The sequence below is a fragment of the Pseudomonas sp. GM78 genome (assembly GCF_000282475.1).
GTDB lineage: Bacteria > Pseudomonadota > Gammaproteobacteria > Pseudomonadales > Pseudomonadaceae > Aquipseudomonas.
In genome coordinates this window covers 56876-100632 of sequence record NZ_AKJF01000075.1, presented here as the reverse complement: position 1 = coordinate 100632, position 43757 = coordinate 56876, and the positions used below count along the sequence as shown (strand labels likewise).

General features: G+C 59.6%; 41 protein-coding genes (1 of these 41 cut by a window edge). 27 read left to right on the top strand and 14 right to left on the bottom strand.

Annotated elements, in window-relative coordinates; all coding sequences use genetic code 11:
* The first annotated feature begins 612 nt into the window (after positions 1 to 612).
* Together PMI35_RS19335 and PMI35_RS19340 are read left to right on the top strand one after the other, a co-directional pair.
* Positions 613 to 1611 (top strand): NAD-dependent epimerase/dehydratase family protein, encoded by a 999-nt coding sequence (locus PMI35_RS19335; protein ID WP_008058391.1) that lies wholly within the window; start codon positions 613 to 615, stop codon positions 1609 to 1611.
* 28 nt (positions 1612 to 1639) lie between these two features.
* Positions 1640 to 1957, top strand: coding sequence for a Rieske (2Fe-2S) protein (locus PMI35_RS19340; protein ID WP_008058389.1), 318 nt, complete (start codon positions 1640 to 1642; stop codon positions 1955 to 1957).
* Here PMI35_RS19340 and sfsA read toward each other — a convergent pair.
* Both sfsA and PMI35_RS19350 read right to left on the bottom strand, forming a co-directional pair.
* Positions 1954 to 2667 (bottom strand): DNA/RNA nuclease SfsA, encoded by a 714-nt coding sequence (gene sfsA, locus PMI35_RS19345; RefSeq protein ID WP_008058388.1) that lies wholly within the window; start codon positions 2665 to 2667, stop codon positions 1954 to 1956. The two genes, PMI35_RS19340 and sfsA, sit on opposite strands and share 4 nt — an antisense overlap.
* Positions 2667 to 3839: a pyridoxal phosphate-dependent aminotransferase gene (locus PMI35_RS19350; RefSeq protein ID WP_008058387.1), complete on the bottom strand. Its 1173-nt coding sequence runs from the start codon at positions 3837 to 3839 to the stop codon at positions 2667 to 2669. The genes sfsA and PMI35_RS19350 overlap by 1 nt, the downstream gene beginning before the upstream one ends.
* A gap of 334 nt (positions 3840 to 4173) precedes the next feature.
* Here PMI35_RS19350 and dksA point away from each other — a divergent pair, with 334 nt between their 5' ends.
* From dksA to PMI35_RS19420, 14 genes are all read left to right on the top strand, one after another.
* A complete protein-coding gene (dksA, locus tag PMI35_RS19355; RefSeq protein ID WP_008058386.1) occupies positions 4174 to 4617 on the top strand; it encodes an RNA polymerase-binding protein DksA in 444 nt (147 codons plus the stop codon).
* A gap of 203 nt (positions 4618 to 4820) precedes the next feature.
* A complete protein-coding gene (gene gluQRS, locus PMI35_RS19360) occupies positions 4821 to 5717 on the top strand; it encodes a tRNA glutamyl-Q(34) synthetase GluQRS (RefSeq protein ID WP_008058385.1) in 897 nt (298 codons plus the stop codon).
* A gap of 77 nt (positions 5718 to 5794) precedes the next feature.
* Positions 5795 to 5971: a hypothetical protein gene (locus tag PMI35_RS34440; protein ID WP_003176118.1), complete on the top strand. Its 177-nt coding sequence runs from the start codon at positions 5795 to 5797 to the stop codon at positions 5969 to 5971.
* Positions 5955 to 8909: a sensor histidine kinase gene (locus PMI35_RS19370; RefSeq protein WP_008058384.1), complete on the top strand. Its 2955-nt coding sequence runs from the start codon at positions 5955 to 5957 to the stop codon at positions 8907 to 8909. Before PMI35_RS34440 ends, PMI35_RS19370 begins: the two co-directional genes overlap by 17 nt.
* Positions 8910 to 8931: 22 nt before the next feature.
* The gene (locus tag PMI35_RS19375) at positions 8932 to 10371 is read left to right on the top strand and encodes a sigma-54-dependent transcriptional regulator (protein WP_008058383.1); all 1440 of its coding nucleotides are present in this window, start codon (positions 8932 to 8934) and stop codon (positions 10369 to 10371) included.
* A 710-nt stretch (positions 10372 to 11081) separates the two neighbouring features.
* The gene (locus tag PMI35_RS19380; protein WP_032831535.1) at positions 11082 to 12482 is read left to right on the top strand and encodes a polynucleotide adenylyltransferase PcnB; all 1401 of its coding nucleotides are present in this window, start codon (positions 11082 to 11084) and stop codon (positions 12480 to 12482) included.
* A gap of 3 nt (positions 12483 to 12485) precedes the next feature.
* Positions 12486 to 12971: a 2-amino-4-hydroxy-6-hydroxymethyldihydropteridine diphosphokinase gene (folK, locus tag PMI35_RS19385; protein WP_008058381.1), complete on the top strand. Its 486-nt coding sequence runs from the start codon at positions 12486 to 12488 to the stop codon at positions 12969 to 12971.
* Between the two features lie 377 nt (positions 12972 to 13348).
* Positions 13349 to 14149, top strand: coding sequence for a 3-methyl-2-oxobutanoate hydroxymethyltransferase (panB, locus tag PMI35_RS19390; protein WP_008058380.1), 801 nt, complete (start codon positions 13349 to 13351; stop codon positions 14147 to 14149).
* Positions 14146 to 15006, top strand: coding sequence for a pantoate--beta-alanine ligase (panC, locus tag PMI35_RS19395; protein ID WP_008058379.1), 861 nt, complete (start codon positions 14146 to 14148; stop codon positions 15004 to 15006). Before panB ends, panC begins: the two co-directional genes overlap by 4 nt.
* Positions 15007 to 15227: 221 nt before the next feature.
* Positions 15228 to 16892 carry a glucose-6-phosphate isomerase gene (gene pgi / locus PMI35_RS19400; RefSeq protein ID WP_008058378.1) on the top strand — a complete coding sequence of 555 codons (1665 nt, stop codon included), beginning with the start codon at positions 15228 to 15230 and terminating at the stop codon, positions 16890 to 16892.
* A gap of 173 nt (positions 16893 to 17065) precedes the next feature.
* Positions 17066 to 19003: an acetate--CoA ligase gene (gene acs, locus PMI35_RS19405; RefSeq protein ID WP_008058377.1), complete on the top strand. Its 1938-nt coding sequence runs from the start codon at positions 17066 to 17068 to the stop codon at positions 19001 to 19003.
* A gap of 49 nt (positions 19004 to 19052) precedes the next feature.
* Positions 19053 to 19922, top strand: a complete 870-nt coding sequence (locus PMI35_RS19410) for an oxygenase MpaB family protein (protein ID WP_008058376.1) — start codon at positions 19053 to 19055, stop codon at positions 19920 to 19922.
* A gap of 63 nt (positions 19923 to 19985) precedes the next feature.
* Entirely contained in the window at positions 19986 to 21002 is a 1017-nt protein-coding gene (locus tag PMI35_RS19415) for a class I SAM-dependent rRNA methyltransferase (protein ID WP_008058374.1), read from the top strand.
* 93 nt (positions 21003 to 21095) lie between these two features.
* Positions 21096 to 24071: a DUF748 domain-containing protein gene (locus PMI35_RS19420; RefSeq protein WP_032831534.1), complete on the top strand. Its 2976-nt coding sequence runs from the start codon at positions 21096 to 21098 to the stop codon at positions 24069 to 24071.
* 216 nt (positions 24072 to 24287) lie between these two features.
* On the opposite strand, the gene PMI35_RS19425 is transcribed toward PMI35_RS19420, so the two are convergent.
* Both PMI35_RS19425 and PMI35_RS19430 read right to left on the bottom strand, forming a co-directional pair.
* On the bottom strand, positions 24288 to 24641 hold the full coding sequence (locus PMI35_RS19425) for a BON domain-containing protein (RefSeq protein WP_008058370.1): 354 nt from the start codon (positions 24639 to 24641) through the stop codon (positions 24288 to 24290).
* Positions 24642 to 24950: 309 nt separating this feature from the next.
* Positions 24951 to 25370, bottom strand: a complete 420-nt coding sequence (locus PMI35_RS19430) for a pilin (protein ID WP_008058367.1) — start codon at positions 25368 to 25370, stop codon at positions 24951 to 24953.
* A gap of 309 nt (positions 25371 to 25679) precedes the next feature.
* Here PMI35_RS19430 and PMI35_RS19435 point away from each other — a divergent pair, with 309 nt between their 5' ends.
* The 5 genes from PMI35_RS19435 (at position 25680) to PMI35_RS19455 (ending at position 29381) form a co-directional block, all read left to right on the top strand.
* Positions 25680 to 26897, top strand: a complete 1218-nt coding sequence (locus PMI35_RS19435) for a type II secretion system F family protein (RefSeq protein WP_008058366.1) — start codon at positions 25680 to 25682, stop codon at positions 26895 to 26897.
* A 1-nt stretch (position 26898) separates the two neighbouring features.
* The gene (locus tag PMI35_RS19440) at positions 26899 to 27771 is read left to right on the top strand and encodes a prepilin peptidase (protein ID WP_008058363.1); all 873 of its coding nucleotides are present in this window, start codon (positions 26899 to 26901) and stop codon (positions 27769 to 27771) included.
* Entirely contained in the window at positions 27768 to 28391 is a 624-nt protein-coding gene (gene coaE / locus PMI35_RS19445; RefSeq protein WP_008058362.1) for a dephospho-CoA kinase, read from the top strand. Before PMI35_RS19440 ends, coaE begins: the two co-directional genes overlap by 4 nt.
* Positions 28388 to 28588 (top strand): DNA gyrase inhibitor YacG, encoded by a 201-nt coding sequence (gene yacG, locus PMI35_RS19450; protein WP_008058361.1) that lies wholly within the window; start codon positions 28388 to 28390, stop codon positions 28586 to 28588. Before coaE ends, yacG begins: the two co-directional genes overlap by 4 nt.
* A gap of 232 nt (positions 28589 to 28820) precedes the next feature.
* A complete protein-coding gene (locus PMI35_RS19455) occupies positions 28821 to 29381 on the top strand; it encodes a hypothetical protein (RefSeq protein ID WP_008058360.1) in 561 nt (186 codons plus the stop codon).
* 32 nt (positions 29382 to 29413) lie between these two features.
* On the opposite strand, the gene PMI35_RS19460 is transcribed toward PMI35_RS19455, so the two are convergent.
* The 5 genes from PMI35_RS19460 to PMI35_RS19480 are packed head-to-tail and all read right to left on the bottom strand — an operon-like array spanning position 29414 to position 34411.
* Complete coding sequence (locus PMI35_RS19460; protein WP_032831537.1) at positions 29414 to 29731, bottom strand: cytochrome C oxidase subunit IV family protein; 318 nt, start codon at positions 29729 to 29731, stop codon at positions 29414 to 29416.
* 13 nt (positions 29732 to 29744) lie between these two features.
* Positions 29745 to 30449, bottom strand: coding sequence for a heme-copper oxidase subunit III family protein (locus PMI35_RS19465; RefSeq protein WP_008058351.1), 705 nt, complete (start codon positions 30447 to 30449; stop codon positions 29745 to 29747).
* Between the two features lie 6 nt (positions 30450 to 30455).
* Positions 30456 to 31148 (bottom strand): cytochrome c oxidase subunit 3, encoded by a 693-nt coding sequence (locus tag PMI35_RS19470; RefSeq protein WP_008058348.1) that lies wholly within the window; start codon positions 31146 to 31148, stop codon positions 30456 to 30458.
* Complete coding sequence (ctaD, locus tag PMI35_RS19475; protein ID WP_008058346.1) at positions 31145 to 32920, bottom strand: cytochrome c oxidase subunit I; 1776 nt, start codon at positions 32918 to 32920, stop codon at positions 31145 to 31147. The genes PMI35_RS19470 and ctaD overlap by 4 nt, the downstream gene beginning before the upstream one ends.
* Positions 32921 to 32962: 42 nt before the next feature.
* Positions 32963 to 34411, bottom strand: a complete 1449-nt coding sequence (locus PMI35_RS19480; protein ID WP_008058344.1) for a cytochrome c oxidase subunit II — start codon at positions 34409 to 34411, stop codon at positions 32963 to 32965.
* A gap of 181 nt (positions 34412 to 34592) precedes the next feature.
* On the opposite strand from PMI35_RS19480, the gene PMI35_RS19485 reads away from it, so the two are divergent.
* Positions 34593 to 34934, top strand: coding sequence for a hypothetical protein (locus tag PMI35_RS19485; RefSeq protein ID WP_008058342.1), 342 nt, complete (start codon positions 34593 to 34595; stop codon positions 34932 to 34934).
* A gap of 19 nt (positions 34935 to 34953) precedes the next feature.
* On the opposite strand, the gene PMI35_RS19490 is transcribed toward PMI35_RS19485, so the two are convergent.
* Both PMI35_RS19490 and PMI35_RS19495 read right to left on the bottom strand, forming a co-directional pair.
* Positions 34954 to 35643 (bottom strand): energy-coupling factor ABC transporter permease, encoded by a 690-nt coding sequence (locus PMI35_RS19490; RefSeq protein ID WP_008058340.1) that lies wholly within the window; start codon positions 35641 to 35643, stop codon positions 34954 to 34956.
* A gap of 76 nt (positions 35644 to 35719) precedes the next feature.
* Positions 35720 to 36652: a LysR family transcriptional regulator gene (locus tag PMI35_RS19495; protein WP_008058338.1), complete on the bottom strand. Its 933-nt coding sequence runs from the start codon at positions 36650 to 36652 to the stop codon at positions 35720 to 35722.
* Positions 36653 to 36772: 120 nt separating this feature from the next.
* Here PMI35_RS19495 and PMI35_RS19500 point away from each other — a divergent pair, with 120 nt between their 5' ends.
* A complete protein-coding gene (locus tag PMI35_RS19500) occupies positions 36773 to 37015 on the top strand; it encodes a DUF2790 domain-containing protein (RefSeq protein WP_008058336.1) in 243 nt (80 codons plus the stop codon).
* Positions 37016 to 37028: 13 nt separating this feature from the next.
* Here the strand turns inward: PMI35_RS19500 and PMI35_RS19505 are convergent, their stop codons facing one another.
* From PMI35_RS19505 to PMI35_RS19515, 3 genes are read right to left on the bottom strand one after another with little or no spacing between them, the layout of a single operon-like run.
* Positions 37029 to 38297, bottom strand: coding sequence for an OprD family porin (locus PMI35_RS19505; protein ID WP_008058335.1), 1269 nt, complete (start codon positions 38295 to 38297; stop codon positions 37029 to 37031).
* A gap of 17 nt (positions 38298 to 38314) precedes the next feature.
* Positions 38315 to 39532: a benzoate/H(+) symporter BenE family transporter gene (locus tag PMI35_RS19510; protein WP_008058333.1), complete on the bottom strand. Its 1218-nt coding sequence runs from the start codon at positions 39530 to 39532 to the stop codon at positions 38315 to 38317.
* Positions 39529 to 40896 (bottom strand): aromatic acid/H+ symport family MFS transporter, encoded by a 1368-nt coding sequence (locus tag PMI35_RS19515; protein WP_008058331.1) that lies wholly within the window; start codon positions 40894 to 40896, stop codon positions 39529 to 39531. Before PMI35_RS19515 ends, PMI35_RS19510 begins: the two co-directional genes overlap by 4 nt.
* Before the next feature lie 231 nt (positions 40897 to 41127).
* Here PMI35_RS19515 and PMI35_RS19520 point away from each other — a divergent pair, with 231 nt between their 5' ends.
* The 4 genes in view from PMI35_RS19520 to PMI35_RS19535 are tightly spaced (at most 60 nt apart) and all read left to right on the top strand, a layout consistent with a single transcriptional unit that may run on beyond the window.
* Positions 41128 to 41754: a DUF1780 domain-containing protein gene (locus tag PMI35_RS19520; RefSeq protein WP_007970534.1), complete on the top strand. Its 627-nt coding sequence runs from the start codon at positions 41128 to 41130 to the stop codon at positions 41752 to 41754.
* Positions 41751 to 42278, top strand: a complete 528-nt coding sequence (locus tag PMI35_RS19525; RefSeq protein ID WP_008058329.1) for an MOSC domain-containing protein — start codon at positions 41751 to 41753, stop codon at positions 42276 to 42278. The genes PMI35_RS19520 and PMI35_RS19525 overlap by 4 nt, the downstream gene beginning before the upstream one ends.
* A 51-nt stretch (positions 42279 to 42329) precedes the next feature.
* Entirely contained in the window at positions 42330 to 42503 is a 174-nt protein-coding gene (locus PMI35_RS19530; RefSeq protein WP_008058327.1) for a DUF3094 family protein, read from the top strand.
* A gap of 60 nt (positions 42504 to 42563) precedes the next feature.
* A protein-coding gene (locus PMI35_RS19535; RefSeq protein WP_008058325.1) for an NAD(P)/FAD-dependent oxidoreductase crosses the window boundary here: on the top strand, positions 42564 to 43757 show its 5' portion. The gene runs 105 nt beyond the window's last position; the window shows 1194 of its 1299 coding nt (coding positions 1-1194); the start codon lies at positions 42564 to 42566; the stop codon falls past the right edge of the window.

The window sequence follows — 43757 nt, the reverse complement described above, 5'->3', positions numbered from 1 at the left end:
ACCATGTGTCCGGTCCGTACAGCCTGTGGAAAAGTCGTGCAGCATCAGCCTGCCTCCTGAGCTGCAAAAACAGAAAAAACGGCGCACCAATGAACGCCGTGGCGAATCGATCAGCAACTCAGCTGGCGCCAGGGCCAGTCGAACCACCAGATCTGCGAACCATGACTAGTTCGCCCCGGCCAGCAGTCGCACCAGATGCTGCACCAGCCATGAGCGCTTCGACATTGATATCCAAATACCCGGCCTTGTAGGACGTTACTGCAGGCATCCCTAAGATCTTACGTAGGATATTTACTGCATGGGAACTTATTATGTAGGACTTATGCACAATCAAATAGAATCCGAAAAGCAAAAACACTTTTTCACATTTGGCCGCTTGTCGATAGAAAATACTAAAGCTATAACGGACAGCAAACTATCAGAGCCAACGCCTTTTGAGTCCGAGCGCATAAAATCGTGCCAGAATAAAAATTATTGCGCTGCCGCCGCGACCAGGGCACCCCTGTAAACAGTAACGGCGCGCAAGAAGATTTTAAACAAGGGCATCGCAATACCAGACGACCAAGAACTCGGCTGCCCGCACAGGATTAAATTCAACTTCTGGAATACTAAATGAAAATTCTTATTACTGGCGGTGCTGGATACATCGGAAATACAATTGCGTTTGCTCTGGCTGATGCTGGTTATCATCCGATTATTCTCGACGAGCAACCTATAGAAAGTTGCAAACCATACACCCCATTTGACTACTATCAAGGCGACATTGCAGACAAGGCACTGCTGACAGAGATTGCGAGCGCACACCCTAACATCGCATTGGTTATACACTGCTCCGCGAAGATTGATGTGGCGGAGTCGACGTTGAACCCAGATATTTACTACGACAATAATTTTTCAAAATCGATTGTAATGATCGATCACTTGATCGACTTGGGAATCAACAAGCTAATATTAAGCGGCACTGCTTCTCTATACAGTTCCGACGTTGCCTATAGCTTCGACGAAAACACCACTCCAAACCCGACCAGCCCCTATGCCCGATCAAAATACTTTCTCGAATATGCTTTAAGCGACATCTCTAAAGCTCGAGACTTTCACTTTGCCATATTTAGATACTTCAATCCAATCGGAAGCGACCACAAACTAAGAACTGGCTTTAGAGGGAGTAACAAGAGCAGCCTATTAAACTCATTGATCCAGTGTGCTACCGTCAATAAGCCTTTTCAAATAAATGGCGTCGACTGGGATACACGTGACGGGTCGACCGTGAGAGATTTCGTGGATGTCCGTGACCTTGCGGACGCCCATGTTCTCGCTGCAGAGATATTTAGTAAACACAACTCGCCAGCTCCACTTAACAGGTTTGGTCTTCCCATCATAAATCTGGGCTCTGAGCAAGGTGTTACGGTTAAAGAGTTTGTCTCTGCCTTCACAAAGGCAACAAGATCTGATTTGGTTGTGGAAGTGGTCGGCCGCCGGCCAGGGGACATCATTGGTGGTTATGCATCCAGCAGGATAGCGCGCGAGCTACTCGGGTGGACCCCATCTATTTCGCTCGAAACCTCTATTCTTAATTCCATTCGCTGGGCGTCAAAATTATCATCTACTTAGTGTCAGCCATCAGCACCTGAGGATAAACATGAAGTTTCTGTGTACAGGCCTGGAGCTGGCCGACGCCAGCAGCCGCGGTTTCGACATCGACGGCCAAAAACTGTTCGCTGTGCGCCGGGACGGCCAGGTCTACGTCTATATCAACCGCTGCCCGCACCGTGGCGTTGGATTGGAATGGACCCCAGACCAGTTCCTGGACCCCAGCAACAGCCTGATCCAGTGCGCCACCCATGGCGCCCTGTTCCTGATCGAGGACGGCGAATGTGTCGCCGGCCCCTGCGCAGGGCAATCGCTGACCCGGGTCGATTGCCGCGAAGATGAACAAGGCATCTGGGTCAGCCTCTAACCGCCGAGCAATACGTCCAGACGCCGGTCCACCACCATTTCCTCATGGGTCAGGCGTACACCGTAGGCCAGCACTTCAACCCCGCACGCCACAGCCTCACGCAAGGCCTGTGCGTAGGCCGAATCGATTTCTTCTGCCGGACGCACGGCTTCGATACCGCTGAGATTGACGCAATACAACTGCACCGCGCGAATCCCGTCCCGCGCCAGATGGGCCAGTTCGCGCAAATGCTTGGCCCCGCGCTGGGTCACCGCATCGGGGAACGCTGCCACGGGCGTGCCGTCGTAGCCCAGGGTGACGCTTTTGACTTCCACGTACGCCGGCCCGCTCGGGTACTCGAGGCGGAAATCGATGCGACTGCTTTCCTGTCCGTAAGCGACTTCGCGTTTCAGCTCGGTGAAGCCGTTCAACTCGGTGATCACCCCCGCCCGCAGCGCCTCTTCGATCAAGCCATTGGCCCGCCCGGTATTCACGCAGAACAGGCGCCCTTGCGGGGTTTCGCCGATTTCCCAAGTGCCGGGCAACTTGCGTTTGGGGTCATTGGAGCGACTGAACCAGACCTGCCCGCCTTCGACCTGGCAATTGAGCATCGAGCCCGTGTTCGGGCAGTGAATGGTCAGCAACTCGCCATCGACGGTTTCGATGTCTGCGAGAAAACGCTTGTAGCGGCGAATCAGCCGACCTTCTTCGAGGGGGGGATGAAAAAGCATCAGCCTTGCCAGCTCCGCAGACCACGACCGATACGCTCCACCGCTTCCTGCAAGCGCTCGATATTTTGGGTGTAGGCAAAGCGCACGTGGTGCCCGGCCTGATACCGGCCGAAATCCAGCCCCGGCGTGATCGCGACATGTTCGGTTTCGAGGAAATGACGGCAGAACGCGAAGGCATCGCCGCCGAACTTGCTGATATCGGCGTACAGGTAGAAGGCGCCTTCCGGCTCGACGGCGATCCCGAAACCGAGATCTCTCAAGGCAGGCAACAGATAGTCCCGACGACGACAGAATTCGGCGCGGCGCTCTTCCAGAATCGCAATGGTGGCCGGCTCGAAACAGGCCAACGCTGCGTGCTGGGCCATGCTTGGTGCGCTGATGTAGAGATTTTGCGCAAGTTTCTCCAGCTCACTCACCGCCGCGTCCGGCGCCACCAGCCAGCCAAGACGCCAGCCGGTCATGCCGAAATACTTGGAAAAACTATTTAGCACAAAGGCACTGTCGTCGACTTCAAGCACGCTGGCCGCATCGGTGCCGTAAGTCAGGCCATGGTAGATCTCGTCCACCACCAGGTGACCGTGGCGCTGCTTGATGGCCTGGGACAGCCCCGCCAGCTCGTCGCGGGTGAGGATCGTGCCGGTCGGGTTGGCCGGCGAGGCCACCAGTGCGCCCACGCTGTCGTGATCCCAATGCCGCTCAATCAGGTCCGGCGTCAGCTGATAACGCACCTCCGGCCCTACCGGGACCAACTGCGCGGCACCTTCCACCAGGCGCAGGAAGTGCCGGTTGCACGGGTAACCCGGGTCGGCCAGCAACCAGTGTTTGCCCGGATCGACCAGCAAGGCACTGGCCAACAGCAATGCACCGGAACCGCCGGGGGTGATGAGGATGCGTCGCGGGTCGATGTTCAAGCCATGGCGCTGCTGATAAAACCCCGCAATGGCCTCGCGCAGTTCGGGGATTCCGCGGGCGGCGGTATAACGCGTTTTGCCCCCTTCCAGCGCGGCCTGCCCGGCGCGGATGATCGGCTCGGCGGTGGTGAAGTCCGGTTCGCCGATTTCCAGGTGGATCACATCGTGACCGGCAGCCTGCAATTCATTGGCCCGCGCCAGCAGCGCCATCACATGGAAAGGTTCGATCGCGCGACTGCGGGCACTGTAGGACTGAGCCATTGGCCTTCCTTCAACAGGGAAAAAGAAACGATTCTACCCAAGCGCAGGAACGAGCGAGAACCTAAAGCGGTCAGAGGCCTTATGACCCAGGTACAAACGAGCTGAGCGAGTGCTCAGGGTTTGACTAAAATCATTAATTGAGCAGGGTTTCAGAGCCACCAGGCAACGCTTTGCCATCATTTGCAAGCACCGCAGGCCGCGGCCTCGACATCCGGGAGTAGCGCGGTCTGATTTGATCTGGTAAGTTCGCCCGCTTGCAGCCGCAGGGCCGGCAGGTGCCGGTGATGGAGCAATCCTGCGCAGATGGATTACAAGAGTAGAGGCGGTCTATTTCATGTCCACCCAAGCAAAGCAACAAGCGAATCAGGCGATCAGCGGCTTCGAGCCCTATGTTCAGAAAGCTGGCGAAGAGTACATGGGCGAGCCCATGCGCAAGCACTTCACCAAGGTTCTGAATCAGTGGAAAAAAGAGCTGATGGAAGGTGTCGACAAGACTGTGGACCACATGAAGGACGAAGCGGCCAACTTCCCTGACCCGGCAGACCGTGCCAGCCAGGAAGAAGAGTTCGCCCTCGAGCTTCGAGCCCGCGATCGTGAGCGCAAGTTGATCAAGAAGATCGACAAGACGCTTCAGTTGATCGAAGACGAAGAATACGGCTGGTGTGAATCCTGCGGCATCGAGATCGGCGTCAAGCGCCTTGAGGCACGCCCTACCGCTGACCTGTGCATCGACTGCAAGACGCTGGCGGAAATCAAGGAAAAGCAAGTCGGCAAGTAATATCGACTTGAGTAAAGAACGGAGCGTGCGAACGCTCCGTTTTTGTTTCTGATATTTGCCGAGATCCGTGGAGTCTTCGCAATTGCCATCGCGAGCAAGCTTTGCTCCTACAAGGACTGGCACAATCGACTGTAGGAGCAAAGCTTGCTCGCGATGGCGGCCTACTGCCGTACTCAAACGATCGGACAGCCTGATATCCCCTTATGACCGCGATCTCCACCCCCACCTACATCGGCCGCTTCGCCCCCACGCCCAGTGGTCACCTGCACTTCGGTTCGCTGGTCGCCGCATTGGCTTCGTACCTCGACGCCCGCTCGGTGGGTGGCCGCTGGCTGATGCGCATGGAAGATCTCGACCCGCCCCGGGAAGAACCCGGCGCCCAGGCCGCGATCCTCAAGGCACTGGAGAGCTACGGTTTCGAGTGGGATGGCCAGATGGTGCGCCAGAGCGACCGCCACGAAGCCTATGCCGAAGTGCTCAATCGCCTGTTCAGCCAAGGCCTGGCCTACGCCTGTACCTGCTCGCGCAAACAATTGGAGCCGTACCACGGCATCTATCCAGGGTTGTGCCGCAATGCCGGACACGGCACCGAAGACGCCGCGATTCGTGTTCGCGTCCCCGAACTGGACTACCACTTCATCGATCGGGTGCAGGGCGAGTTCCATCAGCATCTGGGCCGGGATGTCGGCGATTTCGTGATTCGCCGGCGCGACGGGCTCTATGCTTATCAATTGGCGGTGGTGCTGGACGATGCCTGGCAAGGCATCACCGACATCGTCCGCGGTGCCGACCTGCTCGATTCCACGCCGCGCCAGCTCTATTTGCAGGAGCTACTTGGCCTGCGCCAGCCGCGGTACCTGCACATTCCGTTGATTACCCAACCCGATGGCAACAAGCTCGGCAAATCCTACCGTTCACCGCCGTTGACCGAAGACCAGGCTACACCGTTGTTGTTGCGAGCCCTGCGCGCCTTGGGACAAAAGCCCGGCGCCGAACTGGCCTACGCCACGCCGCGGGAAGTGCTGGACTGGGGCATTGCCCACTGGGACGCCCTGTCGATCCCGCGCACACTGAACCTGCCCGAGGCGCAGCTACAGTGATCGTGCTTGCAGTGGCGCGCCCATCCGTTACCATCGCCGCACGTTTTCGGGCACGGGCATAAAAAAGAGAGGCCGGGATGTACATCTATCGCTTGGTCCTGCTCCTGGTAGTGGGGATTTATCTGTTTTCCCCAGCCATCATGGATTGGTGGATCGACGCCACTGGCGCCTGGTATCGCCCTTATCTGCTCTGGCTGATCCTGATCGTAGTGACCTTCATCCTGCAGAGCCAAAAAGATGCCGATGAGCTTTAGCCTGACCCAGATGATCCTGATCAGCGCCGCGTACCTGGCGGTGCTGTTCGGCGTGGCCTGGGTCAGCGAACGGGGCATGATCCCGCGGGCGATCATTCGCCACCCGCTGACGTACACCCTGTCGCTGGGGGTCTACGCCAGTGCCTGGGCATTTTATGGCACCGTGGGCCTGGCCTATCAGTATGGCTACGGCTTCCTGTCCAGCTACCTGGGGGTTTCCGGCGCGTTTCTGCTGGCGCCGGTGTTGCTGTATCCGATCCTGAAGATCACCCGCACCTATCAGCTGTCGTCCCTGGCCGATCTGTTCGCGTTCCGCTTCCGCAGTACGTGGGCTGGCGCGCTGACCACGATTTTCATGCTGGTCGGGGTCCTGCCCCTGCTGGCGCTGCAGATCCAGGCGGTCGCCGATTCCATCGGCATCCTCACCCGCGAGCCGGTACAGCATCGCGTGGCGTTGAGTTTCTGCGCGCTGATCACGCTGTTCACGATTTTCTTCGGCTCCCGGCATATCGCCACCCGGGAAAAACATGAAGGCCTGGTGTTCGCGATTGCCTTCGAGTCGGTGATCAAGCTGATCGCCCTCGGCGGCGTCGGTCTCTATGCGCTGTATGGCGTATTCGACGGCCCGCAACAGCTGGAATTGTGGCTGCTGCAAAACCAGACCGCCCTGGCCGCGCTGCACACGCCACTGCAGGAAGGCCCCTGGCGCACGCTGCTGCTGGTGTTCTTCGCCTCGGCGATCGTCATGCCGCACATGTACCACATGACCTTCACCGAAAACCTCAACCCGCGCTCGCTGGTCAGCGCGAGCTGGGGCTTGCCGCTGTTCCTGCTGCTGATGAGCCTGGCGGTGCCGCTGATTCTCTGGGCCGGCCTGAAGCTCGGCGCCACCACCAACCCGGAATATTTCACCCTGGGCATCGGCATCGCAGCCAACAGCAAGGCCCTGGCATTGCTGGCCTATGTCGGCGGCCTGTCCGCCGCCAGCGGCCTGATCATCGTCACCACCCTGGCCCTGTCCGGCATGGCCCTGAACCACTTGGTGCTGCCGTTGTACCAGCCGCCGGCCGAAGGCAACATCTACCGCTGGCTGAAGTGGACCCGTCGCGCCCTGATCGTCGCCATCATCATGGCCGGCTACGGTTTCTACCTGCTGCTGGGCGCCGAGCAAGACCTGGCCAACCTCGGCATCGTCGCCTTCGTGGCCACGCTGCAGTTCCTGCCGGGCGTGCTGTCGGTCCTGTATTGGCCGACCGCCAACCGTCGCGGTTTCATCGCCGGACTGCTGGCGGGGATCCTGGTGTGGCTGGTGACCATGCTGCTACCGCTGGTCGGCAACCTGCAGGGCTTCTACATACCGTTGTTGAACATGATCTACGTGCTCGACGACACCAGTTGGCACATGGCCGCGATCGCCTCCCTGGCCGCCAACGTATTGATGTTCACCCTGATCTCGCTGTTCACCAATGCCAGCACCGAAGAGGCCAGCGCCGCCGAAGCCTGCGCCGTGGACAACGTGCGCCGCCCGCAACGCCGGGAACTGCACGCCGCCTCGCCACAGGAATTCGCCACCCAGCTGGCCAAACCGCTGGGGGCCAAGGCGGCGCAGAAGGAAGTCGAGCAGGCCCTGCGCGATCTCTACCTGCCCTTCGACGAGCGTCGGCCGTATGCCTTGCGCCGCTTGCGCGACCGGATCGAAGCCAACCTGTCCGGCCTGATGGGGCCGAGCGTGGCCCAGGACATGGTCGAGACGTTCCTGCCCTACAAGGCCGGCGGCGAAAACTATGTCACCGAGGACATCCACTTCATCGAAAGTCGCCTCGAGGACTACCATTCGCGCCTGACCGGCCTGGCCGCCGAACTCGATGCCCTGCGTCGCTATCACCGCCAAACCCTGCAGGAGTTGCCGATGGGCGTCTGCTCGCTGGCCAAGGACCAGGAAATCCTCATGTGGAACAAAGCCATGGAGGAATTGACCGGGATCGCCGCGCAGCGTGTGGTCGGTTCGCGCCTGAGCACCATTGCCGATCCGTGGAAAGCGCTGCTGCAAGGCTTCATCAACGTTCCGGATGAGCACTTGCACAAGCAGCACCTGGCCCTCGACGGCCAGACCCGCTGGCTGAACCTGCACAAGGCGGCGATCGACGAACCGCTCGCACCGGGCAACAGTGGCCTGGTTCTACTGGTGGAGGACCTGACTGAAACCCAGATGCTCGAAGACAAACTGGTGCATTCCGAGCGTCTGGCCAGCATCGGTCGTCTGGCCGCGGGGGTGGCCCATGAAATCGGCAACCCGATCACCGGTATCGCCTGCCTGGCGCAGAACCTGCGCGAAGAGCGCGAGGAAGACGGCGAACTCAAGGAAATCAGCGGGCAGATCCTCGAACAGACCAAGCGCGTCTCGCGCATCGTGCAGTCGCTGATGAGCTTCGCCCATGCCGGCAGCCACCAGCACAGCGACGAGCCCGTCTGTCTGGCGGAAGTGGCCCAGGACGCCATCGGTCTGCTGGCCCTGAACCGGCGCAATTTCGAAGTGCAGTTCTACAACCTGTGCGACCCCGATCACTGGGTCGAAGGCGATCCGCAGCGACTCGCCCAGGTATTGATCAACCTGCTCTCAAACGCCCGCGACGCCTCGCCTCCCGGCAGCGCGGTGCGGGTCAAGAGCGAAGCCGGCGAACACACGGTCGACCTGATCGTGGAAGACGAAGGCAGCGGCATTCCATCGAGCATCATGGATCGATTGTTCGAACCCTTCTTCACCACCAAGGACCCGGGTGAAGGTACCGGTCTGGGCCTTGCACTGGTCTATTCCATCGTTGAAGAGCATTATGGACAAATCACCATCGACAGCCCGGCTGATGTTCAGAGCCAACGCGGTACCCGTATCCGGGTGACCTTACCGCGTCATGTCGAAGCGACGTCCGCTGTGAACTGAGACCGTCGAGAGTATCGAATCAATGCCGCACATTTTGATCGTCGAAGACGAAACCATTATCCGCTCCGCCTTGCGCCGACTGCTGGAACGCAACCAGTACCAGGTCAGCGAAGCCGGTTCAGTGCAGGAAGCACAAGAACGCTTCACCATTCCCACGTTCGACCTGATCGTCAGTGACCTGCGTCTGCCGGGCGCACCAGGTACCGAGTTGATCAAGCTTGGTCAGGGCACGCCGGTGCTGATCATGACCAGCTATGCCAGCCTGCGCTCGGCGGTGGACTCGATGAAGATGGGCGCGGTGGATTACATCGCCAAGCCTTTCGACCACGACGAAATGCTCCAGGCCGTCGCGCGCATCCTGCGTGACCGGCAATCGGTGCAAGCCAGCGGTGAACCGGTGGCCGGCAAGGTCGCCAATGGCGCGGCCAAAACCGGTAGCGACAACAGTAACGGTGAAATCGGCATCATCGGCTCGTGCCCACCGATGCAGGACCTGTATGGCAAGATCCGCAAGGTCGCGCCGACGGACTCCAATGTCCTGATCCAGGGCGAGTCCGGCACCGGTAAGGAACTGGTGGCGCGCGCCCTGCACAACCTCTCCAGGCGAGCCAAGGCGCCGATGATTTCGGTGAACTGCGCGGCCATTCCGGAAAGCCTGATCGAATCCGAACTGTTCGGCCACGAAAAAGGCGCATTCACCGGCGCCAGCGCCGGACGTGCCGGCCTTGTGGAAGCGGCGGATGGCGGCACTTTGTTCCTCGATGAAATCGGCGAGCTGCCACTGGAAGCCCAGGCGCGCCTGTTGCGCGTGCTGCAGGAAGGCGAAATTCGTCGAGTGGGTTCGGTCCAGTCGCAGAAAGTCGATGTGCGCCTGATCGCTGCGACCCACCGCGACCTCAAGAGCCTGGCGAAGATCGGCCAGTTCCGTGAAGACCTGTATTACCGTCTCCACGTGATTGCCCTGAAACTGCCAGCCCTGCGTGAGCGTGGTGCAGACGTCAATGAAATCGCCAATGCCTTCCTGGCGCGCCAGAGCGCACGAATCAACCGCACGGACCTGAAGTTCGCCCCGGACGCCGAGCAAGCCATTCGTCATTACTCGTGGCCAGGCAACGTTCGTGAGCTGGAAAACGCGGTCGAGCGCGCTGTCATCCTGTGCGAGAGCCCGGAAATTTCCGCCGAGCTGCTGGGCATCGACATCGAACTGGGCGACCTGGAAGACGACGAGTTCATCGGCCTGCCCCCACAACAGGGCAACGGTAACGCCAGCAACAACAATCACGAGCCGACCGAAGACCTGTCCCTGGAAGACTACTTCCAGCACTTCGTGCTCGAGCATCAGGATCACATGACCGAAACCGAGCTGGCGCGCAAACTCGGGGTCAGCCGCAAGTGCCTGTGGGAACGCCGTCAGCGCCTGGGCATTCCACGGCGCAAGACCGGGGTGCCGAGCGAGAGCTGAACCACACCTGTCTCATGTGCGGGTAACACATGATTTTGTGAAAAAACTGTTACCTCAGATTTTTCACGTAACAGAAGCCGGGGCTTACGGTAACGAAGCCCCGGTTTTTTTTGGCCCTCATTTACCCCGGCAACGTGCCTAACCCCTTGTTTTACTGGGGTTCGCAAAAGTTGGCACGCACCCTGCTATATGTTTGGTACAAGAACAATAACAAGCAACGTACAAGACAATAAAAATAAGACGAATCGACTCACGCACAATAAAAACAAGACGGCGAGAGGCGCAGCTAACTGATTCTTTTGGAGAGGCGTTGTATTTGGGGCTTGCCCCACGACCAGGCCGAGAACAACAAAAAACTGTCTTAAGACAGAGCCTGAACTGGTTGGATCGCAAGATCACTGCAGCACAGCGACCAAAGCAATCCGTTTGCTCTTGGCTCCCGATTGGGAGGGTCATGAAGGAAAAGCTTCATGGCAAGGGCACTCAACAAAAACAAGAAGCCCGAAACCAATAACAAAAATAGAGCATGCAACTACTTCTTGGGGAGCTTCGGCTCCCCTTGTAGTTTCTGCGATTTGCCCCGCCCCGCCTCGCTCCTACGCTTCATATCCGCTGTGTCCTACACCATCCCCCGACTAAATGCTAGAATCCCCGCCCATCATGCGGTCATTCTTCGTTTTGGCCGAACATTCCTTCAAACAGTGCATCCCATGCTGAAGAAGCTGTTCCAGTCATTCCGTACTCCCCTGCGTCGTACGCAACACATCCGCAGCACGCCTGAAGTGCTCAACAGCGGTCAACATTCGCTGCAAAAGGGCCAGTTCAGCCGTTACGCGGTGAACATCGTCGAACGCCTGCAGGGCGCCGGTTACCAGGCTTATCTGGTCGGCGGCTGCGTGCGCGACATGCTGCTCGGTATCACGCCGAAAGATTTTGACGTCGCCACCAGCGCCACGCCCGAACAGGTACGGGCCGAATTCCGTAATGCACGGATCATCGGCCGCCGGTTCAAGCTGGTGCACATCCACTTTGGCCGCGAAATCATCGAAGTCGCGACCTTCCGCGCCAATCACCCGCAAAGCGACGAAGAGGAAGATCACAATAAATCCTTGAGTAACGAAAGCGGGCGCATCCTGCGCGATAACGTCTACGGGACCCTGGAAGAAGACGCGCAACGCCGCGACTTCACCATCAACGCCCTGTATTACGACCCGGTCAGCGAACGCATTCTCGACTACGCCAACGGCGTACACGACATTCGCAACCAACTGATCCGCTTGATTGGCGACCCCAAGCAGCGCTACCAGGAAGATCCGGTGCGGATGCTGCGCGCCGTGCGTTTTGCCGCCAAGCTGAATTTCGGCATCGAAAAACACAGCGCCACGCCGATCCGCGAGCTGGCACCCATGCTGCGCGAGATCCCGTCGGCCCGCCTGTTTGAAGAAGTGCTCAAGCTGTTCCTGTCCGGCCACGCCGCAGACACCTTTGAAATGCTGGTCGACCTGCAATTGTTCGATCCACTGTTCCCGGCCAGCGCCGAGGCACTGGAATACAACCCGACCTACACCCATACCCTGATCAGCGAAGCCCTGATCAACACCGACCTGCGCATCAAGCAGAACAAACCGGTGACCCCGGCGTTCCTGTTTGCCGCCCTGCTCTGGCCAGCCCTGCCGGCGCGCGTATTGCGCCTGCAGGATCGTGGCATGCCACCGATTCCGGCGATGCAGGAAGCGGCTCACGAACTGATTGCCGAGCAGTGCCAGCGCATCGCGATCCCGAAACGCTTCACCATGCCGATCCGCGAGATCTGGGACATGCAGGAGCGCCTGCCACGGCGCAGCGGCAAACGTGCCGACCTGCTGCTGGACAATCCGCGCTTCCGCGCCGGTTACGACTTCCTGCTGCTACGCGAAAGCGCCGGCGAGCAGACCGATGGCCTGGGCGAATGGTGGACCGACTATCAGGATGCCAATGACAGCGAGCGTCGCGACATGATTCGCGACCTCAGTGGCAAGGACGACGGCACCGGCGCCCCACGCAAACGTCGCCGCAGCGGCGGCTCCAAGCGCAAGCGCTCAGCGGACGCTTCGAGCACCACGGGCGAATAAAGAATGGAACGCATCTACATCGGCATGGGCAGCAACCTCGCTGACCCCGCCGAACAGCTGCGCAGCGCCATCGAAGCGCTGGCACAGTTGCCGCAATCGGAACTGGTCGGGGTTTCGGCCTTCTATCAAAGCGACTCGTTGCTGCCCGGCCAACCGCGTTACACCAACGCGGTTGCCGCTCTCGACAGCACGCTGGCACCGCTTGAGCTGCTGGACGCCTTGCAGTCAATCGAAAACGGCCAGGGCCGCGAGCGCCTTGAGCGTTGGGGGCCACGCACGCTGGATCTCGACATCCTGCTGTTCGGTGACCGCCTGATCGATGAGCCTCGCCTTAAAGTCCCGCATTACCACATGCAAGAGCGGGCCTTTGTGCTGTATCCATTGGCGGAATTGGCACCCGCTGATCTGCGTCTGGCCGATGGCCGCAGCCTTGCAGAATTGCTCGCTGCCTGCCCGTTCGTCGGCCTGGAACGCCTGGCTACAAATTGACACAATCCCTATGGGAGCGAGCCTGCTCGCGATAGCGATCCAGCATTCATCCACAATGGTGACTGTCAATACGCCATCGCGAGCAGGCTCGCTCCCACAGGGGTTCGTGCAGGACAGAAACTGCGTGATAAGCCCACCCAGCCTGCTGAATCGCATCAGTACCCCCGGTAACACCGCTGACGTAACAATGCGGTAACACACGCAATTGACTTCCCACGTTCTCCTCACGACTATAGGCGTCCCGCTGCCGCCATCACGGCATCAAGGGCGCAATCCAGGCCTTAAAAGCACGACAAAAGACCGTGCGCCTGTATTTAACGAAGAATCACGCGCGTTACTCGCAGTAGTTTCCACAGCGCCTGAATGAGGAACTTTTCATGCCAGCCATCACCCTGACCACTCTGCAAGGTCTCAAGCACAAAGGTGAAAAAATCACCATGCTGACCTGCTATGACGCGACCTTCGCCCACGCCTGCAACCAGGCCGGTGTCGAAGTGCTGCTGGTGGGCGACTCCCTCGGCATGGTTCTGCAAGGTCATGACAGCACCCTGCCGGTGACCACCGCCGAAATGGCTTATCACGTGGCGGCCGTCAAGCGCGGTAACACCGACGCCTTGATCCTTGCCGACTTGCCCTTCATGGCTTACGCCACCACGGAACAGGCCATGACCAACAGCGCCCTGCTGATGCAGGCCGGCGCTCACATGATCAAGGTCGAAGGCGCGTTGTGGCTGGCGGACTCCATCCGCCTGCTGGCGGAACGAGGCATTCCGGTCTGTGCCCACATGGGCCTGACCCCGCAATCGGTGAACATCCTCGGCGGCTACAAGGTCCAGGGTCGCAACGAGAACCAGGCGCGGCAGATGCGTGCCGATGCCATTGCCCTGGAACAGGCAGGCGCGGCGATGCTGCTGCTCGAATGCGTGCCCAGCGAACTGGCCGAAGAAATCACCCAGGCCGTGAACATTCCGGTCATCGGGATTGGCGCCGGCTACCACACCGACGGCCAGGTACTGGTCCTGCATGACATGCTGGGCCTGTCCATCACCGGTCGCGTACCCAAATTCGTGAAAAACTTCATGACCGGCCAAACCAGCATTCACGCGGCCTTGAGCGCTTATGTCTCCGAAGTCAAAGCGGCGACTTTCCCAGGCATCGAACATGGATTCTCTGCATGAACACCGTCAAAACCGTCCGCGAACTGCGGGCCGCCGTGGCCCGTGCCCGCGGTGAAGGCAAGCGCATCGGCTTCGTGCCGACCATGGGCAACCTGCACAGCGGTCATGTCGCGCTGATCACCAAGGCCACCCAACGGGTGGATTTCGTGGTCGCGAGCATTTTCGTCAACCCGCTGCAGTTCGGTGCTGGCGAAGACCTCGACAAATACCCGCGCACCCTCGCCGCCGACCAGGAAAAACTCCTCGAAGCCGGCTGCGACCTGCTGTTCGCGCCAACTGTTGAAGAGATGTACCCCGACGGCATGGCCGGGCAGACCCGTGTCAGCGTCCCGCAACTGTCCGAAGGCCTGTGCGGCGCCAGCCGTCCGGGGCATTTCGAAGGTGTGGCAACGGTGGTCAGCAAGCTGTTCAACATGGTCCAGCCGGACCTCGCGATTTTCGGCCAGAAAGACTTCCAGCAACTGGCGGTCATTCGCGCGCTGGTGCATGACCTGAACATGCCGATCCAGATCATTGGCGAGCCGACAGTGAGGGCGGCCGATGGCCTGGCACTGTCGTCGCGCAATGGCTTCCTCACCGAAGACCAGCGCGCCGTGGCACCGATGGTGTATCGCACACTGAGCGAGATCGCCAAAGCGATCAGGCAAGGCGAGCGCGATTACCCGGCCCTGATCCGCACCAAGCTGCAACAGCTGGAAGCTGCGGGCCTGCGCCCCGACTACCTGGAAATTCGCCATGGCCTGAGCCTGCGCCCGGCAAACCCGGAAGATCGGGACCTGGTGATTCTGGTAGCGGCGTTCCTGGGGACGACGCGCCTGATCGACAACCTGCACCTGAACCTCGACACCCCCGCCTGAATTCCCCCCTACATATCCCCCGAGACCGCGCCGGTATAAAAAAGTACCGGTCGCAGGTCCGACAAAGCCAAGACAGATCGTCGCTCTGGGTTTACTGTTACCGGCCTGCGCTATTTAATCGTGTGCACGCAGGCTAACCGGGTACCACCCAGACAGTGGTCAGGACATTCCGGTATTTTCAGTGTCTTAAAGGCAGTTCAAGTAAAAGGAAACCCGCAGCGATGGCGTATTACCGCACCCCCCACGACGTGACCGCCCTGCCAGCCTGGCAAGCGTTGAAAGACCACCGCCAGGCCATGCAGGATTTCAACATGCGCGAGGCCTTCAATGCCGACCCGCAGCGTTTTAACCAATTCACCCTCAGCAGCTGCGGCCTGTTTCTCGACTATTCGAAAAACCTGATCAACGCCCAGACCCGCGACTTGCTGGTGTGCCTGGCCAACGAAGTCGACCTCAAGGGCGCGATCAAATCGCTGTTCGATGGCGAAATCGTCAACGCCTCCGAAGGCCGCCCCGCCCTGCACACCGCCCTGCGCCGTCCGGTCGGCGACAAGCTGTCGGTCAACGGCGTCAACGTGATGCCTGAAGTGCACAAGGTGCTGAACCAGATCACCGACCTGGTGGGCCGTATCCATGATGGCCTGTGGCGCGGCTACTCCGAGAAGCCGATCACTGATGTGGTCAACATCGGCATCGGCGGTTCTTTCCTCGGCCCGGAGCTGGTGTCCGAAGCCCTGCTGGCCTATGCCCAGAAGGGTGTGCGCTGCCACTACCTGGCGAACATCGATGGCAGCGAGTTCCATGAACTGGCGCTGAAACTGCGCGCCGAGACCACCCTGTTCATCGTCTCGTCGAAATCCTTCAACACCCTCGAAACCCTGAAAAACGCCCAGGCTGCACGTGCCTGGTACCTGGCACAGGGTGGTTCGGAAGCCGAGCTGCATCGCCACTTCATCGCGGTGTCGAGCAACAACGCTGCCGCCGTGGCGTTCGGCATCCGCGAAGAAAACATCTTCCCGATGTGGGACTGGGTGGGCGGGCGTTACTCGCTGTGGTCGGCCATCGGCCTGCCGATCGCCCTGGCCATCGGCATGTCGAACTTCAAGGAACTGCTGTCCGGTGCCTACACCATGGACCAGCACTTCCTCAACACCCCGTTCGAACAGAACATGCCGGTGCTGCTGGCCCTGCTCGGCGTCTGGTATGGCAACTTCTGGGGCGCGCAAAGCCACGCGATCCTGCCGTACGACCACTACCTGCGCAACATCACCAAGCACCTGCAACAGCTGGACATGGAATCCAATGGCAAGAGCGTGCGCCAGGACGGTACGCCCGTAAGTACCGATACCGGCCCGGTGATCTGGGGCGGCGTGGGCTGCAACGGCCAGCACGCTTACCACCAGTTGCTGCACCAGGGCACCCAGCTGATCCCGGCCGACTTCATCGTGCCGATCGTCAGCTTCAACCCGGTAGCCGACCACCACCAGTGGCTGTATGCCAACTGCCTGTCGCAAAGCCAGGCGTTGATGCTCGGCAAGACTTTGGCCGAAGCTGAAGCCGAACTGCGCGACAAGGGCATGAGCGAAGAAGAAGTGCATAAACTCGCACCGCACAAGGTGATCCCGGGCAACCGTCCGAGCAACACCCTGGTGGTCGAGCGCATCAGCCCGCGGCGCCTGGGTGCGCTGGTGGCGATGTACGAACACAAAGTGTTCGTGCAAAGCGTGGTCTGGGGCATCAACGCCTTCGACCAATGGGGTGTGGAGCTGGGCAAGGAGCTGGGCAAAGGCGTCTACAACCGCCTGGTCGGCAGCGAGGAAACCCCGGCTGACGACGCGTCCACCCAGGGCTTGATCAATTACTTCCGCGGGCGTCACCGCGGTTGATTTGACGCTTATCCTGCGGGTGGTACTAACCTTGTAGGAGCCCGGCTTGCCGGCGAAAGCGGTGTGTCAGTCGACATAAGTATTGACTGATACACCGTCTTCGCTGGCAAGCCAGCTCCTACGAGGGTCGCGCAGCTCCCCTCTTGTCCTCAAAACAAGAAGAAGGAACCGTCATGTTCGATATCAGCACGTTCCCCAAAGCCGATGCCGTGCGCCGGGCTGCACAACTGAGTCAAGACGACTATCACCGCCTCTACCGCGAATCCATCGAGCACCCCAGCACCTTCTGGGCCGAACAGGCCAACCGCTTCCTCGACTGGAGCACGCCCTGGCAGACCGTCCAGCGCTACGATCTGAAAACCGGTGAAGCCCACTGGTTTGCCGGCGCCAGGCTGAACGTCAGCTACAACTGCATCGACCGTCACCTGGCAACCCGCGGCGATCAGACCGCGATCATCTGGGAAGGCGACGATCCTGCCGAATCCACCCAGATCACCTACAAAAAACTGCACCATTACGTCTGCCGCCTGGCCAACGTGCTCAAAAGCCGTGGCGTGAAGAAAGGCGACCGGGTGTGCATCTACATGCCGATGATCCCTGAAGCGGCCTACGCCATGCTCGCCTGCACGCGCATCGGTGCAGTGCATTCGGTGGTGTTCGGTGGCTTCTCGCCGGATTCGCTTCGCGACCGGATCCTAGACGCCGACTGCCGCACAGTGATTACCGCCGATGAAGGCGTGCGCGGCGGCAAGTTCGTGCCGCTCAAGCACAATGTCGACAAGGCGCTGCAAAGCTGCCCGGATGTCAGCACCGTGGTCGTGGTCGAACGGACACAGAACCAGGTGGACTGGGTCGAGGGCCGCGACCTCTGGTACCACCAGGCGCTGCGCGATGTCGGCGACGACTGCCCGCCCGAGCCGATGGACGCCGAAGACCCGCTCTTCATCCTCTACACCTCCGGCAGTACCGGCAAACCCAAAGGCGTGCTGCACACCACGGGTGGCTACTTGCTGCAAGCGGCAATGACCTTCAAATATGTACTGGACTACCTCGATGGCGAAGTGTTCTGGTGCACCGCCGATGTCGGCTGGGTCACTGGTCACAGCTACATCGTCTACGGCCCGCTGGCCAATGGCGCCACCACCCTGATCTTCGAAGGCGTGCCGAGCTACCCGAGCACCTCGCGGTTCTGGCAGGTGATCGACAAGCACAAGGTGAACATTTTCTACACCGCCCCCACCGCGCTGCGCGCCCTGATGCGCGAAGGTGCAGAACCGTTGCAGGAAACGTCCCGCGCCAGCCTCAGATTGCTCGGCACCGTCGGTGAGCCGATCAATCCGGAAGCCTGGGAGTGGTACTTCAATGTCGTCGGCGAACAGCGTTGCCCGATCGTCGACACATGGTGGCAGACCGAAACCGGCGGCATCATGCTCAGCCCGCTGGTCAGTGCCCAACACATCAAACCCGGCTGCGCGACAAAACCGATGTTCGGCGTGCAACCGGTGCTGCTGGACGAGCATGGCAAGGAAATCAAAGGCGCCGGCAGCGGCGTGCTCGCCCTGAAATCAAGCTGGCCGGCGCAGATCCGCAGCGTCTACCGCGACCCGCAACGGATGGTCGACACCTACTTCAAGCCCTATCCCGGTTACTATTTCACCGGCGATGGCGCCCGCCGCGACGAAGATGGCGACTACTGGATCACCGGGCGTATCGACGATGTCATCAATGTCTCCGGGCACCGCATCGGCACCGCCGAAGTGGAAAGCGCCCTGGTTCTGCACGACAGCATCGCCGAAGCCGCCGTGGTCGGTTACCCCCATGACGTCAAGGGCCAGGGCATCTACGCCTTCGTCACCCCCATGAACGGCGTCGAGGCCAACGAAGAACTGAAAAAAACCTTGCTGGCCCACGTCAGCAAGGAGATCGGCAGTTTCGCCAAGCCCGACCTGATCCAGTGGGCGCCGGCCTTGCCGAAAACCCGTTCGGGCAAGATCATGCGGCGCATTCTGCGCAAGATCGCCTGCAACGAACTGGACAGCCTGGGCGATACCTCGACCTTGGCCGACCCCAGCGTGGTCCAGGGCTTGATCGACAAGCGCCTGAATCAATAACCCCCAGGGCGCGACCGTGGCCGCGCCCCTCCCTCTGCCACGAGCCTCCATGGAATTCATCCGTACCCGCATTGAAACCCAGATCATGAGCCTGACCGGTCTGTCCCTGGGCAAGCTCGATCTGGAAAATCCCAAGGGCGACCCCGGGTTGTTCGGACCGGATTCGGTGAGCTGGCAAGTCCACGGCGACTTCAGCAGCATGCTGATCGGCGGTATCAGCGCCCTGATGTTGCAAGCGCTGCACCCGCTGGCCCTGGCCGGTGTCTGGGACCATTCGAATTTTCGCGAGGACATGCTCGGTCGCCTGCGCCGCACCGGGCAATTCATTTCCGGCACCACCTTCGGCTCACAACAGGACGCCGACTGGCTGATCGAGAAAGTTCGCACCATCCACCTGCAAGTCACCGGCACCGCGCCCGATGGCCGGCCCTACGCCGCCAGCGATCCCGACCTGCTGACCTGGGTGCACGTGGCCGAGGTCAGCAACTTCCTCGCCGCGCATTTGCGCTATCGAAACCCGCAGCTGTCCCTGGCCGACCAGGATCGGTACTACGCCGAGATCGCCTTGGTGGCCGAACGCCTGGGCGCCCGTGACGTGCCGCGCTCCCGGCAGGAAATCACCGCTTATCTCGAGCGCGTGCGCCCGCAATTGTTGTGCGACGAGCGCAGTCGTGAAGTGCTGCGGCTGTTGTTGAACGCCCCCTCCCCCAGTCGTCTGGCCAGGCCTTTCGGCGGTTTGATGATGCAGGCCGGGATCGACCTGCTGCCGGACTGGGCTAGTGACATGCTTGGTGTGAGCCAAGGGCCGCTGCAACGCAAACTGATCCGCGCCAGCGTCAATCGCAGTGCGCCGATGCTGCGCTGGGCGGTGCGCAATGGTTCGGTGCATCGTGCGAAACGGCGAATGGGGCTGTTGTAGGAGCGAGCCTGCTCGCGAAGCTGGTAAACTCCCGCGCCCAATTCCTCCTGCAAGGCGCCCAGCATGTCATCCTTGAACCAGGCGCTGCGCGCCGCCCTTGAATATCGCCAAGGCCTGCTGGCCGAGCTGCACAGCCAGGGCACCGACTGCTATCGCCTGTTCCATGGCAGCCAGGAAGGCGCCGGGGGGCTGACGATCGACCGCTACGGCCCGCAACTGATGGTGCAAAGCTTCCACCAGTCGCTGGAGCGCGAGGCGTTGCTGCACTTGCACGAAATCGTCAATCAACACCTGGGGTTTGAAACCCTGCTGGTCTACAACGACCGCTCCCGTGGCAACTCGCGCATCGACCGTGAAGACACCGTCTACCGCGCTGACGAAGCCGCGCTGCAAGACCTGGTTGGCCACGAGTGGGGCCTCAATTACCGGGTACGCGGGCGTCACACCGGGCAAGATCCACTGCTGTTCCTCGACCTGCGCAACACCCGTGGCTGGGTCAAGGAGCACAGCAGGAAAAAGCGCGTGCTGAACCTGTTCGCCTACACCTGCGGGGTCGGCCTCAGCGCCGCAGCCGGTGGTGCCAGCGAGGTTTGCAACCTGGACTTTGCCGAAGGCAACCTGGCGGTCGGTCGCGAGAATGGCTTGCTCAACCCGCAGTTGCCGACCATGGAGTTCATCCAGTCCGACTACTTTCCGGCCATTCGCCAGATGGCCGGCCTGCCCATCAGCCAGCGTCGCGGGCAGAAACTGCCGAGCTATCAACGCCTGGAGCAGCGCCAGTACGACCTGGTGCTGCTCGATCCCCCTGCCTGGGCCAAGAGTGCTTTTGGCACCGTCGACCTGCTGCGCGACTACCAGAGCCTGCTCAAGCCGGCATTGCTGACCACCGCAGACAACGGCGTGCTGATCTGCTGCAACAACCTGGCAAAAGTCAGCATGGACGACTGGCGCGAGCAGGTCTTGCGTTGCGCCGAGAAGGCCGGCCGGCCGGTACGGGAGTGGACCGTCATGAAACCAGGCGGCGACTTCCCGTCGATGGACCAGCAGCCGCCCCTGAAAACCCTGATTCTGCAGTTCTGAAAGTCGCCGTTGTTTTCAGATAAATCCTGCTCGATGTGAGGACTTCGGAACCGAAATCGCGTGCCATACTCCAAGGCACTCCGATCCAGACAGATGAAGCCTCACATGTACAAAGGATTGATTCGCGCCATCGGCGCCTTGTTGACTGCTCTGGCCCTCTACAGCCTGCTGGGGTTTCTGATTTTGCCAGGCATTGCCTTGCGCCTGGTCAACCAGCAGTTGGCCAACTACGCGACAACGCCCGCCACACTCCAGCGCATCGAACTCAATCCCTTCAGCCTTGAAGTGACCCTTTGGGGCCTGAACATCGGCGAGCCCGGCAAGGAGCAGGTCGGCTTCGAACGCCTGTACGCCAACCTGCAATTGGATAGCCTCTGGACCAAGGCGCTGCATCTGTCGGATATCGAGCTGGAAAAATCCAAGACCGAGGTGCTCTTCGCAAAGGACGGGAAACTCAACCTGATCGGCTTGTTCAAATTACCGACCAGCGAACCGACGCCAGCCGATCCTGACGCCAAGCCTTTCCCGCTGCGCATCGACCGCATCAAGCTGGTGGATGGATCGCTGCACTTCCAGGATGCACGCCCCAGCGAACCCATCGAATTCCTCTACGACAAACTCGATTTCGAACTCAAGAACCTCAGCACCCTGCCCGAAGACAGTGCCGACATGACGCTGGTGGCGATCGGCCCCCACGGTGGCCAGATCGACTGGACCGGCAACTTCAGCCTGATTCCGCTTGCTTCCGAAGGTAAGCTGAAAATCACCGACGGCAAGATGAAGGCTTTTTGGCCCTATGTGCGCGACGCCGTGCCACTGGACCTCGAAAGCGGTGTGATCAGCCTCAGTACCGACTACAAGCTCAGCCTGGCCAAGCAAACCGAACTGCTGCTGAACAACGTCGCGGTCAGTATCGCCCCCTTCGCGATCAAGGCCCCGGACGGACGCTCGCTGGCGAAACTCGAGCGTCTGGACATCAGCGAAACCACGGTAGACCTGGCCAAGCAACAAGTGGTGGTCGGCAAGATCCGCAGCCACAAGCTGGAAACCTGGGCAGCCCTGGAAGCCGACGGGCAACTCGACTGGCAGAAACTGTTCGCCAGCCAACCGTCCAAACCGGCAGCCAAGGCCAACGCCGAACCGCCGAGCACCCCGGCGGCCGCCGATTCGCCGAAACCCGAACCGGCGGCGCCCGGTAAACCCTGGCAAGTGCTGCTTAACGATGTGCAATTGCGCGATTACAAAGTGCATCTGGTGGACCGCAAAGCGCAGCCTGCGGTGGAGCTGGAACTGAGCCCGCTAAATCTCGACTTGCAGAAGTTCGACAGCCTCAATGGCTCGCCCTTCGCTCTCAAGCTCGACACCGGCGTAGGTAAACAGGGCAGGCTCACGGCCGATGGCGAGGTCAACCTGGCGCCGGTCAGCGCCAGGCTCAACGTGCAGACCAAGGACATCGACCTGCGAGTCGCCCAGTCCTACATCAGCCCGTTCATTCGCCTGGAACTGCGTAGCGGTATGCTCGGCAGCGACCTGGCGGTCAACCTCAAAAGCACCGAACCGCTGGCGCTCAGCGTCACCGGCCGTGCCCAGGTCGATCAACTGCATACCCTCGACACCCTGAAAACCCGCGACTTTCTCAAGTGGCAAAGGTTGGTGGTCGAAGGCTTGAACTACCAACACGGCGACAGCGTTTCGATCGACAAGATCAACCTGCTGCAACCCTATGCGCGTTTGATGATCAACGATGACCGGACCACCAACATTGATGACCTGCTGATCCCGCAACCGGCCGACACTGGCGCTGGCGCCAAGCCTGTCGCCGCTAAGCCTGCCGCCGCCAAACCCGCCGCCAGCAAGGACAAGCCCCTGGGCATCCATATCGGTGGCATTGCCATCAACGACGGTTCCGCGAACTTCGCCGACTTCAGCCTGACCCCGAACTTCGCCACCGCCATCCAGCAGCTCAACGGTACGATCGGTACCATCGACAGCCGCCAGGCGAAACCAGCCAGTGTCGACATCAAAGGCAAGGTTGACCGCTATGCACCGGTGACCATCAAGGGCGCGGTCAACCCGTTCGACCCGATGGCCAGCCTCGACATCGCCACCAGCTTCAAACGTGTGGAACTGACCACATTGACCCCCTACTCCGGCAAATTCGCCGGTTATCGCATCCGCAAGGGCCGGCTCAACCTCGATCTGCATTACGTGATCGTCAAGGGCCAGCTCAAGGCTGAAAACAAAGTGGTGGTCGAGCAGTTGCAACTGGGCGAAAAAGTCGACAGCCCGGATGCCGTGAGCCTGCCGCTGAAACTGGCCATCGCCTTGCTCAAGGATGTCGACGGCAAGATTTCCATCGAACTGCCGGTGAGCGGCGACCTGAACAATCCGCAGTTCAGCGTGATGCCGATTGTCTGGCAGACCCTGCGCAACCTGATCGTCAAGGCCGCCGCCGCGCCGTTCAAGCTCATTGGCGGCCTGGTGGCCGGTGGCGGTTCGCAAGACCTGGGTACCGTGGCATTCGCCCCGGGCTCGAGCGAGTTGAACAAGGACGCCGAAGCGGCACTGGTCAAACTGTCCCAAGCCCTCAAGGAACGTCCGGCCCTGCGCCTGGAAATCGAAGGCACCGCCGCCAAGAGCAGTGACGGCCCGCTGATCGCCGAGCAACGCCTGGAACGGGAATATCAGTACAACTACTACAAAATGCTCCAGCGCCGTGGCGACAAGGTGCCGGCAAAGGCTGCGTTGCTGGAAGTGCCAGACAGCGAGAAAGGTCCGCTGCTGGAAGGGATCTACCGCACACGCCTGAAGGTCCAGCCACCTGCTGAATGGAAAGACCTGGGCAAGGAAGAACGCACCGCGAAAATGCGTGCGGACGTGATCCAGTACTGGAGCTCCAGCGAAGTGCTGTTGCGTGAGCTGGGGCAGGAACGCGCCAGCAGCATCAAGGATTATCTGGTCGACAAGGGTCAGCTTGCCGACGACCGTGTGTACTTCATCGATGCCCAGTTGGGCGAAGCGGAAAAAGACGGCAAGGTCGTTACGCCACTGCATCTGGACGCCGAGTGAACTAAAGGTCAAAAGATCGCAGCCTGCGGCAGCTCCGATGTAGGACCTGCCGCAGGCTGCGATCTTTTGCTTTGAATAGAACAGGCCCCGACACGAATGCCAGGGCCTGTAATGGCCACGTCCTTGTGGCCGGTCGCATGAACTTCTAAGTTGCGGCAGGCGTATGACTCAGCCCGCCTGCCGCGCCTTCTCCCAGTCCAGGCGAGAAGTCTTGCCTTACTCGGCTTTCAGGCCGTCAGCGGAGACCGCCTTGACGCCTTTGATTTTCTTGGTGATTGCCACGGCGGTGGATTTCTGGGCATCCGTTACCGCAACAGTGGACGACAGGGACACAACACCTTTGTTGGTTTCTACTTTGATATCGGTACCCGGAATGCCTTTCTCGGTGACCAGGTCTGATTTAACTTTGGTAGTGATCCAGGTATCGGAAACATCCTCTTTCGCTTCGGTCATTTCACCGGCGGCCAGCATCATCGGGCCTTGTGTGACCTGAGTCTGGGCAAATGCAGCGTTGGCCATGGTCAGGGTCAGCGCGGTAGCAGTAGCGGCAGCAATAGCGAACTTCTTCATACGAGTAACTCCTGTTTTTCTGGAAAGTCTGCTGGGTGATCTGTCAGCAGGGTTACCAGGGATATTGCGAACGCTGTGCCAACTTTGAAACAAACATTAACTTCTTATAAATCAATAAGTTATAAAAACAGTCATTTTTCACAATCATGCAAAATGCATGAGTTGGACATTATCGACATGCAAGTTGCGGGTTTTGAAGAAGGCCTAAGGCCATGAATTTTTGGAAGTTTTCTCAATTACTCGATGTTTCTGAACAGCGAGCAAAAAAATACCCCGCAGCGGCGGGGTATCAGGCAATAAACCAATGGATCAAGCTTGCGGCGCAACGCCCGTGCAGCCTTTCGGCGCGTATTGCTGGTCGACACCAGTGGTGCACGCCCAGCCAGTCAATGAGCGCGTCAGGGTAATGGTTTTATTCAGCACCTGCGCCGGAGCATTGAGGATGGTGCAACCAATCGTGCCCGTTCCCTCTGCGGCGTTGCCCGCTGCGGTCATGGTGCAGTTGGACGTGCTGGCGGAACCGCCCACCTGCGCCAGATCCGGGTCCGTCCCCTGGTTCATCAGGTCTTCAAACGGCACCTTCAACGCTGAAATCTCGGCCAGCCCGGCCGTAACCTTGGCCCGCGCCTGGTACTTGGAGTAAGCAGGGAGCGCAAACGTCGCCAGAATCCCGATGATCGCCACCACTATCAGTAACTCGATCAGGGTAAAACCTTTTTGATTGTTCAATGACAGCCTCCGTGCATGAGTCGAAATCTCATGATCTGCACCGTCTGCAGCACAGCCCATGCCAAGCCCGTGGCGCCCTGTTCGCGGGGTGCACGGTTGTCACCCCCCCCTTCTTACCCCCAGGAACCGCACTATCTGACACTTTTTGTCACCTCAAGAGCGCTGGTTTGGTTCCACCGATTGACTAGGCTATAAGTCTTGAATGCCTTGTACCCGGTATTCCGAGGAACGCATCGGCACATTCACGATCTATGAGGGTCGGTTGCGATCAATGCAACGGCGTTATTAACGGGTCAGCAAGGACTGAACATGGCAGTCAAGGCAGCAAGAACCGGCGTGTACACCTGGGAAGGTACAGACAGGAAAGGCACGAAGGTGACGGGCGAGTTGAGCGGTCAAAACCCGGCGCTGATCAAGGCGCAATTGCGCAAGCAAGGCATCAATCCCGGCAAGGTGCGCAGGAAAACCACGTCGATTTTCAATCTGGGCAAACGCATCAAGGCCCAGGACATTGCCCTCTTCACCCGGCAGATGGCAACCATGATGAAGGCCGGCGTGCCGTTGTTGCAGTCGTTCGACATCATCGGCGAAGGCTTCGACAACCCGGCCATGCGCAAGCTGGTCGAAGAGGTGAAACAGGAAGTGGCGGCGGGCAACAGCTTCGCCGCGGCTCTGCGCAAAAAACCGCAATACTTCGATGAGTTGTACTGCAACCTGGTGGACGCCGGGGAGCAGGCCGGCGCGCTGGACACCCTGCTGGAACGGGTGGCGACCTACAAGGAAAAAAGCGAAAGCCTCAAGGCGAAGATCAAGAAAGCCATGACCTACCCGCTGATCGTCGTGTGCGTCGCGATCATCGTGACCGGCATCCTGCTGATCAAGGTGGTGCCGCAATTCGAATCGGTGTTCAAGGGCTTTGGTGCTGAATTGCCGGGCTTCACCTTGATGGTCATCGACCTGTCGCAGTTCATGCAAGCGTGGTGGTGGATGTTGCTGGGCTCACTCATTGCGGCTGCTCTGGCTGTGCGCCACACCCAGAAAACCTCACAAGGTTTTCGCGACCGAATGGACACCTGGCTGCTGAAACTGCCTTTGACAGGTACCTTGATGTACAAGTCCGCGGTGGCCCGTTTCGCCCGCACGCTGTCGACGACCTTCGCCGCCGGCGTACCGCTGGTCGAAGCCCTGGAGTCGGTGGCCGGCGCCACCGGCAACATCGTGTTCAAACGCGCGGTGTTGCGCATCCGGCAGGACGTGGCGACGGGCATGCAGCTGAATTTTTCCATGCGCACGTCCGGTGTTTTCCCGAACATGGCCGTGCAGATGACCGCCATTGGCGAGGAGTCTGGCGCCCTCGACGACATGCTGGACAAGGTCGCCGGTTTCTACGAGGACGAGGTCGACAATATGGTCGACAACCTCACAAGCCTCATGGAACCGTTCATCATGGTGGTGCTGGGTGTTATTGTCGGCGGCCTGGTGGTCGCGATGTACCTGCCCATCTTCCAACTCGGCTCAGCGATCTGACATGCCCTTGAACGAAATTCTGACCCACTTCCCGCTGGCTTTCGTCGTCATCGCCGGGGTGGTCGGCCTGCTGGTTGGCAGCTTCCTCAATGTACTGGTGCGGCGCCTGCCGAAAATGCTCGAGCGCGACTGGCGCGTGCAGGCCCATGAGATCCTCGGGCTGCCCGGCGAAACGCCGCTGCCGACCTACAATCTGATGCTGCCGCACTCCCAGTGCCCACATTGCAGCCACCGGATTCGTGCCTGGGAAAACATTCCAGTGTTCAGCTTCCTGTTCCTGCGCGGGCGCTGTTCGGCCTGCGCGACGCCGATCAGCAAACGCTATCCATTGACCGAGCTGGCCTGCGCCCTCCTGTCGGCGTTCATTGCCTGGCACTTTGGTTTCGGCTGGCAAGCCGGCATGGCGATGCTCCTGACCTGGGGCTTGCTGGCCATGAGCCTGATCGACGCCGAGCATCAACTGCTGCCGGATGTACTGGTGCTACCGTTGATGTGGCTGGGGCTGATCGTCAACAGCCTCGACCTGTTCGTGCCATTGCCTGAGGCGTTGTGGGGCGCCATTGCCGGCTACATGGCGCTGTGGACGGTGTTCTGGGTGTTCAAGCTGCTCACCGGCAAGGACGGCATGGGGCATGGCGACTTCAAGCTGCTGGCGATGTTTGGCGCCTGGGGCGGTTGGCAGATCCTGCCGCTGACGATCGCCTTGTCATCCCTGGTGGGCGCGATCATCGGCGTGATTTACCTGCGCCTGCGCAAGGCACAAACATCCACACCTATCCCTTTCGGTCCCTATCTGGCCATTGCCGGCTGGATTGCCTTGCTCTGGGGTGGTCAAATAACCGACTTCTATTGGCAGCTTGTCGGTCTGAAATGAATACCCCTGTGGAAAAACCCTGGATTCTCGGCTTGACCGGCGGCATCGGCAGCGGCAAAAGTGCGGCGGCCCAACACTTTATCGACCTGGGCGTGCATGCGGTCGATGCCGATCATGCCGCTCGCTGGGTGGTGGAACCGGGTCGGCCGGCGCTGGCGAAGATTGCCGAACACTTCGGTCCCAGCGTGTTGCAAGCTGACGGGCAACTGGACCGCGCCGCGTTGCGCAAACTGATCTTCGAAGTACCGGAGCAACGCCGCTGGCTGGAAGCCTTGTTGCATCCGCTGATCGCCGAAGAGATTGCCCATCACCTGGCGCTGGCAAAATCACCTTACGCGATCCTGGTTTCGCCGCTGCTGATCGAGTCCGGCCAGTACGCCATGACCCAACGGGTTTTGGTGATCGATGCCCCCGAACAGTTGCAGATCGAACGCACACTGCGGCGTGACCAGACCAGCGAACAGCAGGTCCAGGCGATCCTCAAGGCGCAGTCCAGCCGTCAGGATCGCGTAAGCCATGCCGACGACGTGGTGGTCAACGACCGCGACCTCGCCTGGCTGCACAGCGAGGTCGAACGCCTGCATCACTTTTACCTTACTTTGCGTGGAGGCCAATCATGAGCCAGACCCCAACCGTCGAATGCCCAACCTGCGGTGCCCCTGTCGAATGGAGCCCCGAGAGCAAATTCCGGCCGTTCTGCTCCGACCGCTGCAAACTGATCGACCTGGGCGCCTGGGCGTCGGAAGAGCACAAGATTCCAGTGGCCCCGGATGCCGAGGACGAATTGTTCAGCGGCGATTTCGACCCGCGTCACTGATTCCGATCATCAGCGGCCTGGCATTTGACCGAAATCGAACCGGCGAGCCAGGCCCTGATGCTGCTTTTCAGGGCTTGCCCCCTAAAATCCAGCATTTTAGCGAATGCTATACTTCTCTCGAATTGCATGAATGTGCAACGTTCCCCACGGGTACTGTTACCGACGGCACAATCTCGGTAATTGGCTGCTGGACATAGGAGGTTCAACGCCAACACGAGATGGGAGGTGTGGCATGAATCGACACTATTACATCAGTGACAATCTCGACGATCTTGAAACCGTTGAAAATGAACTGGAAGCCAGTGGCATCAATTCCGAACAAATTCACGTGCTCAGTCAAAAGGTTGCCGATGTTGAAGAACATCACCTCCACGAGGTGACCTCGTTAATGGAACAGGATGCCGTTCACTCTGGTGAGATTGGTGCGGTGGTCGGTATCCCACTCGCCGCAGTGGTCCTGGGCGGCGCCTACTGGTTGGGCTGGACCGAATCCGCCGCAGGCTGGATGCCCTTCATCTTCCTTGCCATCGTTATCCTGGGCTTCTGCATCTGGGAAGGTGGCTTCTTCGGCTTCCAGGTGCCGAACGCTCACTTCCGCAATTACAAGCAAGCGATACAAGAGGGCAAGCACATCTTCTTCGTGGATGTTGAACCGAATCAGGAATCGGTACTGGACCAGGTAATCGGCCATCATCCAATGCTGGAAATCGCCGGTACGGGAACGGCTGCGCCCCACTGGACAGTCGCCTGGCAGCACAAATGGCATCAATTCAAGCGAGTGATATCAGGTTAGCTCCCCAAGACTGATGGCCAGCCGAAGGCTGCTTATTGGCCAAAGAAAATGACCCGACTGAGGAACACATAGTCTGCCTCGGTGGCCATCAGTCCGACCAACACCAGCAAACATAAAGGTGGCACCAATATCGCGTACACCAGGGCCAAGCGTTCCCAGGCCATGTGCATGAAGATGGAAACAATCAAGCCAGCCTTCAGCAACATGAACGTGATAATCAGGGCCCACCTGAGATAACCATGGAAGTGGAAATAGTCGACCAGGTACGACAGGGTGCTGAGGACGAATAACAGTCCCCAGATCTTGAGATACAGGCTGATTGGATGTTGCTGACCTTGAACATGCGCCATCATCCGCGCTCCTCTACCATAAATAGAAGAAAGCAAAAATAAACACCCACACCAAATCCACGAAGTGCCAATAAAGCCCGGCTATCTCGACGTTCTGATAGTTGCCGGAGCGTTCGTAATCGCCGCGAAATACCTTCATCGCCACAATGCTGAGGTAGATGGCGCCGATTGACACATGCAGTCCGTGGAAACCGGTAATCATGAAAAAGCTGGCACCAAATTGTGCCGCCCCCATAGGGTTACCCCAAGGGCGCACCCCTTCTGAAATGAGCTTGCTCCATTCAAAGGCCTGCATTCCGACGAAAGTCACCCCCAAGGCCGCGGTTGCCAGCATCAGGGCGGTGGTTTTCGCACGATCCCGGCGATAGGCGAAATTGACCGCCATGGCCATGGTGCCGCTGCTGCTGATCAGCACAAAAGTCATGATGGCGATCAGGATAAGCGGGATTTCCTTACCGCCAATCGTCAGTGCAAACACTTCACTGGGGTTCGGCCACGCGTCAGTGATGGTCATGCGGACCGACATGTAGCCGGTCAGGAAACAGGTGAAAATAAACGTATCGCTGAGCAGGAATATCCACATCATCGCCTTGCCCCAGTGGACCTGCTTGAAAGCGTCCTTATCCGAGGCCCAGTCGCTGGCGATGCCCTGCCAACCCGGTGCAGGCAGCGGTCTGGCTGGATCGGGCTCGACGGGGGCTTGCGGATGCGATGCCATGGTTTTTCACCTCAGGCCGCAGAATCTGGCGATGGCTTCATAGGTTGCTGGCGTACTGGTCAGCAGCGCGAACAGCACGAACCAAAGACCCAACAAGTAGTGCCAATAGATGGCACAGAGCTCTATGCTGGCGCTGAGTTGCGGCAAAGGCACATGACGCAGGAATTTAGCGATGATCCAGACCCAGACAATCAACCCGCCCAACAGGTGGAGGCCGTGCATGCCGGTCAACAGGTAGAAGAAACTGTTGGCCGGATTGCTGGCGACAAAGTAGCCCCAGTCCACAAATTGCTGCCAGACCCAGAGTTGCCCCGCCAGAAAGGCAATGGCAAATCCGCCCCCCACTACAAAAGCAATCGCCGTTGCGTCCATTCGAGCCCGGCGGGCGGCCATGCGCGACCACTGCAGTGCGATGCAACTCGATACCAGAAAACCCGAATTCGCCCACAGCTGCCATGGATTGGCCAGCGGCGCCATGGGTTCTGCCAGCGGTCGCCAGTCAGCCATTTGTGAGCGGGCGATAAAGGCGAGTAAAAATAGCAAGAATAACGAGCTCACCACTGCCAGAAACAAGCGCAGGCCTGTTTTTGCGATCTGGCTTCTATCGGCACCCTCGGCGGAATGAACACCTTCAGGATCGCGATTCCAACTGCCGCCAGGGTCAGCGCCATCGGCATTTCTCAATAGCAGTCTGTTCATGTCTTGACGTCCGCTATTTTGGTGCCGGCACTGAGTTGCCGCATTTGCTCCAGTTCCTCGGCGGAGACCGTTTGCGGCACGAAATCCTGCTCTATCCCCGGCACGCTGTAGTCATAGGCCCAGCGATGCACCACCGGCAACTTCTCTCCCCAGTTCCCGTGCTTCGGCGGAGTGTCCGGTGTTTGCCACTCCAGACTGGCCGCGCCCCAGGGGTTACTGCCCGCGGGTTTCCCTTTGAATACACTCCAGGCCATGTTGAACACGAACAGCAGTTGGGAAACGCCGACGATCAATGCGACCACGGTAATGAAGGCATTCAACTCATGCGCCGACTGCGGAATGAAGGCGTAGTTGTCATAGGCGTAGTACCGACGAGGCATCCCCTGGAAACCCAGGTAATGCATGGGGAAAAAGATGGCGTAGGTGCCCAGGAAAGTTATCCAGAAATGCAACTTGCCCAGGGTATCGTTGAACATGCGCCCGGTGACTTTCGGGAACCAATGGTAAATGCCGCCGAACACCACCAATACCGGTGCGACCCCCATGACCATATGAAAATGGGCAACGACGAAATAGGTGTCCGAGAGCGGAATATCGACGATCACATTGCCGAGAAATAACCCGGTCAGGCCGCCCACCAGGAAAGTGACGATAAAGGCCAGGGCAAACAGCATCGGCACGGTCAGATGGATGTCGCCCTGCCACAGGGTCAGCACCCAGTTGTAGACTTTCAGTGCAGTCGGCACCGCGATAATCAAAGTGGTGACGGCAAAGAAAAAGCCAAAGTACGGGTTCATGCCGCTGACATACATGTGGTGCGCCCAGACCACAAAGCTGAGCACGCCAATGGCAATAATCGCCCACACCATCATTCGGTAGCCGAAGATGTTTTTACGCGCATGGGTGCTGATCAGGTCGGAAACCAGGCCAAACGCAGGGAGCGCGACGATGTAGACCTCCGGATGGCCGAAGAACCAGAACAGGTGCTGGAACAGTATCGGGCTGCCACCCTGGTGATCGAGCTGCTGCCCCAGCGAGATCATCGCCGGCATGAAGAAACTGGTGCCCAACAGCTTGTCGAACAGCATCATGACCGCACTGACAAACAACGCCGGGAACGCCAGCAAGGCCATGATCGAGGCCATGAAGATGCCCCACACGGAGAGCGGCATGCGAAATAGAGTCATCCCGTGCGTGCGCGCCTGCAACACCGTGGTGACGTAGTTCAACCCACCCATGGTGGCGGCGACGATAAAGATCGCCAGCGAGACGAGCATCAGCACGATGCCCCACTCGACTCCTGGTGTGCCCTGACTGATCGATTGCGGCGGATAAAGCGTCCAGCCCGAACCCGTGGGGCCGCCAGGGACAAAGAAGCTGGCGAGCAGCACCACTACCGCCAGCAGGTAGAACCAGTAACTGAGCATGTTGACATAGGGGAAGACCATGTCACGGGCGCCCACCATCAACGGGATCAGATAGTTGCCGAAGCCCCCCAGAAACAGGGCCGTCAGCAAGTAAATGACCATGATCATGCCGTGCATGGTCATCGCCTGATAGTAAGTACTGGCATCCATGAACGCCAAACTGCCGGGGAAGCCAATCTGCATGCGCATCAAGCCGGACAACACCACGGCGATAAGCCCCACGAACAGCGCCGTCAAGGAATACTGAACGGCGATGACCTTGTGGTCCTGACTCCAGATGTATTTGGTCAGGAAGCTCCTGGGTTCGTGCAGTGCTTCTGTTTCGGCTTGCTCCGCATAGGCCATCACGTCATCCTCCTGTCGAAGTTTCGGTGCATTCCTGGCTGTTTACGGCGACTTCCCTGGTTGCGCCTTGCTGGCGTCTGCATTGGCTTTGGATTTGATAAAGGCGATCAGCGCGTCCAGGTCCTTGTCGCTCGGTTTCAAGGCCGGCATGACGGCCGCATAGCCTTTGACGATTTTGCCACCGGGATCAAGAACCGACTCTTTCAGATAGCCCTCATCGGCCTTCACGCTCGTACCGTCGGCGAGGGTGACTGTCGAGCCATACAGGCCCTGCCAAGTGGGGCCGATGCCCTTGTTGCCATCGACACTGTGGCAGGCCAGGCAACCGAGCGATTGGGCCAGCTGTTGTCCCTGCGCCACCTGGTCCTCGCCTGGTCCCGACGCTTGCGGCGCATCGCCCAGTGATTTGATCAGGGCAACGACAGCAGCCATTTCATCGTCCTTGAGAGTATAGGCCACCATCACCGGCGGGTAGCCCTGTACCAGACGGGCCTGCGGCTTGAGGATCGACTCTTTCAGGTAAGCCTCGTCGACCAGCGCACGGGTGCCGTCGGCAAACTGTTCAGTGCGACCGTAAAGCCCCTTCCATCCCGGGCCGAGACGGGCACTGCCATCCTGGCTATGGCAGGCACTGCAGCCGTATTGTTCGACCAACTGGCGACCCTTTTCCAGCACGCTATCCTGACCGGGCTTGGCAGCGCTGGCCAATGTCTGCGCAAAGGTCGGCTGGTCGCTCAGCCATTGATCGAAAGCGCCCTGCTCCTCCACGATCATCTGGCCACGCATGTTGAAATGGCCTACGCCACAAAACTCGGCGCACAGGACTTCGTATTTCCCGGTTTTAGTCGGGGTAAACCAAAAGTACGACACCATCCCGGGCACCATGTCCATCTTGCTGCGGATTTGCGGGATGTAGAAGTTGTGTAATACATCCTTGGAACGCAGTAAAACTTTCACCGGTTTATCAAGTGGAAGCCTGATTTCATTATTTTTTATAAGTACATCGTCCTGCCCGGCGGGGTCTTTTGGATCAACACCGAGGGGATTGGTGGCATCGACAAACTTGATATCCGACTTGCCCAACTTGCCGTCCTGGCCGGGAAAACGATAGGTCCACTGCCATTGCTGGGCGACCACTTCAAGTTCATAAGCCTCTTTCGGCACCCGGATGAAATCGTTGTAGACCACCAGGCCTGGCGCCAACATGGCGGCAATACCGATCGAGGTCACGACAATCAACCAGAACTCCAGTTTTTTACTTTCTGGCTGGTAATGCGCCCTGGCACCTTCCTTATGCCGATAGCGCATTATGGCGACGGCCATGAACACCGTAATGGCGATGAAAAATATACCGCTGATGATCAGGGTAATGAACAGTGTGGTGTCTATCGATCCCCAGTTGGACGCGGGCGGTGCTGCATGCCAGGGCGCTAGTACATGAAAGAGCACTGAGGCAATAACGATTAGAATCAAGATAATTGCTATCGCCATTTTCTCTTCATCCTATTGCTGTTGCTCACAGGCCTCGCGCAAGCATCGCCACTGACGTCCAGACAGGGCCGGCAACTACCACCCAAGGAGGCAAAGCCAGTGAAAAGTATAGGTCGGCAAGCGAGACCCGGCAGGCGGCTATACTCAATGGCACGCCAGCATCCCCGATGGAGGTTTCGTCATGAGTAACCTGACGCTCGAAGGCAGGTGCAAACCCAACCCCAATCAACCATCCGAACCGATGGGCGAGATCCATTTTTACGTCGACGGCCCCCTCCATCTACGCCTGGAGGAAGCGGAAGAACGCCTGCAGAAGAACCCTGCGCTGAAAGAAATCATGGTCGATGTCGACATGGACACATTGAACCTGGTCTTGCCTGAGGGTTACGCCCCCTTGTCCGACTGCAAGATGCGCGTCTATCTGCACTACGAACGTGGTCAGTTCCATCTGGTCGGACACCGGGCGAGCGATGGCAGCCTGATCTATTCCAACGTGGTCCTGATTGATCAGTTGATCGATTGAAACGGCGGGCTTGAAGGGATCAAGACTTGGGGTCGTCGTCCTTCCAGGGCGCCGACAGGTAACGCGTGCGATTGAAGGTCTCCAGCCATTCCGGGCAGAACACCACCAGCGCGCTGACCACCATGCCGTTGATGAACGCCTCCGGAAAAATGAGCAGCCACAGGTAGCCGATGAAGTCTTCTAGCCAGTAAGGCATGGCAAACCGCTCGTCGTACCACAACAACGTCAGCGACAGCCCCAGGCACAGCAACGCTGTAAGGGCTGCTGCGAAAAAACCGGACACGAAGATATACACGAAGGGATTTCGCGGCTGCGCGCGCTCCACCAGAATCGCACAGCATTCGGTGATCAACACCGGCAACAAAATGAACAGCGCGCCATTGACCCCCATGGCCACAAGGTCCTGACGGCCCAGCAGCACCAGTCCCGTTTGCGCCACCAGTGCGCCAACGATCGCCAGCGGCCAGTCGAGCAACAGGGTCACTGCAGTCATGCCGATAAAGTGATAGGACACGCCGGTATCGAAATCCCGCCGCACCAGCCACAGCGCGAACAGCGCGAACACCGTGCCGAACAGCAAATGCTGGCGACGACTGTCGCTGAACAGCTCGACCCAGGACACTCGCGCAACGGCCCAGATCAGCACCGGCACATAGACCAGCCACCCCACCGTGAGGGTTGCGGGTGACAGCAACTCGGCGCCGATCATGACGGGGCACACTCCCTTGTCTTGCCGATAGAGAACAGGCCTTCAGTCTACACCGCCCTCTGCCGACCCCTCGACTTCACGCCCAATGCAGGGGATCGTTGATCACCGCTTCATGCTCGGCGAACAGCCTGGGCAGCTCGGTCTTGAGAAAGTCCACCCAAGTGCGGACCTTGGCATCGAGAAAGCGCCGCGACGGATACAGCGCATACACATTACGCTGACGAGGCCGATAGTCCGGTAGCAAACGCATCAAGGTGCCGTCGCTCAAGGAACGCGTGGCGGTGTAGAACGGGATCAGGCTGATGCCCATGCCGGCCTCCGACGCCTTGACCATCGACTCGGCAACATTGCACTGAAAAGTCCTGGATGGGCTGACCGCATGCTCGCCCTCCTCGTCCTGAAACAGCCACTGATCGCTGTACAGCGGGTCGAGCATGCGCAAGCACTGATGATCGTCCAGCGCCCGCGGATGATCCGGCACACCCCGGCGTTGCAGGTATTGCGGGGAAGCACAGGGCACACTGTAAAACTGCCCGACGACCTGGGCGACCAATTGCGAATCGGCCAATTCCTGGGCCGTCGAAATCACCACGTCGTGACCTTCCTCCAGCGGATCGGGATTGCGCTGCGACAGGGTCAGCTCGATCACCACATCGGGATAAAGCTCGCTGTAGCGGGCAACCAGCGGCGTGATCAGCACCCCCATGCCGTTCATGCTGTGCACCCTCAACCGTCCACTTGGCTTGAGATGCGCACCGCGAGCCTCCGCGGTCGCCTCTTCCATTTCTTCGAGTATCAGCCGGCTGCGCAGCAGGAATCGTTCACCGGCCTCGGTCAGGCTCAAGCGCCGCGTGGTGCGTTGCAGCAGGCGAGCTTGTACGTGCTGCTCCAGGTCCGCGACCAGGCGCGAGACCTGCGCGGTGGACAATTGCAGCGCGTCGGCGGCGGCGGTGAAACTTGCGCAGTCCACGACACGGACGAACACGCGCAAGTTGTTAAGCAAATCCATAAGCCTCCCTCGGCCGCTGACTGTTACGTTTCATGTAAGGCTGTATCAGGCGTTCGCCCCTTTATCCAGCGGTGGCAAAGACTAGACTTTACCCATCGAATCCACATGGAGCTCGCCATAATGAAAACCTTGATCAGCCTGTTTCTGACTCTCGTCGCCACCTCGGCCATGGCCGCTGAAAACGAGCCCCTCGCTGTCCTGTACAACCCGGCCCAGCCGCTGGACATCGCCAAGGTGGTTTCTGTGTCAGACACCGCCACCGCGTGCGGCGTTGTACCAGCGACCATGGTCTATGTCGACCATCAGGGCCAGACACGCCGCGTGACCTACAACGTCATCGGTGATTGCACCAGCAGCCTGTGATCCGCCCTGGCACTCAGAGCAGCGTCCAGGTGTAACTCAGGATCAAGCGGTTTTCATCGATGTCACTGCGGTAGTTGGACCGCGCCATCGCATTGCGCACACGGATGCCGAGGCCTTTGAGGCTGCCGCTCTGCAGCACATAGCCGATGTCCAGGTCACGTTCACGGTCCTTGCCCTCATACCCCTTGCCGGTATTGACATTGTTGCCGCTGATGTAGCGCACGGTGCTGGTCAACCCCGGTACTCCCAGGGCCGCAAAGTCATAGTCGTAACGCGCCTGCCAGGAGCGTTCATCGGTGAAGGCGAACTCATAGGTCGGTACTTCGTTGCCCAGCGGTGAGATGTTGGCGAACACCCGTGGGAACGCACTGTCGCCGAACATGCCCTGATAGCCGAGATAAAATGTGTGGCCGCCACGCTTGGCCGACAGCAGCGAAAAGAACGCCTGGTTGTCGATATTGCCCAGCAGTTTTTTGCCGTCCTCGCGCGAATCGAAGTAGCCGAGGTTGGCCCCCAATACCCAGTCACCCATCGGCTGGCTGTGCTTGAGCCCCAGGAAGCGCTGGTTGTAGATGTCTTCCAGTTGCCCGTACCAGGCGCTGACCGAGCTGCGTTTATCGTTGAAGACGTAATCGGCCCCGGCAAAATTGAAGCCGTCACTGCTGACCTGACGTTGCGGGACATGACCGAGCATGGCCTGCATTTTTTCGTCACCGGCCTCGTTGCGCAGGCTGGTGGAATTCAAATGCCCGCCCTGCAGCGTCAGGCCATTGATCTCGCTGGAGCTGATGCTCGCCCCCTGATAGCTGGGCGGTAGCAGCCGGATATCGCTGAACACCAGCACCGGCAGGTTGGGTTGCAACTCCCCCACTTTCAGTTCGGTTTTGGAGTAGCGCATCTTCAAGGCGCCCTCCAGACGGCTGTAATCGTTCGCCGCCCGCCCGTCATCCTGCACCGGCAGCAAACCGGTATTGACCCGATCCGGGCTGCTGTCGAGCTTGAGCCCGAGCAGGCCGATCACATCCACGCCGAACCCGACAGTGCCCTTTGTATAACCCGATTTGACGTTGAGGATGAATCCCTGCGCCCACTCTTCGGCCTTCGATTGCTGATTGGCCCCGACGATGTCGGAATAGTCGCGGCTGAAGTAGTAATTGCGTGCTTGCAAGGTGGCCGTGGTGTCTTCGATGAAACCGCCCTCGGCGGCTATCGCGCCGGTGGAGAAACCCGAGACGACAGCCATGGACAACACTGAACCGGTTGTTGGAAGAATCTGTTTCATCGTTTTTTCTCTTATTTTTATTGATCGACAGGTAGAAGTGCTTCAGCAGTGGGCTCACTGCGAGCAACGGCGCGACGGCTGTTCAACATCAAATGGGTGACCATGCCGAAAATCAGCCCCCAAAAAGCCGCGGACAACCCAAACAGCGACATGCCCGAGGCGGTGGTGAGAAAGGTCACCAGTGCGGCTTCGCGATCGCTTGGCACCGCCATCGCGCCCGCCAGCGCACCGGCAATCGCCGCGAACAGCGCCAATCCGGCGAGGGCCGCGATCAACTCCTTGGGGAATGCCGAAAACAGGGAGACCAGGGTGGCGCCGAAGATCCCCAGCACCAGGTAACACAGGCCTCCCACCACCCCGGCCACATAACGCTTGCCGGGGTCTTCGTGGGCCTCTCGTCCCGTGCAAATGGCCGCTGTAATCGCCGCCAGGTTCAGCCCGTGGCATCCGAACGGCGCCAACAGGGCCGTGCCCAAAGCGCTGCTGGCGATAATCGGGCCCGATGGCGTGGCGTAGCCGCTGGCGCGCAACACCGCCATGCCGGGAACGAACTGGCCGGTGAGCGTCACCATCACCAGCGGCAAGGCGATGTTCAGCGTTGCGCTGAGGCTGAACGCCGGGGTGATCCACGCCGGCGTGGCCAAGCCGATGACCAGCGCCTCGCGATGCAGATCACCGGCGAGCAACGCCATCGAGCAGCCCACCAGCAGCACCATCAGTACCGCATACCGCGGCATCAGCCGTTTGCAGACCAGGTACGTGGCAAACATCGCCAGCACCAGCAACGGCTTGCCCTGCAACGAGACGAACAGCCCGGTGCCGAAGCTGAACAGAATCCCCGCCAGCATCGCCGCCGCCACCGCTGCCGGCAGCTTGCCGATGATCCGGTCAAACGCCCCCGAGACCCCGACCAGGAAAATGATCAGGCTGCTGACCAGATAGGCACCCACCGCTTCCGGCAGGGAGATCCCTGGCAACAACGCCACCAGCAGCGCCGAACCGGGCGCCGACCACGCGATGATGACCGGCACGCGGTAGCGCAAACTCAGGCCGATGCCGAGCACGGCGCTGCCGATGGAAATCGCCCAGACCCACGACGACAGCACTTCCCGTGAGAGGTGCGCAGCCTCGGCGGCCTGGAAAATGATCACCAGGGGACCCGCGTAGGAAATCACCGTGGCGATGAATCCAGCGACGGCCGCCGACAGGGAAAAGTCGCGCATCAAGGTCTTCATGAAGCCTCGCCGACAGCTCCACCAGACGCGCCCTGTTGCGCGCCTGATAGTGATTGTCGGGCACTGCGCCGACTGCTGATGGCGAACACCGTCATGGCGATGGCGGCAATCGCACCGGGCAAGGCAAACGCCATGAAGTTCAGTTGCAGCGGCAAGCTGATCCCGAGCAAGGCACCACCCAGCAATGGCCCGACGATCGCACCGTTGCGCCCGATGCCCGAAGCCCAGCCAAGGCCCGTGGACCGAATGTTCATGGAGTAGAACTGGGCGGCGCAGGCGTACAGCAGAATCTGCGAACCGATGGTGGTGGCGCCAGCGATGGCGATCAGCAGGTACAACACCGGCATCGGGCTGTTGAAGCCCAATAGGGTGATCGACACTGCCGCCATGGCAAAGAACACCGACAGCACGCGCGGCAGGTTGAGCTTGTCACCCAGTACACCGCCGCCGACTGCACCGAAGATCGCGCCGAAATTCAGCACCAGCAGGAACGACAGGCTCGAGCCCAGGCTGTAGCCGGCGTTGGCCATCAGTTTCGGCAGCCAGGAACTCAAGGCGTAGACCATCAGCAGGCAGCAGAAAAACGCCAGCCACAACATCAGCGTACGCAGTGCACGGCCTTCGCGGAACAACTGCAACACCGGGGTGCCCGTGCCCTTCACTTCAATCATGTGCAACTGGTCATCAGCCTGTGCGACGTAGGCCGGGTCAATCCGCTGGAGGATGTGGCGGGCTTCCTCATTGCGCCCCTGGCGCAGCATGAAACCCACCGACTCGGGCAGGAAATACATGATCAGCGGCAACAGCAGCAACGGCAGGATCGCCACGTAGAACACCGACTGCCAGCCGAAGCTCGGGATCAGCACGATGCCCAGCCCGGCGGACAGCATGCCGCCCACCGAGTAGCCGCTGAACATGATCGCCACCAGGGTGCTGCGGATCTTTTTCGGCGCGTATTCGTTCATCAACGCCACGACATTGGGCATCACGCCACCAATGCCCAGGCCGGCAATGAAGCGGCAGATACCAAACTCCGTGGGGTTCCTGGCGAAGCCGTTAAGCACGGTGAAACCGCTGAAGAGGATCACGCATATCGTGATGGCTTTCTTGCGGCCGATCCTGTCCGACAGCGGGCCGAAGAACAGCGCGCCGAACATCATGCCAAACAATGCATAACTGCCCAGTGCGCCCGCTTGCAGGGGACTGAGCCCCCATTCCTTCATCAACATCGGCAGAACCACGCCGTAGATCACCAGATCGTAACCGTCGAAGATGATGATCAGGGCACACCAGAACAGCACCATCCAGTGAAAGCGGTTGAAACGAGCCTTGTCGATAACCTCGTGTACGTCGATTTTGCGCATGGCGTTCATCTCTTGTTGTTTTTCTTTTAAGAGCATCGGGAATACGGCTTACGTCCGTACAGCCGATGCTAGAGGGCTCGGACGCAGGTCAATATCCGCATCACGCAGATCGCTATCCGTTTTGTGCAGAGGCGTCATGAGGTGTTGCAGGCGGGAATTTCGAAGCGGTATTTGCACCCGTGCGACAAACTGTTTTCTTTGCGATCAGATTTGAGCGCTAAGCTTGGGCCTATGGATGACTCAGATTACTTACGCCTGCTGACCATTGCGGCCGAGCAAGCCAACGCGTTCCTGTCCAATGCCCGCAAATGGGAGCGAGAGCGTTGGGTCTGCCAGCGCCTGCTGCAAGGCCTGAACATTCCCTACCGCGCCGACGAATTCGCCCCGGCAGGAGAACCGCCGGACGTGTTGTTTCGCGACGCCAGTTTCGAGGTGTTCTTCGTCCTCGACGAGGGCCGGCGCCTCAATGATGAATGGCGCGACGAATTGCAACGGCGGCGTAGCGCGTTCTCCCTGAGCCAGCTGGTCCGGCGCGAGGCCAAGCCCCGGCGCATACCGGCCAACGAATTTTTGCTGCGGCTGGCGCCGACCTTGCGCAAAAAAGCGCACAACTACAAAGAACGCGGCATGGACCTGGGTGAGCTGGACATCATTGCCTTCGCCAGCCTCAAGCGCGAAGTGCTGGACCTCAACAGCCATTTCCCGCCGCCCACCGAATACCTCCGCCAGGGTTGGCGCTCGCTGTCGCTGGTGGGCCCGACCTTCGCCCGTGTGTTGTTCGCACATCCCGATGCGCCGGATTTCCTGCGCAGCAACCTGGGACGCAGCATCGTGTTCGACGTCGGGATCAGCCTGTGAGCCCACTGCAGGAACTGATTGCCCAAGTGACGCAGATCGGCCGCGTACGCTGGATCGGCGTGCGCCCCGAACCTCACGTGCCGATGATCGAACTGGATGCCGTGGAAGCGCGACTGGAGGCCGGCTTGACTGGTGATCGCGCGCGACCTGGCGTACGCAATGCGCGGCAGGTGACGTTGATCCAGTGGGAGCATCTGGCAGTGATCAGCTCGCTCATGGGCCGCCCGGACGATCAACCGGTCAAGCCTGAAGATCTGCGGCGCAATCTCGTTATCAGCGGCATCAACCTGTTCAGCCTCAAGGGCCGGCGTTTCCGCATCGGCCAGGCGATTTTCGAAACCACCGGCTGGTGCCAGCCCTGCGCACGCCTGCAACACAATCTAGGCCCCGGGACGTTCCAGGCCGTGCGCGGACATGGCGGAATCACCGCCCGGGTGTTACAAAGTGGCATCATTCGACTGGACGACAAGGTGAGCGTCGAGCCTGTTCCGGACAGCGGCTATGCTCCGTTCAACGTTCGTTGAGTCTGCCTGTAGCTTCTTCACCTTCAGCAACGTCTACCTGACGAGGCCTTTATGACCAGCCGCCTGAACCCCGAAGACCAAAAGCATGTCGAAGCGTATCTGCAACTGTCCCAACACCGTGTCGAGCGCCGGCCTTTCCGGCCGTGGATGCTTCTGGTGCTGGTATTGGCAGTGACCATTGGTTTGGGCCTGTTGAGCCGTTTTATCAGTTACCTGACGCTATGAGCTGCCTGGCGCTCGCTCGGGTAATTGCACCGATTTCCTTTAGCCTTGCGAGTTATCCCCATGTCCCATCGTATTGTAATTGTCGGCGGCGGCGCCGGCGGTCTGGAGTTGGCTACCCGTCTGGGTAAGACTCTGGGCAAGCGCGGCACGGCCAGCGTGATGCTGGTCGACGCGAACCTCACCCACATCTGGAAACCGCTGCTGCATGAAGTCGCGGCCGGGTCGCTGAACTCGTCCGAAGACGAACTCAACTATGTGGCCCAGGCAAAATGGAACCACTTCCAGTTCCAGCTGGGGCGCATGAGCGGGCTTGATCGCGCCAACAAAAAAATCCAGCTGGCCGCCACTTATGATGAAGCCGGGCTGGAACTGGTGCCCGCCCGCGAAGTGCCTTATGACTCGCTGGTGATCTCCGTCGGCAGTACCACCAACGATTTCGGCACCCTGGGCGCGGCGCAGCACTGCCTGTTCCTGGACACCCGCAAGCAGGCCGAGCGCTTCCATCAGCAATTGCTCAACCACTACCTGCGCGCCCACGCGGGGCAGACCGACAAGGTCGAGCAGATCAGCGTCGCCATCGTCGGTGCCGGTGCCACCGGGGTCGAACTGGCCGCCGAACTGCATAACGCCGCCCATGAACTGGCGGCTTATGGCCTGGACCGGATCAAACCGGAAAACATGCACATCACCCTGATCGAAGCCGGGCCACGGGTGTTGCCGGCCCTGCCGGAGCGGATCGGCGGGCCGGTGCACAAGACCCTGGAAAAACTCGGGGTGAACGTGATGACCAACGCCGCCGTCAGCGAGGTGACGACCGACAGCCTGATCACCGCGGATGGCAAAGTGATCAACGCCAGCCTGAAAGTCTGGGCCGCCGGGATCCGTGCGCCAGGGTTCCTCAAGGACATCGACGGCCTGGAAACCAACCGTATCAATCAACTGCAAGTGCTGCCCACCCTGCAAACCACCCGTGACGAGAACATCTTCGCCTTCGGTGACTGCGCGGCTTGCCCGCAACCGGGCACTGATCGCAATGTGCCGCCGCGCGCCCAGGCTGCGCATCAACAAGCTTCGTTACTGGCCAAATCGCTGAAACTGCGGATTGAAGGCAAGCCTCTGCCTTCGTACAAGTACACCGACTACGGGTCGCTGATCTCGCTGTCGCGTTTTTCGGCTGTGGGTAACTTGATGGGTAACCTGACCGGTAGCGTCATGCTGGAAGGCTGGCTGGCGCGGATGTTCTACGTGTCGCTG

What these genes read in the sequence shown, in the direction of transcription:
- PMI35_RS19335 (WP_008058391.1), top strand. Translation starts at nt 613, where the DNA reads ATGAAAATTCTTATTACTGGCGGTGCTGGATACATCGGAAATACAATT.
- PMI35_RS19340 (WP_008058389.1), top strand. Translation starts at nt 1,640, where the DNA reads ATGAAGTTTCTGTGTACAGGCCTGGAGCTGGCCGACGCCAGCAGCCGC.
- sfsA (WP_008058388.1), bottom strand. Translation starts at nt 2,667, where the DNA reads ATGCTTTTTCATCCCCCCCTCGAAGAAGGTCGGCTGATTCGCCGCTAC.
- PMI35_RS19350 (WP_008058387.1), bottom strand. Translation starts at nt 3,839, where the DNA reads ATGGCTCAGTCCTACAGTGCCCGCAGTCGCGCGATCGAACCTTTCCAT.
- dksA (WP_008058386.1), top strand. Translation starts at nt 4,174, where the DNA reads ATGTCCACCCAAGCAAAGCAACAAGCGAATCAGGCGATCAGCGGCTTC.
- gluQRS (WP_008058385.1), top strand. Translation starts at nt 4,821, where the DNA reads ATGACCGCGATCTCCACCCCCACCTACATCGGCCGCTTCGCCCCCACG.
- PMI35_RS34440 (WP_003176118.1), top strand. Translation starts at nt 5,795, where the DNA reads ATGTACATCTATCGCTTGGTCCTGCTCCTGGTAGTGGGGATTTATCTG.
- PMI35_RS19370 (WP_008058384.1), top strand. Translation starts at nt 5,955, where the DNA reads ATGCCGATGAGCTTTAGCCTGACCCAGATGATCCTGATCAGCGCCGCG.
- PMI35_RS19375 (WP_008058383.1), top strand. Translation starts at nt 8,932, where the DNA reads ATGCCGCACATTTTGATCGTCGAAGACGAAACCATTATCCGCTCCGCC.
- PMI35_RS19380 (WP_032831535.1), top strand. Translation starts at nt 11,082, where the DNA reads ATGCTGAAGAAGCTGTTCCAGTCATTCCGTACTCCCCTGCGTCGTACG.
- folK (WP_008058381.1), top strand. Translation starts at nt 12,486, where the DNA reads ATGGAACGCATCTACATCGGCATGGGCAGCAACCTCGCTGACCCCGCC.
- panB (WP_008058380.1), top strand. Translation starts at nt 13,349, where the DNA reads ATGCCAGCCATCACCCTGACCACTCTGCAAGGTCTCAAGCACAAAGGT.
- panC (WP_008058379.1), top strand. Translation starts at nt 14,146, where the DNA reads ATGAACACCGTCAAAACCGTCCGCGAACTGCGGGCCGCCGTGGCCCGT.
- pgi (WP_008058378.1), top strand. Translation starts at nt 15,228, where the DNA reads ATGGCGTATTACCGCACCCCCCACGACGTGACCGCCCTGCCAGCCTGG.
- acs (WP_008058377.1), top strand. Translation starts at nt 17,066, where the DNA reads ATGTTCGATATCAGCACGTTCCCCAAAGCCGATGCCGTGCGCCGGGCT.
- PMI35_RS19410 (WP_008058376.1), top strand. Translation starts at nt 19,053, where the DNA reads ATGGAATTCATCCGTACCCGCATTGAAACCCAGATCATGAGCCTGACC.
- PMI35_RS19415 (WP_008058374.1), top strand. Translation starts at nt 19,986, where the DNA reads ATGTCATCCTTGAACCAGGCGCTGCGCGCCGCCCTTGAATATCGCCAA.
- PMI35_RS19420 (WP_032831534.1), top strand. Translation starts at nt 21,096, where the DNA reads ATGAAGCCTCACATGTACAAAGGATTGATTCGCGCCATCGGCGCCTTG.
- PMI35_RS19425 (WP_008058370.1), bottom strand. Translation starts at nt 24,641, where the DNA reads ATGAAGAAGTTCGCTATTGCTGCCGCTACTGCTACCGCGCTGACCCTG.
- PMI35_RS19435 (WP_008058366.1), top strand. Translation starts at nt 25,680, where the DNA reads ATGGCAGTCAAGGCAGCAAGAACCGGCGTGTACACCTGGGAAGGTACA.
- PMI35_RS19440 (WP_008058363.1), top strand. Translation starts at nt 26,899, where the DNA reads ATGCCCTTGAACGAAATTCTGACCCACTTCCCGCTGGCTTTCGTCGTC.
- coaE (WP_008058362.1), top strand. Translation starts at nt 27,768, where the DNA reads ATGAATACCCCTGTGGAAAAACCCTGGATTCTCGGCTTGACCGGCGGC.
- yacG (WP_008058361.1), top strand. Translation starts at nt 28,388, where the DNA reads ATGAGCCAGACCCCAACCGTCGAATGCCCAACCTGCGGTGCCCCTGTC.
- PMI35_RS19455 (WP_008058360.1), top strand. Translation starts at nt 28,821, where the DNA reads ATGAATCGACACTATTACATCAGTGACAATCTCGACGATCTTGAAACC.
- PMI35_RS19460 (WP_032831537.1), bottom strand. Translation starts at nt 29,731, where the DNA reads ATGGCGCATGTTCAAGGTCAGCAACATCCAATCAGCCTGTATCTCAAG.
- PMI35_RS19465 (WP_008058351.1), bottom strand. Translation starts at nt 30,449, where the DNA reads ATGGCATCGCATCCGCAAGCCCCCGTCGAGCCCGATCCAGCCAGACCG.
- PMI35_RS19470 (WP_008058348.1), bottom strand. Translation starts at nt 31,148, where the DNA reads ATGAACAGACTGCTATTGAGAAATGCCGATGGCGCTGACCCTGGCGGC.
- ctaD (WP_008058346.1), bottom strand. Translation starts at nt 32,920, where the DNA reads ATGGCCTATGCGGAGCAAGCCGAAACAGAAGCACTGCACGAACCCAGG.
- PMI35_RS19480 (WP_008058344.1), bottom strand. Translation starts at nt 34,411, where the DNA reads ATGGCGATAGCAATTATCTTGATTCTAATCGTTATTGCCTCAGTGCTC.
- PMI35_RS19485 (WP_008058342.1), top strand. Translation starts at nt 34,593, where the DNA reads ATGAGTAACCTGACGCTCGAAGGCAGGTGCAAACCCAACCCCAATCAA.
- PMI35_RS19490 (WP_008058340.1), bottom strand. Translation starts at nt 35,643, where the DNA reads ATGATCGGCGCCGAGTTGCTGTCACCCGCAACCCTCACGGTGGGGTGG.
- PMI35_RS19495 (WP_008058338.1), bottom strand. Translation starts at nt 36,652, where the DNA reads ATGGATTTGCTTAACAACTTGCGCGTGTTCGTCCGTGTCGTGGACTGC.
- PMI35_RS19500 (WP_008058336.1), top strand. Translation starts at nt 36,773, where the DNA reads ATGAAAACCTTGATCAGCCTGTTTCTGACTCTCGTCGCCACCTCGGCC.
- PMI35_RS19505 (WP_008058335.1), bottom strand. Translation starts at nt 38,297, where the DNA reads ATGAAACAGATTCTTCCAACAACCGGTTCAGTGTTGTCCATGGCTGTC.
- PMI35_RS19510 (WP_008058333.1), bottom strand. Translation starts at nt 39,532, where the DNA reads ATGAAGACCTTGATGCGCGACTTTTCCCTGTCGGCGGCCGTCGCTGGA.
- PMI35_RS19515 (WP_008058331.1), bottom strand. Translation starts at nt 40,896, where the DNA reads ATGCGCAAAATCGACGTACACGAGGTTATCGACAAGGCTCGTTTCAAC.
- PMI35_RS19520 (WP_007970534.1), top strand. Translation starts at nt 41,128, where the DNA reads ATGGATGACTCAGATTACTTACGCCTGCTGACCATTGCGGCCGAGCAA.
- PMI35_RS19530 (WP_008058327.1), top strand. Translation starts at nt 42,330, where the DNA reads ATGACCAGCCGCCTGAACCCCGAAGACCAAAAGCATGTCGAAGCGTAT.